Origin of the sequence: Bacillus sonorensis NBRC 101234 = KCTC 13918 (assembly GCF_001592005.1) — a bacterium.
Classification (GTDB): domain Bacteria; phylum Bacillota; class Bacilli; order Bacillales; family Bacillaceae; genus Bacillus; species Bacillus sonorensis.
In genome coordinates, this window is record NZ_BCVZ01000004.1 from 226,595 (window position 1) to 281,983 (window position 55,389).

Annotated in this window: 65 protein-coding genes and 2 pseudogenes (2 of these 67 only partly in view); 20 read left to right on the top strand and 47 right to left on the bottom strand. The window is 46.5% G+C overall.

Annotated elements, in window-relative coordinates; all coding sequences use genetic code 11:
* On the bottom strand, positions 1-552 hold the beginning of the coding sequence (gene lysA, locus BTR1S_RS08075) for a diaminopimelate decarboxylase (RefSeq protein WP_006636476.1). It extends 771 nt beyond the left edge of the window; only the first 552 of its 1,323 coding nucleotides appear in the window; it begins with the start codon at positions 550-552; the stop codon falls past the left edge of the window.
* Positions 553-949: 397 nt separating this feature from the next.
* Between lysA and BTR1S_RS08085 the strand changes: the two genes are divergently transcribed.
* Positions 950-1,282, top strand: coding sequence for a hypothetical protein (locus BTR1S_RS08085; RefSeq protein ID WP_006636478.1), 333 nt, complete (start codon positions 950-952; stop codon positions 1,280-1,282).
* Positions 1,283-1,325: 43 nt separating this feature from the next.
* Here the strand turns inward: BTR1S_RS08085 and BTR1S_RS08090 are convergent, their stop codons facing one another.
* The 19 genes from BTR1S_RS08090 to BTR1S_RS08180 all read right to left on the bottom strand — a co-directional run bounded on the left by BTR1S_RS08090 (position 1,326) and on the right by BTR1S_RS08180 (position 15,880).
* The gene (locus BTR1S_RS08090) at positions 1,326-2,801 is read right to left on the bottom strand and encodes a spore germination protein (protein WP_006636479.1); all 1,476 of its coding nucleotides are present in this window, start codon (positions 2,799-2,801) and stop codon (positions 1,326-1,328) included.
* Positions 2,755-3,363 (bottom strand): stage V sporulation protein SpoVABEA, encoded by a 609-nt coding sequence (spoVAEA, locus tag BTR1S_RS08095; RefSeq protein WP_006636480.1) that lies wholly within the window; start codon positions 3,361-3,363, stop codon positions 2,755-2,757. Before spoVAEA ends, BTR1S_RS08090 begins: the two co-directional genes overlap by 47 nt.
* A 6-nt stretch (positions 3,364-3,369) precedes the next feature.
* Positions 3,370-3,720 (bottom strand): stage V sporulation protein AE, encoded by a 351-nt coding sequence (spoVAE, locus tag BTR1S_RS08100; RefSeq protein WP_006636481.1) that lies wholly within the window; start codon positions 3,718-3,720, stop codon positions 3,370-3,372.
* Positions 3,720-4,739, bottom strand: a complete 1,020-nt coding sequence (gene spoVAD / locus BTR1S_RS08105) for a stage V sporulation protein AD (RefSeq protein WP_006636482.1) — start codon at positions 4,737-4,739, stop codon at positions 3,720-3,722. Before spoVAD ends, spoVAE begins: the two co-directional genes overlap by 1 nt.
* 12 nt (positions 4,740-4,751) lie before the next feature.
* On the bottom strand, positions 4,752-5,201 hold the full coding sequence (gene spoVAC / locus BTR1S_RS08110) for a stage V sporulation protein AC (protein WP_006636483.1): 450 nt from the start codon (positions 5,199-5,201) through the stop codon (positions 4,752-4,754).
* Between the two features lie 13 nt (positions 5,202-5,214).
* Positions 5,215-5,640, bottom strand: a complete 426-nt coding sequence (locus tag BTR1S_RS08115; protein WP_006636484.1) for a stage V sporulation protein AB — start codon at positions 5,638-5,640, stop codon at positions 5,215-5,217.
* A complete protein-coding gene (locus BTR1S_RS08120; RefSeq protein WP_006636485.1) occupies positions 5,630-6,250 on the bottom strand; it encodes a stage V sporulation protein AA in 621 nt (206 codons plus the stop codon). Before BTR1S_RS08120 ends, BTR1S_RS08115 begins: the two co-directional genes overlap by 11 nt.
* A 156-nt stretch (positions 6,251-6,406) precedes the next feature.
* Positions 6,407-7,174, bottom strand: a complete 768-nt coding sequence (sigF, locus tag BTR1S_RS08125; RefSeq protein ID WP_006636486.1) for an RNA polymerase sporulation sigma factor SigF — start codon at positions 7,172-7,174, stop codon at positions 6,407-6,409.
* A 12-nt stretch (positions 7,175-7,186) separates the two neighbouring features.
* Complete coding sequence (gene spoIIAB / locus BTR1S_RS08130; protein ID WP_006636487.1) at positions 7,187-7,627, bottom strand: anti-sigma F factor; 441 nt, start codon at positions 7,625-7,627, stop codon at positions 7,187-7,189.
* A complete protein-coding gene (gene spoIIAA, locus BTR1S_RS08135; RefSeq protein WP_006636488.1) occupies positions 7,624-7,977 on the bottom strand; it encodes an anti-sigma F factor antagonist in 354 nt (117 codons plus the stop codon). The genes spoIIAB and spoIIAA overlap by 4 nt, the downstream gene beginning before the upstream one ends.
* A gap of 93 nt (positions 7,978-8,070) precedes the next feature.
* Positions 8,071-9,243, bottom strand: a complete 1,173-nt coding sequence (locus tag BTR1S_RS08140) for a D-alanyl-D-alanine carboxypeptidase family protein (protein ID WP_006636489.1) — start codon at positions 9,241-9,243, stop codon at positions 8,071-8,073.
* A gap of 149 nt (positions 9,244-9,392) precedes the next feature.
* Positions 9,393-10,208, bottom strand: coding sequence for a purine-nucleoside phosphorylase (locus tag BTR1S_RS08145; protein ID WP_081605344.1), 816 nt, complete (start codon positions 10,206-10,208; stop codon positions 9,393-9,395).
* 22 nt (positions 10,209-10,230) lie between these two features.
* Positions 10,231-11,415, bottom strand: coding sequence for a phosphopentomutase (gene deoB, locus BTR1S_RS08150; RefSeq protein ID WP_029418323.1), 1,185 nt, complete (start codon positions 11,413-11,415; stop codon positions 10,231-10,233).
* A gap of 194 nt (positions 11,416-11,609) precedes the next feature.
* On the bottom strand, positions 11,610-12,500 hold the full coding sequence (xerD, locus tag BTR1S_RS08155) for a site-specific tyrosine recombinase XerD (protein WP_006636492.1): 891 nt from the start codon (positions 12,498-12,500) through the stop codon (positions 11,610-11,612).
* 6 nt (positions 12,501-12,506) lie between these two features.
* Entirely contained in the window at positions 12,507-12,734 is a 228-nt protein-coding gene (locus BTR1S_RS08160; protein ID WP_029418322.1) for a YqzK family protein, read from the bottom strand.
* Positions 12,735-12,855: 121 nt separating this feature from the next.
* Positions 12,856-13,305, bottom strand: coding sequence for a ferric iron uptake transcriptional regulator (gene fur, locus BTR1S_RS08165; RefSeq protein WP_006636494.1), 450 nt, complete (start codon positions 13,303-13,305; stop codon positions 12,856-12,858).
* 118 nt (positions 13,306-13,423) lie between these two features.
* On the bottom strand, positions 13,424-14,080 hold the full coding sequence (gene spoIIM, locus BTR1S_RS08170) for a stage II sporulation protein M (RefSeq protein ID WP_029418321.1): 657 nt from the start codon (positions 14,078-14,080) through the stop codon (positions 13,424-13,426).
* Between the two features lie 158 nt (positions 14,081-14,238).
* Positions 14,239-15,552 carry a PTS sugar transporter subunit IIC gene (locus tag BTR1S_RS08175; RefSeq protein ID WP_034325580.1) on the bottom strand — a complete coding sequence of 438 codons (1,314 nt, stop codon included), beginning with the start codon at positions 15,550-15,552 and terminating at the stop codon, positions 14,239-14,241.
* A 28-nt stretch (positions 15,553-15,580) separates the two neighbouring features.
* Positions 15,581-15,880, bottom strand: a complete 300-nt coding sequence (locus tag BTR1S_RS08180) for a PTS sugar transporter subunit IIB (protein ID WP_006636497.1) — start codon at positions 15,878-15,880, stop codon at positions 15,581-15,583.
* Between the two features lie 268 nt (positions 15,881-16,148).
* Here BTR1S_RS08180 and BTR1S_RS08185 point away from each other — a divergent pair, with 268 nt between their 5' ends.
* Together BTR1S_RS08185 and BTR1S_RS08190 are read left to right on the top strand one after the other, a co-directional pair.
* Positions 16,149-17,609 (top strand): NCS1 family nucleobase:cation symporter-1, encoded by a 1,461-nt coding sequence (locus BTR1S_RS08185; protein WP_006636498.1) that lies wholly within the window; start codon positions 16,149-16,151, stop codon positions 17,607-17,609.
* Between the two features lie 76 nt (positions 17,610-17,685).
* Positions 17,686-18,246, top strand: a complete 561-nt coding sequence (locus BTR1S_RS08190) for a GNAT family N-acetyltransferase (RefSeq protein ID WP_029418320.1) — start codon at positions 17,686-17,688, stop codon at positions 18,244-18,246.
* A 65-nt stretch (positions 18,247-18,311) separates the two neighbouring features.
* Here BTR1S_RS08190 and BTR1S_RS08195 read toward each other — a convergent pair whose 3' ends face one another.
* From BTR1S_RS08195 to BTR1S_RS08210, 4 genes are all read right to left on the bottom strand, one after another.
* The gene (locus tag BTR1S_RS08195; protein ID WP_029418319.1) at positions 18,312-19,124 is read right to left on the bottom strand and encodes a TylF/MycF family methyltransferase; all 813 of its coding nucleotides are present in this window, start codon (positions 19,122-19,124) and stop codon (positions 18,312-18,314) included.
* A gap of 223 nt (positions 19,125-19,347) precedes the next feature.
* Positions 19,348-19,791, bottom strand: coding sequence for a GNAT family N-acetyltransferase (locus BTR1S_RS08200; RefSeq protein WP_006636501.1), 444 nt, complete (start codon positions 19,789-19,791; stop codon positions 19,348-19,350).
* A 4-nt stretch (positions 19,792-19,795) separates the two neighbouring features.
* Positions 19,796-20,962 (bottom strand): TIGR00375 family protein, encoded by a 1,167-nt coding sequence (locus BTR1S_RS08205; protein WP_006636502.1) that lies wholly within the window; start codon positions 20,960-20,962, stop codon positions 19,796-19,798.
* Positions 20,959-21,516: an NUDIX hydrolase gene (locus tag BTR1S_RS08210; protein ID WP_029418318.1), complete on the bottom strand. Its 558-nt coding sequence runs from the start codon at positions 21,514-21,516 to the stop codon at positions 20,959-20,961. The genes BTR1S_RS08205 and BTR1S_RS08210 overlap by 4 nt, the downstream gene beginning before the upstream one ends.
* A gap of 77 nt (positions 21,517-21,593) precedes the next feature.
* Here BTR1S_RS08210 and mciZ point away from each other — a divergent pair, with 77 nt between their 5' ends.
* From mciZ to BTR1S_RS08230, 4 genes are all read left to right on the top strand, one after another.
* A complete protein-coding gene (gene mciZ / locus BTR1S_RS08215) occupies positions 21,594-21,722 on the top strand; it encodes a Z-ring formation inhibitor MciZ (RefSeq protein WP_029418317.1) in 129 nt (42 codons plus the stop codon).
* Positions 21,723-21,848: 126 nt separating this feature from the next.
* Positions 21,849-22,466, top strand: a complete 618-nt coding sequence (locus BTR1S_RS08220; protein ID WP_006636505.1) for a TetR/AcrR family transcriptional regulator — start codon at positions 21,849-21,851, stop codon at positions 22,464-22,466.
* 5 nt (positions 22,467-22,471) lie between these two features.
* Positions 22,472-22,798, top strand: a complete 327-nt coding sequence (locus tag BTR1S_RS08225) for a DoxX family protein (protein ID WP_034325577.1) — start codon at positions 22,472-22,474, stop codon at positions 22,796-22,798.
* A 109-nt stretch (positions 22,799-22,907) separates the two neighbouring features.
* Positions 22,908-23,828, top strand: coding sequence for an aldo/keto reductase (locus BTR1S_RS08230; protein WP_006636507.1), 921 nt, complete (start codon positions 22,908-22,910; stop codon positions 23,826-23,828).
* A 42-nt stretch (positions 23,829-23,870) separates the two neighbouring features.
* Here BTR1S_RS08230 and BTR1S_RS08235 read toward each other — a convergent pair whose 3' ends face one another.
* Complete coding sequence (locus BTR1S_RS08235; RefSeq protein ID WP_029418315.1) at positions 23,871-24,098, bottom strand: YqkE family protein; 228 nt, start codon at positions 24,096-24,098, stop codon at positions 23,871-23,873.
* A gap of 169 nt (positions 24,099-24,267) precedes the next feature.
* Between BTR1S_RS08235 and BTR1S_RS08240 the strand changes: the two genes are divergently transcribed.
* Complete coding sequence (locus BTR1S_RS08240) at positions 24,268-25,203, top strand: alpha/beta hydrolase (protein WP_006636509.1); 936 nt, start codon at positions 24,268-24,270, stop codon at positions 25,201-25,203.
* A 20-nt stretch (positions 25,204-25,223) separates the two neighbouring features.
* Here BTR1S_RS08240 and BTR1S_RS08245 read toward each other — a convergent pair whose 3' ends face one another.
* Both BTR1S_RS08245 and BTR1S_RS08250 read right to left on the bottom strand, forming a co-directional pair.
* Positions 25,224-25,463, bottom strand: a complete 240-nt coding sequence (locus BTR1S_RS08245; protein ID WP_006636510.1) for a DUF2552 family protein — start codon at positions 25,461-25,463, stop codon at positions 25,224-25,226.
* A gap of 13 nt (positions 25,464-25,476) precedes the next feature.
* Positions 25,477-25,800 carry an iron-sulfur cluster biosynthesis family protein gene (locus BTR1S_RS08250; RefSeq protein WP_006636511.1) on the bottom strand — a complete coding sequence of 108 codons (324 nt, stop codon included), beginning with the start codon at positions 25,798-25,800 and terminating at the stop codon, positions 25,477-25,479.
* Between the two features lie 140 nt (positions 25,801-25,940).
* On the opposite strand from BTR1S_RS08250, the gene BTR1S_RS08255 reads away from it, so the two are divergent.
* Positions 25,941-26,111, top strand: a complete 171-nt coding sequence (locus tag BTR1S_RS08255) for a CDGSH iron-sulfur domain-containing protein (RefSeq protein ID WP_034325574.1) — start codon at positions 25,941-25,943, stop codon at positions 26,109-26,111.
* Between the two features lie 13 nt (positions 26,112-26,124).
* Here the strand turns inward: BTR1S_RS08255 and BTR1S_RS08260 are convergent, their stop codons facing one another.
* From BTR1S_RS08260 to bla, 4 genes and pseudogenes are all read right to left on the bottom strand, one after another.
* A complete protein-coding gene (locus BTR1S_RS08260) occupies positions 26,125-27,096 on the bottom strand; it encodes a bifunctional GNAT family N-acetyltransferase/GrpB family protein (RefSeq protein ID WP_006636513.1) in 972 nt (323 codons plus the stop codon).
* Positions 27,096-27,462: pseudogene (locus BTR1S_RS08265) on the bottom strand (antibiotic biosynthesis monooxygenase family protein). The gene BTR1S_RS08260 and the pseudogene BTR1S_RS08265 overlap by 1 nt, the downstream one beginning before the upstream one ends.
* Positions 27,463-27,934: pseudogene (locus tag BTR1S_RS08270) on the bottom strand (GNAT family N-acetyltransferase).
* A 104-nt stretch (positions 27,935-28,038) separates the two neighbouring features.
* Positions 28,039-28,971 (bottom strand): class A beta-lactamase, encoded by a 933-nt coding sequence (bla, locus tag BTR1S_RS08275; protein ID WP_029418314.1) that lies wholly within the window; start codon positions 28,969-28,971, stop codon positions 28,039-28,041.
* Positions 28,972-29,375: 404 nt separating this feature from the next.
* On the opposite strand from bla, the gene BTR1S_RS08280 reads away from it, so the two are divergent.
* On the top strand, positions 29,376-30,005 hold the full coding sequence (locus BTR1S_RS08280) for an esterase/lipase family protein (RefSeq protein ID WP_029418313.1): 630 nt from the start codon (positions 29,376-29,378) through the stop codon (positions 30,003-30,005).
* Positions 30,006-30,167: 162 nt separating this feature from the next.
* On the opposite strand, the gene BTR1S_RS08285 is transcribed toward BTR1S_RS08280, so the two are convergent.
* Positions 30,168-30,380 (bottom strand): hypothetical protein, encoded by a 213-nt coding sequence (locus BTR1S_RS08285; protein ID WP_006636518.1) that lies wholly within the window; start codon positions 30,378-30,380, stop codon positions 30,168-30,170.
* A 270-nt stretch (positions 30,381-30,650) separates the two neighbouring features.
* On the opposite strand from BTR1S_RS08285, the gene nikA reads away from it, so the two are divergent.
* Genes nikA through BTR1S_RS08315 form a run of 6 tightly spaced genes read left to right on the top strand, consistent with a single transcriptional unit; the run spans position 30,651 to position 36,942 of the window.
* On the top strand, positions 30,651-32,189 hold the full coding sequence (nikA, locus tag BTR1S_RS08290; protein WP_029418312.1) for a nickel ABC transporter substrate-binding protein: 1,539 nt from the start codon (positions 30,651-30,653) through the stop codon (positions 32,187-32,189).
* Positions 32,186-33,127 (top strand): nickel ABC transporter permease, encoded by a 942-nt coding sequence (nikB, locus tag BTR1S_RS08295; protein ID WP_029418311.1) that lies wholly within the window; start codon positions 32,186-32,188, stop codon positions 33,125-33,127. The genes nikA and nikB overlap by 4 nt, the downstream gene beginning before the upstream one ends.
* Positions 33,128-33,144: 17 nt before the next feature.
* On the top strand, positions 33,145-33,960 hold the full coding sequence (nikC, locus tag BTR1S_RS08300; protein ID WP_051056656.1) for a nickel transporter permease: 816 nt from the start codon (positions 33,145-33,147) through the stop codon (positions 33,958-33,960).
* Position 33,961: 1 nt separating this feature from the next.
* On the top strand, positions 33,962-34,795 hold the full coding sequence (locus tag BTR1S_RS08305; protein WP_029418310.1) for an ATP-binding cassette domain-containing protein: 834 nt from the start codon (positions 33,962-33,964) through the stop codon (positions 34,793-34,795).
* On the top strand, positions 34,792-35,577 hold the full coding sequence (locus tag BTR1S_RS08310) for an ABC transporter ATP-binding protein (RefSeq protein ID WP_029418309.1): 786 nt from the start codon (positions 34,792-34,794) through the stop codon (positions 35,575-35,577). Before BTR1S_RS08305 ends, BTR1S_RS08310 begins: the two co-directional genes overlap by 4 nt.
* A 12-nt stretch (positions 35,578-35,589) precedes the next feature.
* Positions 35,590-36,942 carry an MATE family efflux transporter gene (locus BTR1S_RS08315; RefSeq protein ID WP_006636524.1) on the top strand — a complete coding sequence of 451 codons (1,353 nt, stop codon included), beginning with the start codon at positions 35,590-35,592 and terminating at the stop codon, positions 36,940-36,942.
* 20 nt (positions 36,943-36,962) lie between these two features.
* Here BTR1S_RS08315 and BTR1S_RS08320 read toward each other — a convergent pair whose 3' ends face one another.
* The 4 genes from BTR1S_RS08320 to BTR1S_RS08335 all read right to left on the bottom strand — a co-directional run bounded on the left by BTR1S_RS08320 (position 36,963) and on the right by BTR1S_RS08335 (position 40,130).
* The gene (locus BTR1S_RS08320) at positions 36,963-37,625 is read right to left on the bottom strand and encodes a FusB/FusC family EF-G-binding protein (RefSeq protein WP_224254414.1); all 663 of its coding nucleotides are present in this window, start codon (positions 37,623-37,625) and stop codon (positions 36,963-36,965) included.
* Between the two features lie 202 nt (positions 37,626-37,827).
* Entirely contained in the window at positions 37,828-38,166 is a 339-nt protein-coding gene (locus BTR1S_RS08325; protein WP_029418307.1) for a YolD-like family protein, read from the bottom strand.
* Between the two features lie 15 nt (positions 38,167-38,181).
* Positions 38,182-39,447 carry a Y-family DNA polymerase gene (locus BTR1S_RS08330; protein ID WP_029418306.1) on the bottom strand — a complete coding sequence of 422 codons (1,266 nt, stop codon included), beginning with the start codon at positions 39,445-39,447 and terminating at the stop codon, positions 38,182-38,184.
* A gap of 236 nt (positions 39,448-39,683) precedes the next feature.
* A complete protein-coding gene (locus tag BTR1S_RS08335) occupies positions 39,684-40,130 on the bottom strand; it encodes a DUF6376 family protein (protein WP_029418305.1) in 447 nt (148 codons plus the stop codon).
* A gap of 585 nt (positions 40,131-40,715) precedes the next feature.
* On the opposite strand from BTR1S_RS08335, the gene BTR1S_RS08340 reads away from it, so the two are divergent.
* Positions 40,716-40,925: a YqzH family protein gene (locus BTR1S_RS08340; protein WP_006636531.1), complete on the top strand. Its 210-nt coding sequence runs from the start codon at positions 40,716-40,718 to the stop codon at positions 40,923-40,925.
* A 137-nt stretch (positions 40,926-41,062) separates the two neighbouring features.
* Positions 41,063-42,295, top strand: a complete 1,233-nt coding sequence (locus BTR1S_RS08345) for an MDR family MFS transporter (protein WP_006636532.1) — start codon at positions 41,063-41,065, stop codon at positions 42,293-42,295.
* Positions 42,296-42,356: 61 nt separating this feature from the next.
* On the opposite strand, the gene BTR1S_RS08350 is transcribed toward BTR1S_RS08345, so the two are convergent.
* The 5 genes from BTR1S_RS08350 to BTR1S_RS08370 form a co-directional block, all read right to left on the bottom strand.
* Complete coding sequence (locus BTR1S_RS08350) at positions 42,357-42,749, bottom strand: VOC family protein (RefSeq protein WP_006636533.1); 393 nt, start codon at positions 42,747-42,749, stop codon at positions 42,357-42,359.
* Positions 42,750-42,773: 24 nt separating this feature from the next.
* Positions 42,774-43,733, bottom strand: coding sequence for a type I pantothenate kinase (gene coaA, locus BTR1S_RS08355; protein WP_006636534.1), 960 nt, complete (start codon positions 43,731-43,733; stop codon positions 42,774-42,776).
* Between the two features lie 296 nt (positions 43,734-44,029).
* On the bottom strand, positions 44,030-44,995 hold the full coding sequence (locus tag BTR1S_RS08360; protein WP_006636535.1) for an ABC transporter permease: 966 nt from the start codon (positions 44,993-44,995) through the stop codon (positions 44,030-44,032).
* Positions 44,973-45,635: an ATP-binding cassette domain-containing protein gene (locus BTR1S_RS08365; protein WP_029418303.1), complete on the bottom strand. Its 663-nt coding sequence runs from the start codon at positions 45,633-45,635 to the stop codon at positions 44,973-44,975. Before BTR1S_RS08365 ends, BTR1S_RS08360 begins: the two co-directional genes overlap by 23 nt.
* A 115-nt stretch (positions 45,636-45,750) precedes the next feature.
* A complete protein-coding gene (locus BTR1S_RS08370) occupies positions 45,751-46,239 on the bottom strand; it encodes a hypothetical protein (protein ID WP_006636537.1) in 489 nt (162 codons plus the stop codon).
* 349 nt (positions 46,240-46,588) lie between these two features.
* Between BTR1S_RS08370 and BTR1S_RS22470 the strand changes: the two genes are divergently transcribed.
* Together BTR1S_RS22470 and BTR1S_RS23190 are read left to right on the top strand one after the other, a co-directional pair.
* Entirely contained in the window at positions 46,589-46,741 is a 153-nt protein-coding gene (locus BTR1S_RS22470) for a hypothetical protein (protein WP_155910078.1), read from the top strand.
* Between the two features lie 12 nt (positions 46,742-46,753).
* Complete coding sequence (locus BTR1S_RS23190; protein WP_255130980.1) at positions 46,754-46,888, top strand: hypothetical protein; 135 nt, start codon at positions 46,754-46,756, stop codon at positions 46,886-46,888.
* Between the two features lie 62 nt (positions 46,889-46,950).
* Here the strand turns inward: BTR1S_RS23190 and BTR1S_RS08375 are convergent, their stop codons facing one another.
* The 6 genes from BTR1S_RS08375 to BTR1S_RS08400 all read right to left on the bottom strand — a co-directional run.
* Positions 46,951-47,562 carry an undecaprenyl-diphosphatase gene (locus BTR1S_RS08375; protein ID WP_006636538.1) on the bottom strand — a complete coding sequence of 204 codons (612 nt, stop codon included), beginning with the start codon at positions 47,560-47,562 and terminating at the stop codon, positions 46,951-46,953.
* Between the two features lie 155 nt (positions 47,563-47,717).
* Positions 47,718-48,452 (bottom strand): ABC transporter permease, encoded by a 735-nt coding sequence (locus BTR1S_RS08380; RefSeq protein WP_006636539.1) that lies wholly within the window; start codon positions 48,450-48,452, stop codon positions 47,718-47,720.
* Positions 48,445-49,365 carry a bacitracin resistance ABC transporter ATP-binding subunit BcrA gene (gene bcrA, locus BTR1S_RS08385; protein WP_081605345.1) on the bottom strand — a complete coding sequence of 307 codons (921 nt, stop codon included), beginning with the start codon at positions 49,363-49,365 and terminating at the stop codon, positions 48,445-48,447. Before bcrA ends, BTR1S_RS08380 begins: the two co-directional genes overlap by 8 nt.
* A gap of 78 nt (positions 49,366-49,443) precedes the next feature.
* Positions 49,444-50,478, bottom strand: coding sequence for a sensor histidine kinase (locus BTR1S_RS08390; RefSeq protein ID WP_006636541.1), 1,035 nt, complete (start codon positions 50,476-50,478; stop codon positions 49,444-49,446).
* Positions 50,468-51,181: a response regulator transcription factor gene (locus tag BTR1S_RS08395; RefSeq protein WP_006636542.1), complete on the bottom strand. Its 714-nt coding sequence runs from the start codon at positions 51,179-51,181 to the stop codon at positions 50,468-50,470. The genes BTR1S_RS08390 and BTR1S_RS08395 overlap by 11 nt, the downstream gene beginning before the upstream one ends.
* A gap of 165 nt (positions 51,182-51,346) precedes the next feature.
* Positions 51,347-55,389: part of a non-ribosomal peptide synthetase coding region (locus BTR1S_RS08400; protein WP_061781672.1), annotated on the bottom strand (this coding region is incomplete at its 5' end). The annotated region continues 12,159 nt past the right edge of the window; the window shows 4,043 of its 16,202 annotated nt.

The following is a 55,389-nucleotide window of genomic DNA, read 5'->3' on the forward strand; positions in this document are numbered from 1 at the left end:
TCCGTTGTGCAGGTCAAATCCAAATTTTGAATCCTCCTGGCCTGTCGTAATGTAGTCGTGTGTGTGCGCCTCAACTCCGGGAGTAATTCTGAGCAAAACGTCTACAGTTTGTCCAGCGCGTTTACAGAGCTCCTCCGTGATCGAAATCTCATGGAAATTATCCAGCACAATGCAGCCGATTTTATGCTCAAGAGCCATCTGCAGCTCTTCCGGACTTTTATTATTTCCGTGAAAATGAATCCGTTCAGGAGGGAATCCAGCTTTAATCGCTGTAAAAAGCTCCCCTCCCGACACAACGTCCAAAGACAGCCCTTCTTCTTCAGCAAGCTGAATCATCGCAATCGACGAAAACGCTTTGCTTGCATATGCGACCTGCGCCTTCAAATCGGCTTCCCGGAAAGCTTTTTGGAAATTACGCGCCCGCTCCCGTATTAAAGCGACGTCGTATACATAAAGGGGAGTTCCATATTTTTCTGCCAATGATAGAACATCGACACCTCCGATTTCGAGATGCCCGCTTTCATTTTGTCTGCTCGTACCGTGTAAAAACAATTGTCATTCCCTCTTTCTCTATCTACAAAGGTGAAAAGGACAGTCCGGATTGCCGCCCCCAACATCTTTATCCGCTTAATGAATTAAAATTTCTTACGTTGTATTATAACATTTCATATAAAAATCTAAACCATCATTTTGTCCAAATTTTCTTGATTTAAGCTGATAATGTTTTCCACGTTAAATCTACTTTTATATAGCATAGCAGAAAACTGTAATTGATAGAAATAGGCATCCTCAACAACTGCGGCACTAAAAATGGAATGGATCATAACCGTTTGAAAAAAGCAACGCATAAAAACGAAAAACCCGAGGACTGCGCCCATACGATTAGGCATTCATCTGCATATATACATAAGCATAAAGCCAAGAAAACATGATGGAAAGAGGTTATAACATGTATCAACATTATGATCCGTACGCCCCTTCATACAGCTATGCGGAACAGGATGTCCATCACCCATATCAGATGAACCAGCATGAATACAGGATCTATGAGCCGTTCGAGGGTCAAATTATCACAGCTCCGGCGAATACAAGGTTTTGGCGGAGAGGCACTGAAGTGTTCCTTCATTCGTCAACCGTTGACCCGTACGGCCGGGAAATGCTCTATATCGTCTATCCGATCAGAAGGCAGAACAACATATGCAGCCTGCGCGCCGTCGCCATTTCAGCCAATGAATACAGAGGCATGCAAACCCAAATGCCGAGATACGGATTTTATCTGTAAACAGAAAAAGAGGCTTTCAATCATGATAAGCCTCCGGAATGATTCACTGTCTCATTTTGTTTCTCGGATGAACGATACTCGGCCTGACTTTTCCTCCCGGGACGGAAGTGCGGACAAGAACGTGCCAAAATGCTTTGCCGTTAAACGGGAGAAGCGGCCAAAGGTACGGTGTCCGCAGTGATCGGATTGAGGTCATGATAATCGTTAATATCGTCAGGCCAATCACAAATCCTTCCACTTTATACAAAGCCACCAATATCAGCATAAAAAGCTTCACCATTTTATTCGCCAAGCTCAGCTCATAGCTGGGTGTTGTATACGTTCCAATGGCGGACAAAGAGACGTATAAAATGACTTCCGGTGAAAACAGGCCGACATTGATGGCAATGTCCCCGATCAAGACAGCCGCGATCAGGCCCATGGCGGTCGAAAGCGGCGTCGGCGTATGGATGGCGGCCATCCTTAAAAATTCGACTCCGAGATCCGCTAAAAAAATCTGCATGATAATCGGGATGTGTGAGTCTTTGTTTAAGCCGATATACCTCAGGTTTTCGGGCAGAAGGGATGGTTCAATGACAAACAGCATCCATAGCGGCAGCAAAAAGGTCGATGCAAGAATTCCGAAAAAACGCACCCATCTTAAAAACGTTCCCACGGCCGGCGTTTGCCTGTATTCTTCAGCATGCTGGACATGATGAAACAGCGTGGTCGGCGTAATGATGACGCTTGGCGATGTGTCGACGATGATAATGACATGACCCTCCAGAATGTGGCTCGCCGCTACATCGGCTCTTTCTGTAAACCTGACAAGCGGAAAAGGATTGAAGCCTTGTCCGACGATAAATTCTTCAACCGATTTGTCAGACATCGGCAAACCGTCGATTTTTACATTTTCGATCTCTTTTTTTAATACGGCGACCAGATCGGGGTCTGCCACGTCTTCCAAATAGCAAAGGCAAATATCGGTTTTGGAGCGCTCTCCGATATGAAGCATTTTATACCGGAGCCGCTCATCCCTGATTCGACGCCTGATCAGGGCGCTATTAACGATAATGTTCTCGACAAGTCCGTCTCGCGCCCCGCGCACGACTTTCTCTGTGTCAGGTTCTTCAGGCGTTCTGCCGGGATAGCTTCTGACATCGACGATAAAAGCAAAGCCCGCATCCTCGACAATGATGGCGACCAGTCCTGACAGCACTTGATCGGCCGCTTCATCAAGCGTTTCGACTTTGGATACCTGCTGGTTCAGCAGCCTGTTTTCAACAATTTCCTCTGCTTCGCCTGATTTTTTTTCAGCATCATCCAGATGAACCAGTTCCCTTAGCAGGTGAATGATGTATTGTGTATCACATAATCCATTTACATAATAAAGCTGGATTTCCCGGTCAAGAACGAAGACCTTTCTGACTCCGAGGTCAAAGCTTTCTCCCATACCGACCCGCTTTTTAAAAAACGCTTCATTCTTAGAAGGATCAAGGAATACGTTCGTCTTCTCTTTCTCTTTTGCCTGAGCACTCATAATACCCGCTCCTTTCTAAAATGAGCTCGACCGCCTTCATTGTGATCGGTGAACCTTTTTTGGCATCGTCTTTCCTGTCCATTTTTCCGATATCGCCGATTCCGACGATGATGGGCACATCAAGCTGATCAAGACAGTAGACCGTGTCTCCGCTCATCCGTTTGACATCAAATTCTCTTACTCCGTGTTTGTCGACTCCGAATTCTGTCAGTTCGCCGTCTGCATCAATGGACACATCCACTTTTGTCCACTCCGCGTAGTGGGTTTTGGAAGCGACGGCGATGACGCCGAGCACTTCGATTTCGGGATGTGACGCCACATATTTCATCGAAGTCTCTCCCGGTCCTTCTCCTTGCAGGCCTGAATCGTCAAACATCACAAATACGGGATCATACGGCGTTCTGAGAATCATTGATACAAGTTCAGGGCCCGTTTTCACGCTCGGATTCCCCATTGATTGGGAAATACAGCGCCCGCCGATCCGCCTTGCCGCGTATTCAATCGCTTTTGCCGCATAAATATCACCGTCTGTGACCAAAATGACCTTGCGTTTTGCTGTCATTGTTCTTTATCCTTTCGGTTTAAAAATCACGGCAACGATAAAAGCGAACAAAATCGCGGCGGAAATACCGGCGGAGGTCAGTTCAAATATTCCCATCCCGATTCCGATAAAACCGTGCTCTTCAGCCTGATGCATCGCACCGTGCAAAAGGGAGTGACCGAAGCTGACGATGGGCACCGTCGCGCCCGCTCCGGCAAACTCGATAAACCGATCATAGATGCCGAAGCCGTCAAGAATTGCTCCTGCTACAACAAAAGTTGACATCACATGCGCAGGCGTCATTTTCAAAACGTCGAGCAGCAGCTGGCCAACGACGCAAATCAAGCCGCCTGCGATAAACGCGATAACATAGTCCATCACGCGTTCCCCCCTTCAGCCCGTTCGAATACGACGCCGTGTGCGATACACGGAATCGACTCCTTTTGCTGAATAATCGTCGGGCTCAGGAGGGCGCCCGTTGCGACGACAAGCACCCTGTTTAACCTGCCCGCTTCAATCTCTTTAAAAATATGGGCGAAAGTGACGACCGCTGAACAAGCACATCCGCTTCCTCCTGCAAACACTTGCTGGTCTGGCGTATAGATGATCAGCCCGCAGTCATTATGCTTTGTCCCGATATTGATCCCTTCCTCTTGCAAAAGATCCTTTACAATCGGGCTGCCGACGCCTGAAAGATCACCGGTAAGGATCAAATCATAGTCATCCGGCGTGCGCCCCAGGTCATCGAGATGCTGTTTGATCGTATCGGCGGCGGCCGGAGCCATCGCTGACCCCATATCCTGTGAATCGGTAATTCCCAGATCGATTACTTTTCCGACGGTTGCGCTTGTTATTTTAATCCCGCTTGGCTGCTGGCTCAGCACCACCGCTCCGCTCCCCGTTACGGTCGAGGTTGCGGTGCCGGGCTTTTGCCCGCCGTATTCTGTCGGATAGCGAAATTGCCTTTCAGCCGTTGCATTGTGGCTGCTTGTTGCGGCAAGAGCCCTTTGGGCAAAGCCGCCGTCAATCAGCGCTGAACCGATCGCGATCGATTCCATCGATGTAGAGCAGGCTCCAAACAAACAAAGAAACGGGAGCTTCAAATGCCTTGCCACATAATTGGCGGTTACATTTTGATTAAGCAGATCTCCCGCCAGGAATATATCGATGTCTTCCTTTTTCAGATTCTGCTTGGATAATGCCGATTCGATCGCATCCTCCATCAGCTTGCGCTCCGCCATTTCCCAATTTTTTTGATTGCAATGCATATCATCGTATGTTTTATCAAATAAATGCCCCAAAGGCCCTTCTTTCTCCTTTGGACCGACCGCTGTGCCGCTTGAATTGACAAACAGCGGGTTTTGGAATACCCATGTTTGCTTTCCCTTTGTTTTCATTATTTCTTCCTCCTAAAACAGCTTGTCAAAAGCATAGCGGATGATGCCGACAATGTATGCGGCGACAACGCCGAACACGATGACATTGCCGGCCAGTTTAAACATGTTAGTCCCGACGCCGAGCACATATCCTTCGCTTTTATGTTCAAGAGCTGCGCTCGCCATGCTGTTGGCAAACCCCGTAACCGGAACGGCCGAGCCGGCGCCTGCGAACTGTCCGATCCTGTCGTAAACCCCGAGCCCTGTTAATAGAGCGGATATTAAAATCAGGGTGGCGACCGTCGGGTTTCCCGCTGTTTTTTCATCAAAATCAAAAACGGTCATATAAAAATTTTGAAACGCCTGTCCGATCATGCAGATCAGACCCCCTACGACAAAAGCCTTTAAGCAATTCATAACATAAGGCGGGCTGGGCTGATAAGTTTTTACTTTCGATTGATAATTATCTTTTAAGCTTGACATGATAATCCTCCTTTTATGACAAATGAACAAAGATAAGCCATTGAAATAAGGAGCCCAAAATTTTTCCGAATACAATGGCCATCAACAGAATTATAATCCTGTCGCCCATGCCGATTCTCTTGAACAGAATCGGCAGTACGTTAAGCACTTCCGTAAGAGCAGCCGCAAGCATTCCGATAAAAATGCCGGCAAGCAGCCCAATAGGAATCAAAAGCCACTTCGATAAAAAAAACCGGTTCATATTCAATGATTCCCATCCTCCGAAAACGGCCCCGAAGATGACGGCCCATTCATATGCCTGTATATATGCTCTTGTTTTTGTCAGCTGGGTCAGCCTCGGGATAATGCCGAGCACCGTAAGGAAAGCGACAAAACCGGAACCCACCGCTACCCCTCCCGCAAGACCGAGAAAGATGAGAAAAAGCGTGTTAATGATCATGGATATCCTTTGTCGTTTCTTTATTTTCGTTCATGGCCACATATTGGTCCAAATCGAGCTGATATTTGAATATCTCGACTTCAAGCGGGCTGGGTTCTTCATTAAATCGTTTTTTAAATAGGTGGTTGAAAAACAAAATCATGCCGAGACCCAAGCCTATACTGTACGGTACCTGCAAAAGATAGGGGTATCGGTTTTCTTTTCCCGTTATCATTTCATAAAGCAGGATGTGGACTTCCCTCATGCTGACATCTTCATGAAAGTTCATCACGGCAAGACCCGCACCGACGAACAAAAGCAGCCAGACAGCGATAAATAAAACAGGAGATAATCCCCGTTTAGGATATTTGACCTCCACGATGGTTTCAGCACCGCCGACGGTTTGGACATCAAGGTCTGGAAACGATTTATGTATGGCCTCGATAACCTTCATGACATCCAATACCACCATGTTTTGGTCTGCTTTGCTTACCTGGTAGATAGGCAGCCGTTCAAGCTTTTCTTTGTACCGACGGTCGCCCGCCACCTGTGCGATATGCCCTAGTGTGATGAATTCATCGGGATCAGCCTCTAGACGGTGGCGGAGCCTGATAAAAACTTGACGTTCCATCTGGGTCACTTCCTATATGATGGTTATAGTTGTAGTATGAGGTACATCTCATTTATCATTCACTTCAGCCGTGAAAGTCCATAAATTACCACGCCGAAAAAGCCGGCACGTCATAGCGGCCGGCTTTCGTCCGGGACTGCCTTGTCAAACGGCAGTCTATGTTTCAGTATGGTCCATCTGGTTTTTGATTTGCTTTAAAATTTTCTTCTCAAGGCGGGATACCTGGACTTGGGATATCCCAAGGCGGTCGGCAACCTCTGATTGCGTCTGGTCTTTGTAATACCGTAAATAGACAATCAGTTTTTCCCTTTCATCCAAATCCTTAATCGCTTCTTTCAAAGCGATTTTATCAAACCATTTTTCTTCTGACTGATCGGCAATCTGGTCAAGAAGTGTAATCGGATCCCCGTCGTTTTCATAAACCGTTTCATGAATCGACGAAGGCGAACGGACGGCTTCCTGCGCCATCACGACTTCTTCGGAGGAGATCCCGAGATGCTCGGCGATTTCCTGGACGGTTGGTATTCGGCCATTTTTCTTGGAGAGCTCGTCTTTCGCCCTCCTGATTTTGTTGCCGAGCTCTTTTAGCGAACGGCTTACCTTTACCGTTCCGTCATCCCTGATAAACCGCTGAATTTCCCCGATGATCATCGGGACGGCATAGGTGGAAAACCGCACATCATAGGAAAGATCGAATTTGTCCACCGATTTCAGCAAGCCGATACAGCCGATTTGGAAGAGGTCATCCGGCTCGTAGCCTCTGTTCAAAAAACGCTGAACGACTGACCAAACAAGACGCATGTTTTTTTCTATGAGGAGGTCTCTTGCTCTTTGATCGCCGTTCTGGCTGTTTTTTATGAGTTCTTTGACCTCATGGTCTTTAAGCTGAGTGCTCTGGTTTTCTTTTTTAACCTCCACATCCATAACAAATCTCCCTTAATTGCAAAGCGCTTTGCTTTTTGATAAGTGCTTTGTTAAGTGTATTGTGGTTCCCATCTCAGGAGAGGAATCGATCGTGATATCGTCCATGAAATTCTCCATGATGGTAAAGCCCATTCCCGATCTTTCAAGTTCAGGCTTCGTCGTAAACAGCGGCTGGCGGGCTTCTTCCAAATCCGTGATCCCGACGCCTTCATCCCGGATCGTTAAATAGACGATATGGTCCTCAAGCGTGACGGAAATATACACGGTTCCATCTCCCGAATTTTCATACCCGTGGATGATCGCGTTTGTGACTGCTTCTGACACCACTGTTTTAATTTCGGTTAATTCATCCATTGTCGGGTCAAGCTGGGCGATAAAGGCGGCGACCGTCACCCTTGCGAAAGATTCATTCTGGCTGAGCGCTGAAAATTGAATATTCATCTCATTTTTCATGACGCCACCCCCAGTGTTTCAAGCGCCTGCTGTTCAGAGTGTTCAAGGCGGATAATTTTAAACAGCCCAGACATATCAAATAAACGTTTGACGGCCGGGGAAATCGCGCAGACAATCATTTCTCCGCCCAGCTGTTTAATTTCCTTGTATCTGCCTAAAACGACGCCGAGTCCCGAACTGTCCATAAACGAAAGTTCTTCAAGATTTAAGACAATATGGCGAACATCGTGCTGACGCAAATGATCACTGACTTGGCTTCTTAATGTTTCTGCTGTATGGTGATCAAGTTCACCCGTCAACCGAATACAAAGCACGGATTCTTTGACGTTTAAGTCGATTCCGAGGCTCATCCTCATTCCTCCTTGATATAAATCGGATAATGAGTGTTTCGATTCGCACTTTACAAATTCCTTCACCATGACAAAACTAGTGGCCGTTCGGCATTATTCATTCCACTTTGTCCAGTTTGTCATCGTCCGCTTAAACATGGTCCAAAACCCAGCTTGATCCATGTCTTTTTCCGCTACAAGAGGGCTTTCATGCAAAACCTTGCCATCCTTTTTCAAAACGAGCGTGCCAAGCTCGGTGCCTTTTTTGACCGGAGCCTGGATATCTTTCTTTTGTATCATCTCCTTTTTGACGGCTTTGATATCTTCGCCTTTTTTCGTCAAAAGGGAAATCGGTTCTGATGTGACAAGTTTTATTTTTTGCTCGCGGCCTTTATTGACCTTCAATTCGGAAATGACTTCATTTCGCTTATACATCGGATGTGTTTCATATTGGCTAAACGCGTAATCAAGCATTTTGGTAACCTGCGCATTTCGTTCCTTCGGCGTGCTGGCGCCAAATACGACGGCGATCACACGCATGTTTCCTTTTTTCGCAGAGGCCGTCAAACAGTATTTTGCTTCATTTGTAAACCCCGTTTTGACACCGTCGACTCCCGGATAGAATTTGATCAGCCGGTTTGTATTGACGAGCCAAAACTTTTTATCGGTGTTTTCTCTTAAATAATCCTCATACGTTCCCGTAAACTTTGTGATTTTATCATATTTTAAGAGCTCTTTCGCCATGACGGCCATATCGTAGGCCGTGCTGTAGTGGCCTTCTTTAGGAAGGCCTGTCGTATTTTGAAAAGACGTATTTTTGAGACCGAGCTCAGCAGCCTTTTCGTTCATTCTTTTCACAAATTCTTCCTCTGACCCGGCAATATGCTCCGCCATCGCGACAGATGCATCGTTTCCAGAGCCGATCGCAATCCCTTTCAGCATCTCTTCCACTGTCATCTCTTCACCGGGCTCAAGAAAGATCTGCGAACCGCCCATTGATGCGGCAAATTCGCTTGTTCTCACTTTATCTGTCATTTTCATCTTGCCCTCATCAAGGGCTTCCATGATCAGCAGCATGGTCATCACCTTTGTCATGCTGGCCGGCGGAAGCTTCTCATGGCTGTTTTTGTCATATAAGATCTTTCCGGTGTCCCGTTCGATCAAAACGGCGGATTTCGCTTCATGAGCGAGCTCAGGGGTTTTCGATTGACTTTCTTTCGCAAACGCGGATGGCGTTGTCATCAGGATTATCGTAAAAATCAGCAATTTGGATAAATGACGTTTCATCACCCAGACCTCCATTTCGTAATCCTTTCTATTTTTTCCAATTCAGGTGGATTTATACGGATATGCTGGTAAAAATTTCTCAACAAAAAAAGCCACCCCATGTCCAAGCTTTGGACATGGGGTGGCTTTTCAATGTGCCGAGCAGCACTTTATTGCTTATCGCCGATTTTGGCCACAACTGTTTTGATCAGCCGTAAAAAGTCGGCTTTTACTTTTTCGGTTACTTCCATGACTTCATCATGTGACAGCGGCTGATCCAAAATTCCGGCCGCCGCATTTGAAATGCAGGAAACACCGAGGACGCGAAGGCCGGAATGCCTTGCCACAATGACTTCTGGAACGGTTGACATTCCGACGGCATCAGACCCGATCGTCCGCAGAAAACGAACTTCGGCAGGCGTTTCATATGATGGACCTGAAACTGCGGTATACACGCCCTCCTGAACCGAAATGTTCAATTCTTCGGCCGTTTGCTTCGCCAGCCGGCGGAGATCTTTGTCATAGGCTGCCGACATATCGGGAAATCTGACGCCAAGCGCCGCATCATTCGGACCGATCAGCGGGTTTGTGCCCAAATAGTTAATATGATCGGAAATGATCATCAAGTCGCCCGGACGGAATGATTCATTGACACCGCCAGCGGCGTTGGTCACGATGAGCGTGTCAACGCCGAGCTCCTTCATGACCCTTACCGGGAAAGTGACCTTATCGAGCGAATAGCCTTCATAAAAATGAAAGCGTCCTTGCATCGCAACGACTTGAATATTCCCAAGCGTTCCGATGACAAGCTGCCCTGCGTGGCCTTCCACTGTAGAAACCGGAAAATCCGGGATCTCTTCATATTTTATTTTCACGGCTTCTTCAATTTCATCGGCAAGCACACCGAGCCCTGATCCCAATATCAGGCCGATCGACGGTTTGTGTTTTGCTTTGCTTTTAATGTATCGAGCGGCGTTTGAAATCATCTGTTTCACGTTCAGTTTCCTCCTATTTAAGCAGGGATAAAAAGCTTTTTCCGTACTTTGGCATATTCGTTTTAAAGTTGTCGGCGATCGTCGCTCCGATATCTGCGAATGTATCAGCGAGAGGGAGCTGTGCCGTTTTTTCGTGCTTTTTGCTGTATACGAGCAGCGGAACATATTCCCTCGTATGGTCCGTTCCATGGTGAATCGGATCATTTCCGTGATCAGCGGTAATGATCAAAAGATCATCTTCCCGCATTTTTTCGAATACTTCCGGCAGGCGCGCATCGAACTCTTCAAGCGCTTTTCCGTATCCTTCGGGATCGCGCCGATGCCCGAACAGCGCGTCAAAGTCCACAAGGTTGACAAAACTGATGCCTGTGAAATCCTGGTCAAGCGTTTGAACCAGCTTATCCATGCCGTCCATATTTGAAGTCGTTCTGAGCGATTCGGTGATTCCCTCGCCGTCATAAATATCGGAAATTTTGCCGATTGCAATGACATCGAAATTATCATCCTTCATTTCATTCATCACGGTTCTGTCAAACGGTTTCAGCGCATAGTCGTGGCGGTTCGGCGTCCGTTTAAACTCGCCCGGCTTTCCGACGAATGGCCGTGCGATGACGCGGCCGACCATATATTTTTCATCAAGCGTGAGCTCGCGCGCGATTTCGCAAATGTGATACAGCTCATCAAGCGGAACCACTTCTTCATGGGCGGCAATCTGCAACACTGAATCAGCAGATGTATAGACGATAAGCGCTCCCGTTTCGATATGTTCAGCGCCCAATTCATCTAAAATCGCCGTCCCTGAAGCCGGCTTGTTTCCGATTACTTTTCTGCCTGATCTTTTTTCAAGTTCATTGATCAATTCGTCAGGAAATCCATCTGGGAATACCCGGAATGGTTTGTCTATGTACAGCCCCATAATCTCCCAATGGCCGGTCATTGTATCCTTTCCATTTGAGGCTTCTTTCATCTTTCCGTAGTAGGCGAGCGGCTGTTCGGCCCGCGGCACTCCTTTGATCTCGCGGATATTGCCCAGTCCGAGCTTCGCCATGTTCGGCAGGTTGATTCCTCCCATATGCTCGGCAATGTGGCCCAAGGTATCCGCACCTTTGTCATTAAATGTTTCAGCGTCAGGCGCTTCGCCGATTCCGACGGAGTCCATGACGATTAAAAAAACGCGGTGATATTGATATGCAGGCATTTGATGGCCTCCTTTTTCTTTCTAATGATCTTTAGGCTGTCACGCATAAAAAAGCAAAATACCGCTATTATCCAAGTATAAACCGTTTACACAACGGTTGACAATATGAACGCAAATAGTGAGAAACTTCCCGCAATTCACTCATGGCGCGGCCGTTCGCCGGCAAATGAAAAACCGCGCTTCGGCCTGCGCGGCTATGCACGGGGATGATACTGCTTATAAACGTCTTTCAGCCTTGTTTTCGTCACATGGGTATAGATTTGCGTTGTGGAGATATCGGCATGTCCGAGCATTTCCTGGACGGCCCGCAAATCCGCTCCGTTTTCAAGCAGATGCGTGGCAAATGAATGCCTCAGCGTATGAGGCGTCAGTTCCTTTTTTATCCCCGCTTCCAAAGCGATCTTTTTTAAATTTTTCCAAAATCCCTGCCGGCTCATCTGTCTGCCGTGATGATTCAGAAACAGGGCGTCTTCGGTGTTTTTCTTAAGAAGCTTTCCTCTTGCCTTTGAAAGATATTCCCCGACCGCATGAGATGCCGCTTCACCAAGCGGAACAATCCGCTCTTTTCTTCCTTTTCCGAAGCAGCGGATAAATCCCATCGACAAGTGAACATCGCTAAGCTTCAATTCGATCATCTCGCTGACGCGGATCCCCGTCGCGTAAAGCAATTCAAGCATCGCCTTATCCCGATAGCCGAACGGGCTCGTAAGCTTCGGGGTGTCCAGAAGGGTTTCCACTTCCTGCAATGACAGCACCTTTGGAAGCGTGCGCTCTGTTTTTTGCGTTTCAATATGGACGGACGGGTCCTGCGCCGTCACCTTTTCTCTCAGCAAAAACTGGTGAAAGGCCCGGATTGAAGCGAGATGTCTGGCGATCGTCCGCCCGGATTTCCCGGCTTCCTTCAAATGCTTCAAAAACTGAATGATGTGCAGCCTTGTCACCTGATCGAGCGAGCTCAGGCCCTCTGTATCCTCCAAATAGGCTCTATAGCTGTTCAAATCCCGTTCATAGCTGACAACCGTATTGTGGGAAAGCCCCCGCTCAACCACGGCATAGTGGATAAAATCTTTAATATGAACTTTCACGCTATCCTACTCCCCGTTTAAATAAAAAAAGATTAACCGGTTAAACCAGCCGTCCTGTTCGCCCCCGTCCATTGAGGAGACCTTGAGGGCGGCTCCATTCGGTTCATCGTACCGATGATAGTTTTCATACTCTGAATTTATCCATATCATAGCATAATAAAACAAGACGGTAAAACCGGTAAACAGCACGAACACCTTGATCATATCAGCGGCCGTTTTCAGCATTTTCATCACGGTTTTCAGGTCCTTTCTTTTGATTCGATTACTAAAACGTATGCCAAATGAGACAAGTTTTATACGTGTGAATCAAAAAAGAACCCGCTCCAAAAATGAAAGGGTTCCAGCATATCCGGTCCTATTTCGCTTCTTTTTCTTGACAGTCATGACAAATTCCGTGGAATGTCAGCCTGTGGTCTTTTATTTTAAACTTCCAGTCCTTTTCAATGATTTCCTCAACATCTTCAAGCAAATCCTCTTCAATTTCAACGACTGACCCGCATTCCATGCAAACGAGATGATGGTGGAAATGGGCAGCCCCTTCTTTGCGGAGGTCATATCTTGACACACCGTCGCCAAAGTTGATTTTATCCACTACTTTTAATTCAGTTAACAATTCAAGAGTCCGATATACTGTCGCAAGACCAATCTCAGGAGATTTCTCTTTTACGAGGAGGTATACATCTTCTGCGCTTAAATGGTCTTCCTCATTCTCAAGCAGCACCCTTACAGTCGCCTCGCGCTGAGGGGTGAGTTTATAGCTGGAAGAATGCAGTTGCTTTTTAATCCGATCAATACGTGTTTCCATTGACTTTCCCTCCTACGCCGCATTACCTAGCTTATTATAACAAAACGAGCGCAGAGAGCCAACTATAATTATTATAAATTGATAAACAAAATGAATATCTCTTAATAATCATTATAAATTAATTCGGCTTTGCTTGAATATAATTCATCAATTTTTCCATGAACAGCGGCGAAAGATAAGCTTCGAGGAATGAAGAGATGAGCGACATGGCAAAAATCAGGACAAGTACGAGCGCATACCTTCCAAACCAGTGAACAGGCGCTTCCGTAAGGCTTCTTTTCACAAACAGCTGCCTGATCAGCCGCAGGGAAAACGCGATGGCGCACGTTCCCATGATCAAGTAGGCCGGGATCAGGAGAACATTTTGCGGGAGCACGGCTACAAAAGACAGGAAAAAGCCGTTGATCCCCATTTGATTCACTAAAAAACCGACCGTAAAACCGACAACGATCCCTTTTAAAAAGACCATGATAAAAATCACGGGCAGGCCGATAATGGAAATTCCGAGAATCCACATCAGACCAAGGTATTTCATATTATGAAGAAGACTCTGCAAAAACATTTCTTTCGAACTTGCCGCTTTCCCTTCTGAGAGCTGTCCAAAAAATTGGTTTAAATAATAGAACAAATCTTCCTTTTGGCTGATCGTCATACTGTTCACGATGACCGCACCGAAAATCACACCCATTAAAAATAACACAGAGACGAATAAATAGATCGACAAATGGTCTTTCATATGCTGAAATATAAGCTCTTTCATTGAGTGCTTCCGCATGTATCTTCCTCCCAGACGCGCTTTTGATTTTAATAGATTGTATGAGAGAAAAGAGAAACGCATGACTTTTTTTGATCAACAGACTGAAAATCTAAAAAAGGAAGGCTTAAAGGATCAGCCTTCCCGAGCAAAGCGGCACCATGCTTTTTTATGTTTCTTCAGGACCGCCCGGCATCCGTTTTCATCGTCTTATTGGCGGCGATCACAAACGGCAGGTAAATGATCGTGGAAATGGCGAGGCAGAGAAAGCCGACGCCGAGAGCGAGCCAATTCCCTCCCGTTCCGAGAAACGGAATCAATGGCCCGGGGGTCGTCCACGGAACAGAATAGGCGATCGGCGGAATGATGTGAAGCTTGATAAACAAATACCCGACAACCGTGTTAACGGCCGGCACGATGATAAACGGAATCATAAAGATCGGATTGAGTACAACCGGCAGGCCGAAGATGACGGGTTCATTGATGTTGAAGAGTCCCGGACCGATGGATAGCTTGCCGATGTCCCGATAATCCCTTCGCTTTGAAGCGATAAAGATCGCAATTAAAAGACCGAGCGTCATCCCGGAGCCTCCGTAGTTCGCAAAAGCATCATTGAGCGCCCATGTTTCCGGAAACGGAGCATTCCAGGCAGATCCCGTTTTTGCCGCATAAGCAAGATTTTCAAGGTTGGCTTCGGCAAAAATCGTTTCTCTGATCGCCGCTATCGTATTCGGCCCATGAATCCCGAACAGCCACAGAAAGTTGGCGACGACGCCGAGAAAGACGACCGTGAAAATGTTTGTGCCCATATCTCTTAGAGGCGCCTGCAAAACGGTATATACCAATTCATGAAGCCCGTTTTTCGTCGCGGACGCGAGGGCAAAGCTTAAGATCGCAAAGCCGATGGTAATCATTATAATCGGAAACAGAACTTTAAACGTCCTGGCGACCGCCGGAGGCACCTGGGGCGGCATCTGAATTTGCAGCCGCTTCGAATTCGCAAGCCTGCTGAAGACTTCCCCGACGATAATGCCGATGATTAAAGCGACAAACAGACCTTGGGCGCCGAGCCATTTCATCGTTAAAAAGCTCTCACTGTCGACCAGACGGTACGGCGGATAAATGATAAAGTAGCATGAAACAGCCGTCAGTCCCGCCAGAAGCTCATCCGCTTTCAATGAAATGGCGAGATTGCGGGCGACAAGAAAGACGACAAATATGGACATAATGTCCAGAGAGCCCCGCAAAACGGGCGTAAAAATCGTCTGGTAATCTGCTAAATTGGGAAATGCTTTATCAAGAAATAGGATTTTAGCGATGAAACCGTCGGGAGACAAAATCGCAAAATTGAGCAACGTGATGATAGAGCCCGCCATGATGATTGGAAAAGATAAAATAAATGCGTCTCTGATCGCGCAAATATGCCGCTGTGAATTCAGCCTGGCCGCGACCGGAACCAAATACTTTTCGACGGTTTGTTCAAATTTCTCCATGAATCCGCTCAAAACTGACCCCCTCCTTTTATTTGATCAGCTGCAGCGCTTTTTCCAGCACGGCTTCGCCATTCATTGTCCCGTAGTCCCTCATATCGATCACGGCAACGGGAGTATCCCCTGCCATTGATTCAACCTGGGATTTTTGATAACGGACTTGCGGCCCCAACAGAACGATGTCGGACTCGGCAATCATCGTCCCGGCTTCTGAAACGGGCAACGCGATAATCTCAATATCTTCTTCCATCTGTTCGGCGTGTTTTTTCATTTTGTTGACAAGCAGGCTTGTCGACATGCCTGCCGCGCAAACCAATAAGATTTTTTTCATTGCTGAGAGGTCCCTCCTTTTGTATTTACCGGGCTTTACCGCCAGAGAAAACGCTTCCATTTTCTTTTGGGTACCATTTTGACCTGGTCTTTTATCCTATGATCGAAATAGACAACTGTTTCATAAAAAGCAAAATATTTATTTTCCTTTGCAGTCATATTTTGGACAGCTTCTATAAATGCTTCCCGAACAATTGTTTAGTTTACCTAATGTAATTTTCAGATTATTGCGTTATATTTCATAGGAATATTCAAAATAGGAGGATGACATGAAAGCGAATATGAGCGAAAACATGCTGAGCAACAAAGATTTATTGCCTTTACAGCCTGAAGAACGAAATTGGAAGGCTGTCAATTTTGCTTCGATTTGGATGGGCTGCATACATAACATCCCAACTTATGCCACTGTGGGGGGATTAATTTCAATCGGACTTTCGCCATGGCAGGTATTGGGGATTATTGCTGTCGCTTCGCTCGTCCTCTATGCCGCACTTGCACTGAACGGCCACGCGGGAGCAAAGTACGGCGTGCCTTTTCCCGTTTTAATCAGATCTTCTTTCGGCATCTATGGCGCGAATATTCCGGCCCTGCTCAGGGGATTTGTGGCGATCATGTGGTTCGGCATTCAAGCTTTTGCGGGAAGCACGGCCATTAACATTCTGCTTCTGAACCTGTGGGGCGGCTGGAAAGACATAGGCGGAGATTGGAACTTGTTCGGACTTCATTTATCGGGGCTGCTGTCATTTATTTTCTTTTGGGGAATCCATCTGCTTGTGCTTCACCATGGAATGGACTCGATCAAAAAATTCGAAGTCTGGGCCGGTCCCCTCGTTTATCTCGTTTTCGGCGGAATGGTTTGGTGGGCGGTCGATATTGCGGGAGGGCTCGGTCCCATCTATTCCCAACCGGGTAAATTTCATACGTTCGGCGAATGGATATGGCCTTTTCTTGCAGGGGTGACAGGAATTATCGGGATTTGGGCGACATTGATATTAAACATTCCCGATTTTACAAGATTTGCAGCATCCCAAAAAGAACAAATCAGAGGACAGTTTTACGGTCTTCCCGGAACATTCGTACTCTTCGCCTTTGCCAGCATTACCGTAACCTCTGGTTCACAAGCCGCATTCGGAAAGCCGCTGTGGGATGTCGTCGATATTCTCGACCACTTTGACAATCCGTATATCATCGCCCTTTCCGTCATTACGCTTTGCATTGCCGCCGTTTCGGTAAATGTGGCTGCCAACATTGTCTCGCCGGCCTATGATTTGGCTAATTTTCTACCAAAATATATTAATTTTAAACGGGGAAGCTATATCACTGCCATTCTCGCCCTGTTTACGTTTCCGTGGAAGCTGATGGAAAACGAAGCCAGCGTGTTTTCATTTCTCGGCACGATCGGCGGAATGCTGGGCCCCGTCGCTGGCGTAATGATCGCCGATTATTTTGTCATCCGAAAATGCCGCCTTAATGTCGAAGAGCTTTATTCTGTCAACGGTCGGTATATGTATTACAAAGGCTATAATTACCGCGCATTCGCCGCTGTTGCGCTCGGAGCGTTCATCTCTTTAATCGGCGCCTATCTTCCGGCGCTGAAGCCAATCTACGATATATCTTGGTTTTCGGGAGTGATTCTCGCATTTGGAACATATATCGTTCTGATGCGCATTCATCCGCCCTCTGCTGTTCAGACTCAAACGGCTGAATATACCGCCGGCGGCAGCCTATAAACATTTATTCCTCCATCCATTTACTTTTTTGGTCTTTAATAGGATAATAGGCCAAAACATATGGAGGGGAGTACCTATGAATCCTATTTTGCTTGATTTTCCGGACGGCTTTCAAACCGAACGCCTCCTTGTCCGGGCGCCGCTGGCCGGTGACGGCAGGACCGTTCATGATGCGATCCGCACATCTTTACCTGAGCTTCAACCACGGATGCCGTTTGCCAGAGAACTGCCGAAGGCGGAGGAGACCGAAATCAATATCAGGCGGGCGCAGGCCGATTTTATTTTGCGAAAAGACTTGAGAATGCATATTTTTCATCGGGACAGCGGTGAATTTGTCGGAAGCACCGGGCTTCACCACATGAACTGGGATGCCCGAAGATTTGAGATCGGCTATTGGTGCAGCACCGCATTCGCCGGACAAGGATATATGACGGAAGCGCTTCATGGCCTCATCGCTTTTGCCCGTCACCATCTCGCGGCAAAACGGCTGGAGATATACTGTGACAGCACCAATGTCAAAAGCAGAAACATGGCTGAGCGGCTCGGCTTTCAGCTTGAGGCGGTTTTGCGGAGTGATCATCTGTCAAGCGATCAAACTGAGTACAGAGACACGTGCTTATACGCGGCTTTATTCTGAGTGTGCCTCTAAATCGGCCGCTCCATAATGAAAAGGCTCGACATATGCAGAGCCTTTTTTCCTTTTTATGGTTTTCTCCAATATACTGAATAAGGATCAATGGAAACGAGTATGGATTCATCCAGTCCATGCTCTTTCAGAAAATCGAGAACGGCCGCATGACACCCTTTTAACGTAAAATCGTCAATAATCACAAAGCCGCCCTTTGATACTTTGTCATATAAATTTGAGAGGCTATCCATTGTCGATTCATACATATCGCCATCAAGCCGCAATATGGCGAGCTGATCAATCGGCGCCGAAGGCAATGTATCCTTAAACCATCCTTTCAAAAAGCGAACGTTGTCTTCAAGCAAGTCGTATTTTTCAAAATTTTGTTTGACTTCTTCAAGCGACACCCTCAAAAAATCAACCTTATGATGGCGGTCTCCTTTATCCTGCGGATATTTTTCGATATCCGGCGCCGGCAGGCCTTCGAAGGAATCCGCCACCCATACTGTACGGCCGTCTTCTCCATGCACTTTTAAAAAGCCTTTCATAAAAATACAAGCTCCGCCCCGCCATACGCCGGTTTCAATAAAGTCTCCCGCTATGTTTTCTGTTAAAACCGTTTCCATGCACATTTGCAGATGATTCATCCGCACCCGGCCGATCATGCTGTGTGCAATCGGCGGCCAATCCGTTCCCGCTTTGCGGCGCTCGTAGTCCGGAACGACATATTGGACGATTTTTACATTCTTTAATCCGATCTGCTTTTGCAATGATTCGGGTACAGGGGTGGAGAGCGGAATGTAACGCTCATGCTCTTGCCAAATTTCAAACAATATCGCTTTTTTTAACAGTTCAAGATACATTTGTTTTGCCTGCTCCATTTCTATCCCTCCTATGTTGTGAATGCTCTTTAGCATCTTATGTTTTATGCGGATGACAAGTTCTAAGATATTTGTTCCGAAAATCAGGCCGTTTTTTCACCATAAAAAAGAGCATCCCTTGTGAAAAGAAATGCTTTTTTTCGTAGTAATATTCCAATGTCAACGCAACAGTAAAAGTTCCCGCTTCACCGTATCCCCAACACCATCCCGTAACAGGCTATGCCGGATGTCAGTTTTTCCTAAACATGTCGACATGCGGGATGCCGTCTTCAAGATAGACGCCCGAAACGGCCTTAAATCCGAACGCTTCGTAAAAAGAGCGCAAATAATCCTGAGCTTGAATCTTGACCGCCGTTTCTGTCCATTCGCTTTCCAAAAAGCGGAGCGCTTTTTCCAGAAGGACTTTCGCATAGCCGTTTCCTCTGTCCCGTCTGCGGACGATCACCCGGCCGATCGACGCTTCATCATAGACATTCCCGCTTGCAAAAAGTCTGCAATACGCCAAAATCGCGCTTCCGTCGGCTAAAAATAAGTGATGCGCCTTTTGATCCATATCATCAAGCTCAGGGTAAGGGCAATTTTGCTCGACGATGAAAACATCGATTCTCAGTTTAATGATTTGATACAGCTCTTCTTTTGTTAATTCCCCGAATGATTTCAATTTCCATTCCATGTTGTTATCCCCTTTTCACTTTTCCGTAGGTTCCGCCGCCTCCGGCCTGCAGCTGCATCTCTCCCGTTCTCGCTTTGATCACAAGCTCGGCCGTCTCAGGGCGAAGCGTGTCGCGCAGCTCTTCCCTCTTCACATGATGAAGAATATTCATCTCGGTTCCAAACGCCCGCTTGAGCTTCTGAATCGTTTTCGGTCCGATGCCGGGGATCATCTGAAGCGGCACCTGGTGAACGTATGGCGGCCGCTTGACCGGGCTTTCGTCCTGATCATAGAGTTCCTCAAGGCGCGTGCTGACCCCTTTTGTAAATTTCGTGCTGCCGCATGATGTGCATGTTGCATCATGAGCCTCTTTCAGAGAGCCGCATTTTTCACAGGCGGTCTGATAATACTTGCCCAATTGCGGATTCATCCCATAGTTTGCGGCAATTTTGCGGCCCGCTTCTCCTTTTAAAGCAAGAGAAAATTCCGTAAAGCTCGCATGCTTCATCAGCAATTTATTATACTCCCGGCCGATTTTCCCTAAAGAATGGGCATCCGAATTGGTCAGAAACGCGTATGCGTTCAGCTCTGATACATGCGAAGCCATGTGCGTATCACTGCTCAACCCAAGTTCGACTGCATCAATCAGACGTTCGTCAAAAACCTCTTTCAGCGAAGATTTGACGCCTTTTCCGTACAGGCTTTTGTGCGGCGTGAAGATATGTGCGGGAATAAATAAACCGCCGAGCGCTTTCACTTTTTGCTGAAGGCCGACACCTGTCTCATAGATGCGCTGGGAGCTGAGGTGAATGTTCGTCACTCTTTGTGAAAGCCATTCGGAGAACTCTTTCATCTTTTCGATCGTCGGCATAAAGGCCAAGACGTGTATCGGACCGCGGCACCTGTCGTCATAGATTTCCAGCTCCGCCCCGCACAGAAGCACGGTCTCTTTGTATTGGATGCCGCCGTCATCAAGCTCTGTATAGCGTCCGGCTGACACCCCTTTTTCGATTTCGGCAAGCACTTCGGGCGAATGACAGTCAATAATGCCGATCAGCCCCATCCCTTTGTGCTCGCTTGCTTCAATCAAAATTTCATCAAGCGTCAATGTTCTGGCTGCCGTGATTTTAACAGGCCGTCCTGATTCTGTCCGGCCGATATGGATATGCATGTCTGCGAATATTTCTTTCATTTCTTAGCTTGCAGGGCTTCGCGCAGCTCTAAATACTGGATGGCGTACGCCGTTTTTGCATCATAAATATCCCGGCTTTCCATCAGCTTCCGCGCTTCGGCAAGCGGCACCTCCATCACTTCTACAAATTCGTCTTCATCAAGCTCGCGTTTTTCTTCAAGTGGGGTTAGCTGTTCAGCCACATACAGATGCACCAATTCGTCCGCAAACCCCGGAGATGTATAAAACGCGGTGATTTTTTCAAGCGATGCCGCCGTATATCCCGTTTCTTCCTCAAGCTCCCGCAGCGCGGTGTATTCGGGCTTTTCCCCTTTTTCAAGCTTCCCGGCCGGAATTTCGACAATCGTCCGTTCAAGCGCTTTTCTGTACTGTTTGACGAGGATGATGTTGTCTTCTTCTGTCAGCGCCAACACTGCCACCGCACCGGGATGCTTCACGATTTCCCGTTTGCTCGTCTTGCCGTTCGGCAGTTCGACATCTTCGAGATAAAGATCGATCACCTTGCCTGCAAAAAGCTTTTCCTTTGAAATGGTTTTCTCCTCTAAATGTTTCAGTTTGATCATCTCCTAAGTTCTGTTGCTGCTGTTGATCCCATACATTTTATCATACACCATGTGAGGGGGCTTTTGCCATGAAGGTCTACCGTTTGCCAAACGGAATCGTCATATCCGGGAAAGCGTGGGAAATCCGCGCCAAACTGAGGGAGTACGGCCGGACTTATCGATATATGAAAGATTGGATTTCATATGAAAGGAGATAAAGCAGAATCAAGTTTTCCTTTATGCATGCCCGTTTAAAATATTGACAAAAAATCGGGCATTATGAAATAATACTCGCAAGTAACATTACTTTTGAGTATTATTTTTTTTCGTGGAGTTGATTCTATTTGAAAAACAGAAAAGGACGCAAAGGCGAGGAGAGTCGGAAACGGTTGCTCAAAGTTGCTGCAAATGAATTTTCGATCCGGGGATTTCACGACACAAAGGTCAGTACAATTGTGAAAAGAGCCGGACTGACGCAGCCCTCCTTCTATCTCTACTTTCCAAGCAAACAAGCCATCTTTGAGGAGTTAATCACCGATTTTCACTCTCGTGTAAGACATCTGACAGAGTCACTCCTCCTGGAATCCGGGATCAAACAGACAGACGTCTCAAACCGGGTGTTGTCTGCCGTGGAAACCGTTTTTCAGTTTCTGGCCGCAGACCTTGATTTAACCCGTATCGGCTTTTTTCTCAATCCGGATGCCAAACAAATGAAAAAAGATTTGGCGATGGTTTTGAAAGACAACTTAGAAGCCGAACAACGACTCGGATACTTTCGCTCCGACCTGGACATGGAAACCGTTGCTGAATGTTTGATCGGCATAATTGAACACCTGACGGATTCACATTTGTTACCGGGAAGCAAAGATCCGGCAAGCCTCGCGGCACAAGTTGTCAATCTATTGATATACGGGATGCTCCCAAATCAGGGGGCGCTTCAGAAAAGGGGTGACATCAGGTGATATTTATGTTGAAAGCAATTCTGGCGGCTTTTATGTTGGCGGGAGGAATCATCAAGATTTTGCGTGTTCCCTTTCAAGTAGAGCATTGGCGGCATTATCAATACCCATTATGGTTTCTATCTGTTACCGGTTTTCTCGAAATTGCCGGGGCGCTTATGATGGCAGGGGGAATGTGGAGCCGGTATTTCGCTGTTGGAGCGGGAATGTTGTTCGCCATTCTTATGATAGGAGCGATTCATGCGCATTTGTTTCGGGCGCGCCAATCTGTTTTTACGGCCATGCCTGCGATGATCTGCTTAGCCGTCTCGGTCATCATCGTGATTTCGGGATGAAGCCCCGGCTTTAGCATCGGCAATTTGGTCAAGCCAACATAGAGCCGATCAGTTGAAAACTTCCCATCTTTATATTACGGTCAATATAAAGATAAGAGGAGTGAAGCATATGAAAAAACGGACGCTTGGACAGTCTGATTTACAGGTGAGCGAAGTCGGCCTCGGCTGCATGTCTCTCGGTACGGAAAAACAGCGCGCCTTATCCATTTTGGATGAAGCATTGGAGCTTGGCATCAATTATTTGGATACTGCCGATTTATACGATTTCGGGCTTAACGAAGAAATCGTCGGGGAAGCCATCAAGTCGAGGCGAAAGGACATCATCCTCGCCACAAAAGCGGGCAACCGCTGGGAAGAAGGAAAGCCGGGCTGGTATTGGGACCCTTCAAAAGCATACATAAAGGAAGCGGTCAAACGCAGCTTAAAGCGCCTGCAAACGGATTACATCGACCTTTACCAGCTTCATGGCGGAACGATCGAAGACAATATCGATGAAACGATCGAAGCATTTGAAGAATTAAAACAGGAAGGCGCGATCCGTTATTACGGGATTTCTTCAATCCGTCCGAATGTCATTAAAGAATATGTCAAAAAATCAAGCATCATCACCGTCATGATGCAGTACAGCTTATTGGACCGCCGGCCTGAGGAATGGCTTCCTATCCTTGAAGAAAACGGAATCAGCGTGATCGCAAGAGGGCCGCTCGCTAAAGGACTCCTCACGGAAAAACCCGTCTCACATGCGAACACCAATATAAAGAAAAACGGCTTTTTATCCTATTCGTATGAGGAGCTTGTCAAAACAAAAGCGGATATTGAAAAAACGGCGCCGGATCTGACCGCGACCGAAACCGCCATAAAATACATCCTCGCCCAGCCGGCTGTCGGCGCGGTGATCCCCGGTGCGAGCAAACTCGAACAGCTGCGGGAAAACGTCGAAGCCGCAAGCGCTCGCCCGCTGACAGAGCAGGAAATCAAAGCGCTCCGTTTTTATACGAAACGCGATGTGTATACGGCCCATCGCAATTAAATAAAATAAACAAGCACCGTCCATCAGCAGACGGTGCTTTGCTCATTTATACTGCCTCCAATCTAGCCCGCTTTCGTTCAGCAGCTCTTCGAAGCTTTTATTTTTTTCCTTCTCTTTTCTTTGTTTGATGAGGCGCTCTTTCTCACGCTCTTTTCTTTTTTCATCTTCTTTTAATTCTGTTTTCATTTGTTGAAGCTTTTGCTTCAAATCGTCGGCGAGCGCGTCCTTCAGCTGTTGTTTGTCCCGCGCTTCCTGCTTTTTCTTTCCCATTGTATTCCCTCCGTTCACCCTGTTTGTGATGATAGTTTATCAGGAAGAAACGGTTTTTCACAAGCAGAAGATTTTGTAGTTTTGCGGCTCTTTCCCGCGTGATTTTTTACATATTTATGCTAAGATAGATTGCAGAAGCTTTATTGAACAGAAAGGAAGAAAACAACGGATGTTTATTTGGCTTGCTGTGCTCGGGGCGGTGGCGGCGCTGCTCGTGTTGGCACTGGGACTATATTTTACAAATCAAATCATGTATATCAAAAAACGGACGGATCAATTCATTATCGAGCGGGAAACGGCAGACGGCCATTACGCCGAAGAAGAGTTTGAGGCTCTGCCAAAGGAAGAGATCACCCTTACCTCCGCCTTCGGCTATGACATTAAAGGGTACTATGTCCATCCGCACAGGACGAAAAACACCGTCATTATTTGCCACGGGGTCACCATGAATCTGCTGAACTCCGTCAAATATATGAATCTGTTTTTGGAACTCGGCTGGAATGCGGTCATTTACGATCATAGAAGACACGGGATGAGCGGCGGTAAGACGACGAGCTATGGATATTATGAGAAAGAGGATTTAAAAACGGTTGTCGATTGGCTGAGGGAAAGGAACGGAGAACAGGCTCTTATCGGCATTCACGGCGAATCAATGGGTGCGGTGACAACGCTTCTGTACGCGGGGATGGCTGACGCCCGCGCCGATTTTTATGTGGCGGACTGCCCGTTTGCCACGTTTGAGGACCAGCTGCTGTACCGCCTGAAGGAAGATTTTCGACTTCCCGGAACGTTTATTTTGCCGCTTGCCGATCTCTTTTTGAAATGGCGGGACGGCTACCGTATCGGCGATGTCTCTCCTTTGGCTGTCATTGATCAGGTCAAACAGCCGGTTTTGTTCATCCACAGCAAAGACGATGATTATATCCCGGTCCAATCGAGTGAAATGCTGTATGAGAAAAAAACCGGAAACAAACAATTGTATATCGCCAAAAAAGGAGCGCACGCGATGTCCTATACGCACAACCGGGACAGCTACAAAAAGGCGGTCCAGGATTTTCTCCGGGACATCACGGCAAATATGCATAAAAAAAGCGAACAGGCATAAGCCCTGTTCGCCTATTTGCACTACAGCACATCCGTAATATCGTTCATATTCTCGCTGATCCAGACAATGGCTGACTCAAGCTTATCGAATTCCTTTGTTTCAAAGGTCATTTCATCTTGAAGAAGCCATACATCCTTTTGGACAGATTCCGTTCCTCCAATCGACCAATGAAGGAGGCTGTACGGATGATTTTGATGTAAAAACGACACCCATGTTTTATTTTGAGCTGTCTGCTTTAACGATTTCACTTTTTGATTCAAAACGAACGCCACCCTATTTCACTAATATGCTCATTCGTGGAGAAAACATCTGTGCCGGGCTTTTCAGCATCAGCGTACCTGCTTTCTCATAATAATCGATCGTCATCTTTTCATCGAAAAAGACTTTCTGCGAAGACTGGATATAAACGGGCGCGCCGTTTGTCTCCAACAGCTCGCACTCCCCCGCCAATTCATCCGTCAGCCAAATCACGGGGATGCCGCTGACCGCACAACCGCAGCCTTCGGTATCATAGCGAAGCTGCATTTTTTTATCGGGATAAGCCTCTGTTGCCTGTTGAATGGACTGTTTTGCCTGTTCAGTTATGTGAAGCTGCATCATATCATATCCTTCTTTAGTTTCGTTTACGGACATTGTACCACATGATCAGCCAAACACGCATCGTTTCTATCTATTGAACATATATATGAAGAGATTCGGAGGTGGGATCTTTGCCTGAAAAAGTACAGATTAAAGTGATGGACAATGGCGGATTTCGGGTCACGGGAGACGTTGAACTGATCGATATGGAAGGAAATCCATTCCCGAAAAAAGCGGCTTTCTCTCTGTGCAGATGCGGCAAATCGCAGAAGATGCCCTACTGTGACGGACAACATAAAGGGGCATTCGACTCCTGCGTCAGGGCTTGAGGAGCGGAGGACTTCATCCGTCCTCCTTTTGCTTTGCCCATTCTTCAGCCAGGCGTTCCGTCTCTTTTATCCAGCTGTCTTTGCCTTCGACATAGCCTTTTATATGAAAGGGAAATCTCTTCGCTAAGGTCATCTTCAACTCCGCATATTCTTCCGCCCGGTCTGGATGGGAGATGAGATAGTCCCGAAACAGCAAATGCCGCCTAATGTCAGGATGCCCGCTTTCATACATGTGGACATGGTGTGTACGCTTCCGGCCGCCCTTTTGAAAATATCTTCTCCCTGGAATGCCGTTTTCCCCTTTCGGCTCATAGCCGAGATTTCTCATTCCATATTCATACCGGCCGGCAGAGCTGAGATTTTTTACTTCCAACAAAATATCAATGATAGGCTTTGCGCTTATTCCGGGAATGGACGTGCTTCCAATATGATGAATGTGAATAGCTTCAATTCCATAAAGCCCTTCAAGCTGCTGTTTTTCATTTGAAAATTTGTCTTTCCACTCCGGCCGGTAAGAGACAACTTCCACCTTTCTCGGTGCCTGTAACATAAACCTTGAAAGAACAACCCCTTTTTCAGGCGCGAATTGCTCAATCTCAGTGAAGCCCAGCTTCCGGTACAGCGTCTTTGCCGGTTCATTGCGCGCTCCAGTCGTCACTTCAATGGAATCTGCTTCCTCCTTCATCAATACATAGTGAAGCAATGCCGTGGCAATCCCTTTTCGAAAGTGATCAGGATGGACGGCCAGCCTGCAGATCGTCAGTTTTTGGGGCGTCAATGTGTAAGAAACAGCCCCTGCCAGTTCTTCGCCTTCAAACCAGCCGATAAATGTTTCATCACAATTCATGATGTCCGAGATCGTTTCCTTTGCTTGAGGAATGCCATCAAATTGGATGATGTCCGCTTCTTTTTGATAGGCCGGGATTTGAATATGCAAAATCCGGCGGGCTGTATACGGATCTTTTTGATGTAATAATTGAATCATCACGGTTCCTCCCCAATTTTGTCCTCAGCGGCGAAGGCGGCCTTCCGCTCCAAAAAACGGGCCGCTTCCACCTTTTCTACACGCACGGCAAACTCAGCATACCACTCCTCTCGGCCTCTTTCCTTCGCCCCGCTGATGTTCGCTGTGACACTTCCACTTCTCTATCGCTTCAAGGCTTTCCCAATAAGAAACCGTGATTCCGTTCAGGTCCCTTACGCTTTCGGCTCCTAAAAAGCCTGCCCGTTCCCCGGCGGGCTTGATCATGTTTTCAGCTATCTCATTGTAGCGGTGATCCCCGCCTGTTTTGACTGATGTAAAAATCACAGCGTGCCACGGAGGCTCCGGCGTTTTTGCGATCATTTTCATTTACAGCTCTTTTACGAACAGCACACGATCTTGATTTGGTCCGTCGTAATGTGAACATACCTGGACGCCGTCTGACGTTTTGTCTCCTGTTTCTATTGAAAATCCCATTTTCCGATGGTAGGCAATGGACACTTTGTTCACTGGGCGAAGTGATACAGCGGACCGTCTTGCAACCCGCTTTCTTCGCTTTCTGATAAAAGGCTTCATAAAGCGTTTTGCCGACTTGAAGTTTTCTGTAATCGGGGTGGACACCGACAAAATGAATATACGATTCCACTGGATTGGATTGTGATAAAAAGCCGATGAGGAAACCGGCCAGCTCTCCATCTTTTTCAGCGATAAAGCTTGTATTGTTGAAATGTTCAAAAAACATTCTCGGCAATTTGTCTGTCATTTGCCTTCCGCCCCACCAGTCGTTGATAACCGGCGTGATTCTTTCAAAATCTGAAGCTTCGACATGACGAATCATCATATGCTTCCTACTCCTTTTTATCAATGACATGGGCCATCATTGATTCCGGTGTCCTTCAGAAAAACCGGGCCATACAAACCCGGTTCTTTTCTGTCTTTACCTTCTTACTTATCTTTGTTTTGAAGGGCGTCAATGACTTCCTTTGCCGCCTGCGCAATCAGCTTGTCATCATATTCTGCGTCCTTCTGATCACGGCTCGAAAGGATCGCAAGCACAATAGGATCCCCTTTCGGCGGCCAAATGACAGCAATGTCATTCCGTGTTCCATATGATCCTGCTCCTGTTTTATCACCCACTTCCCAGCCTTTTGGCACTCCGGCGCGGATTAATGCATCTCCAGTGGTGTTTCGTTTAAGCCAGTCGATTAACATCATGCGTTTTTCTTTTGGCAGGGCGTCCCCGATTGTGAAAGCCTTAAGGCTTGTGGCAAGCGCTTTTGGCGTGCTCGTATCATGAGTTTCTCCCGGTTTCACTTCGTTCAGTTCCGGCTCAAACCGTTCTGGATTGGTCACCTTATCGCCAATCTTCCCGAGCGATTTTTTAAACCCGTCTGGCCCGCCAATCTGCTTTAAGATCAGATTTCCCGCCGTATTGTCGCTGTACCGGATAGAAGCATCGCAAAGTTCTTTGAGCGTCATTCCTGTGTCAACATGCTTTTCTGTGATCGGGTTGTAATTGACAAGGTCATCACGGGTATAGGTGATTCTTTGATTCAGATCTGTAATTGACTTTTGTTGCAACAGGGCTCCGACAGCCAGCGCTTTATGAGTGGATGCGTATGCGAAACGTTCATCCGCCCGATAAGCTATGGTCTGGTTTGTGCCGGTGTCCAGAGCATAAACGCCGAGCCTTGCATCAAATTGATCCTCAAGTTTGGCAAACGCATCATTCAATGCGGTTTCTTGATGTTTTTGTTCAGGCTGAGCCGAATGGGCCTCCCCCCCTGAACAACCCGCAAGCGCGGCACATGACAGCAGCAAAACCGGTGCGATTTTTTTCAGTTGAAAAAGACGACTCATCTTGTGTAATGATTTCATTCATATCTAACCTTCTTTCAAACTATTTTATTCATCGTCTGATATTGGCAGCCCTCCGCTCCCCCTTCCTTCTAGAGCATTCATTTGCCCCCGCCTCGTCGCGGCGGATCAGCACACTACTTCATGATTATACTTTTTTTCTCCCCCTTGTACCATGGGCAAATACGAGCCAATGAACAGGACAAAACACCTAGTTCTTATACAATAGATCCAAATGTTCTGCCATTCCGGAGATCGCTTTCGGACCCCTTTTTCCATAAGGATCCATCAAGCCATGACAGCCACGTGCTGTTTCATATCCTGCTCTTTTTTCGGGTAGAAAAATAGATAAATTTACACTTCGTTTTAATATTTTCCTTTTATAGAATAATCGTTGTGAATTTACTACCTACAGGAGGAACCTAATGCGTTATCATCGATTTTTATCCATTCTATTGATTTGCATGCTGTCTGCCGTCTCTATTTTCGCTTTTCAGTCTACAAAAGTTTCCGCCGCTTCCCGCGATCCCGTCGTCATGGTGCACGGAATTGGCGGTGCAGCTTATAATTTCACCGGCATTAAAACGTATTTGCAGTCTCAAGGTTGGTCAGGCCGGAACCTTTATGCCGTCGACTTTTTTGATAAAACTGGCAACAACAGGCGCAATGCTCAACAATTGTCTGCTTATGTAAAAAACGTTTTGCAAGAAACGGGAGCAAAAAAGGTCGACATCATCGCCCACAGTATGGGCGGCGCCAATACCCTTTACTATATTAAAAACCTTGACGGCGGCGATAAGGTGGAACATGTGGTCACACTGGGCGGCGCCAACCGTTTGGTCACAAGCTCGGCCCCTGCGGGCACCGATCCGAACCAAAAAATTTCGTATACCTCGATCTACAGTACCAGCGATTTGGTCGTCTTAAACAGCCTGTCTAAATTGGACGGTGCAAAAAACATACAAATCTCCGGCGTCAGCCATGTCGGGCTTTTATTTAGCGGCCAAGTCGACGCTCTGATCAAAGAAGGACTTGCTGACAGCGGGCAGCATTAAAAACAAAAACCTTGGGGGGACTGGACAAGGCTCTCCAAGGTTTCACTTTTAGCCGCCCAGAGCCTGTCTCCCCGTTCATTTGCCGCCGGAAATAAAAAGGACTCTAAATAAACGCTTAACGAATCGTTCATTCAGTGTCCGCAACCCCCCGATATCATTTTATTATTCGACAATAATTTCAAAGACTCTTTGTTCAAGATTATATTTGGCATCCTGGAAGGAAAACTTATAGTCATCTGTTTCAGCATCAGGTGAAAGCCATGCTCCATATTTTCTGATGGTCTGCACAATATTTTCAATTTCAGCCGGAGAGAAGTCCCCTATGTCGGTGCCTTCGGTTTCAGCAGTGTGGCGTATCTTTACTGTAATCAGCATCACTTATGACTCCTTTCGCTTGCTGTTTCAGCATCTTATTAACAGCATATTTTTTTCCTGTATAAATCGTGCCATTAACTCTTTCGTTTCAAATTATTCGGGCTTTCTTTTTTAAAGACCTATTTTATTTGGAAAAGCTGTTTTGCCGATTAAAAATGTGTGTTCATCCCCCTGTTGCCACAACCGGAAAAATTTCTGTTTACAAGAGGCGGGATATCCCATATGATAATGATTATAAATCGTAATCATTACTTTTTAGGAGGCATCATCTTGACATACATAGCAAAACGTTTGATCATTCCGATTGTTTTCCTGTTATTCCTTACGTCCTGCTCTTCCGGAGGCGAGCCTGCCGGCGGAACCCGGAGCGGCGATGACAAAAAACTGACGTTTCTTTTCAATATTCCGAGCCAGACTCTCGATCCCAACTTGGATGTCAATTATACCGCCGTCCGTGCGGGAATCGCCGAAACGCTCGTAAAAATCAGCCCCGGCCTCACAATTGAGCCATGGCTCGCAGAGGATTGGAAAAGCAAAGACGGGCAAACATGGGTGTTCACAATAAAAGATCATCTGACATTTCAAAATGGCAAACGGGCTGACGCCAACGCCGTGAAAGCATCTTTGGAAAGGACGATCAAAGACAGCGAGGCCATGAAAAACGCTTTGAACATTCAAAAGATCCAAGCGAAAGGCCGGACATTAACGATTAAGACAAAAGAACCTTTTCCGGAGTTTCCGTCCGAACTGGTTCATCCGAATACCGCCATCATTGATGTCAGCGGACAGAATGTCTCGCAAAAGCCGATCGGAACGGGGCCTTTTCAAGTATCCTCATTCCAACCCGGCCATAAGATTGAACTAGAACGATATGATGGCTATTGGGACGGCAAACCAAAGCTGAAACACGTCACGTTCTCGTTTAATGAAGATGCAAATGCCCGCGTGATGGCTTTGCAGTCCCAAGATGCCGATATTATTTACCGGCCGAGCGTTGAAAATATTGAGCATATTCAAAAGGATCCGTCTATCATCGTCGACACGGCTCCGAGTCTGCGCGTTCACCAGCTTCTCTACAATACAGGAAAAGACAGTCTGGCTGATGTCCATCTGCGGCGTGCGCTTGATGCTTTACTTGATCGGAAAGAGATTGCGGACAGCATCTTAGGCGGACAGGCACAGCCTGCTGACGGTCCGTTTTTGGCCGACTTCCCGTTTGCCCCCCGCAGCACCCGAAAGCCTGGCGGATTGGAAGAGGCAAAAGCAGAGCTGAAAAAAGCAGGATATCAGCTTCAGGACGGAAAGGCCGTGAAAAACGGGAAACCTTTGTCTTTTACTTTATTAACCTATCAATCACGTCCGGAATTGCCTTTAATCGCCCAAGTGCTGGAGTCGAATGCAAAACAATTGGGAATTTCGATCAAGATTCAGCAGGTGGAAAATATCGATGAGTATCTGTCTGAAAACGGCGATTGGGATATGGCGACATACAGCGCAATGACCGCTCCGCGGGGGGACGCGGGCTATTTTCTGAACACTGCCTATATGCCGAACGGCGCGCTGAACTACAGCGGCATACACAATCAAACATTGGTTACATGGATCGACGAATTCAATCGCACCATTGATGAAGAAAAACGAAACAGCCTTGCCAAAAAAGCGGCTGAACTGATCCAAAAGGAAACGTTGAACTCCTTTATCGTTACCCCGCAAAACATAACGGCATACAGAGACCATGTTGTGAACTGGGAAACGAGCAAAAGCGAGTATTACATGCTCACAAAAGATTTGGATGTGAAAACAAAATGAAGCTGATCGCCAAGCGGCTGTTTGAGCTGATCCTGTTCTTATTCCTGCTTTCATTTATCAGCTTTGCTTTTATGAAAGCGGCTCCCGGCGATCCGGTGAAACAAATGCTTCGCGTAGACGATGTAGCCGTAACAGACGAACAGATCGAAGAGTTCAGGGAAGAGCTCGGGTTCAACAAGCCGATTTATATCCAATATTGGAACTGGTTCAAACGGTTTTTCCAGCTTGATTTCGGACATTCCTATACAACCGGGCAGCCCGTCATCACTGAACTCAGCCGAACATTTCCGGCGACATTGCTTTTGACCGGCACATCGCTTCTCGTCATGCTGCTGATCTCGGTGCCGATCGGAACGCTTTCCGCTTTATATCGGGATCGGTGGCTTGACCATACCGGCCGCCTTCTGGCTTTAATCGGAGCTGCGCTTCCAAGCTTTTGGCTCGGATTGATTCTGATCGATCTTTTTTCAGTCAGGCTGAATTGGCTGCCGTCTATGGGTGCGGGAACGTTCAAGCATTTGATCCTCCCCTCTCTCACGCTCGGCATCGCCATGTCGGGCGTTTATGTCCGCCTCGTGAGATCAAGCCTGATTGAAAGCCTGGGTCAGGATTTTATCAGGTCAGCCAGGGCGCGGGGCATCAGTGAAACGAGAATTTTTTGGTTTCATGCGTTTCGCCACTGCCTTGTCCCTGTCATCACGATATTCGGGGTCAGTTTGGGCAGCCTGCTTGGGGGAACGGTGATTATTGAAGTTCTTTTTGCATACCCCGGCGTCGGCAAGCTCGTCGTTGATGCAATCATCCAGCGGGATTATCCGATCATTCAAGGCTACATTCTATTCATGGGGATCGCCGTCGTACTGATTAATCTTTTCATCGATCTTTCCTATCAATATCTAAACCCGGAAATTCGCTTAAAGGAGGCTGGGCGCCGTTGAAAAAAGCCGTTACACGAATGGTTCAGAAAAAAACCTGGCTGATCGGACTTGTGCTTGCACTGTTTGTTTTGCTTTTGTTCCTAGCCCCTTTATTTGTGCCGTATGATCCGCTTCGGACGGAGATGGCAAACCGGCTGCAGCCGGCCAGCCTTGAGCATTTGCTCGGGACCGATCATCTGGGCAGAGACATCTTTTCCAGAATCATGACAGGGGCGAAAGCGACAGTCGGCACAGCCTTCGCCGCAATCGTGATCTCCCTCTGTATAGGCGTCCCCATCGGGCTCGTCTCAGGCTTTTTCGGCGGGAGGCTGGACCGGATCATGATGAGAATCGTTGATGCGGTCATGGCTTTTCCCGACTATATTGTCGCGATCGTTTTAAGCGGACTGCTTGGCCCGGGGCTTATGAATTTGATCCTGGCGGTCGTCGCCGTCAAATGGGTCGGATATGCGCGGCTTGTCAGAAGCACGGTGTTTTCAGAAAAACAAAAAGATTATATTGCCCTCGCTGAGCTGACCGGCCTGCATCCTGCGGCAATTTTAAAAAAACATCTCCTCCCCCATATCCTTGGGAATGTATTTGTCCTTGCGACACTTGATATCGGAAAAACAGTGTTAATGATCGCGGCTCTTTCCTATATCGGACTGGGCGCACAGCCGCCTCATCCGGAATGGGGCGCCATGCTGAACGACGGCAAACATTATTTCTTGCACGCTCCCCAGCTGATGGTGATTCCCGGCCTTGCGATCATGTTCGTTGTCTTATTATCAAACCTTTACGGCGATTTATTAAGAGACCGGTTTGATGTCAAAAACAAGAAAGGAGTTTCTTAACATGCCGATTTTGTCTATTGAAGGCTTAACGATCAGCCGCCGGCAGCACGCGATTGTCAAAAACGTCTCCTTTTCGATCCATAAAGGGGAATGGTTTGCCTTGCTCGGCGAAAGCGGCAGCGGCAAAAGCCTGACCGCTTCGGCTATTACGGGGCTGCTTCCGGGCGGATTAACGGTTTCCGCCGGACATGTCCGATTTGGGGAGCATAGCATGCTTGAGGCAAACCGCAGAGAGCTCCGTCATATACGCGGCAAAGAGATCGCCTTCATTTTCCAAAACTGCCATGCTGCATTTACCCCGTTCATTCGCATCGGCAGACAAATCGATGAGATGGTCAAAGCACATACCGATTGGCCTGAAAAAAAACGAAAAGCAGAGATTCTCCGCTCTTTTCAAGAAGTCTGCCTGCCGGAAAACAGAGTATATGAAAGCTATCCGTTTCAATTGAGCGGCGGGCAATTGCAAAGAGCGGCCATCGCTCAAGCAATGGTGCTCAAGCCGCAGCTTTTAATCGCCGACGAACCCACAACCGCTTTAGACAGTATCACGGCAGCTGACGTTTTGCAGCAGCTGGCCATGCTGCGCGACAAAACAAACTGCGCTGTCCTTTTTATCACGCATGATTTACGGCTTGTCGAAAGATACGCCGATCAGACAGCCGTCATGCAGAACGGAGCAATTGTTGAAAACGGAAGAACCGCGACCATCATTAAGCGTCCGCAGCACGAGTATACAAAACGTTTATTTGCCGCCGTTCCGCCGCTAAAAAACCCTCCTTTGCGGCTGATGGCGAAAAAGCAAACAGCGCTCACAGGAACAGGGGGAGCTTTATGAGCCAGACAGAAGAGACCGTCCTTACAGTCAGCAACCTGACAAAACATTATGCATGCGGGCACAAAGCCGTTGACAATGTGTCTTTTTCCATCAGGAAAGGCGAATGCCTCGGACTGGCTGGAGAGAGCGGCAGCGGAAAGAGCACTCTTGCCCGCTGCCTTTTGCTGCTGGAAAAAATCGATCAGGGGGACATTTGGCTTCATCAACAACCGCTCGGCCGCATAAACAAAAAAGAAGCCCGCCCATTCCGCCGCAAGCTTCAGGCTGTTTTTCAAAATCCGGCTGCTTCATTAAATCCAAAGCTAAAAATCATTGACGCTGTCATGGAGCCTTTGGATGTCTCTAAAAATGACGCCCCTTTATTTTTGCAGGATGTTTGTACGAACCGCCGCCTTGCCGCTGAACGCTTGTTTGCCATGGTCGGCCTTCAGCTGCACCTTCTTGACCGCTATCCGCATGAATTAAGCGGCGGGCAGCAGCAGCGGGTGCTGATCGCCAGAGCCATCAGCACTGAGCCGTCTTTCATTATTTTTGACGAGCCAACCGCGAGCCTGGATGTCACCAGCCAGGCGAATATTTTGGATCTTCTCAAAGATCTGCAGGAAGAAATGGGCCTTTCCTACTTGTTCATTTCACATGATCTCGCCGCTGTTCATTTTATGAGCCATCGCATCATGATCATGAAAGACGGACAGATTGCAGATCACTTTGAAAAAGAAGAGCTGTTTTCCGAAAAAAGACACCCTTATTCAAAAAAACTGCTTCAGGTGTTTGAATCATAAGGGGGTATAAATATGAACCATCGGCACTATCTTGCCGTCGCCGTTCCGCTGATCATTTCAACCATTACCACCCCGTTGCTCGGAGCGGTCGATACAGCGGTGGCTGGACAGCTTTCTTCCCCTGCCTATATTGGCGGCGTTGCAATCGGAACGATGATATTCAACACGATGTACTGGCTGTTTGGATTTTTGCGGGTGAGCACTTCAGGCTTCGCCGCCCAGTCGCTCGGCGCTCAAAACGGCTCAGACAGCATGTTGGCGCTCGCCCGGCCGGTCTGTATCGCGCTGTTTGTCGGATTGTTCTTCATCATCTTGCAAAAACCGCTCGAATATTCGGCGCTTCTGTTTATCCAGCCGGATCGGGAAACGGCGGAATTCGCATCCCAATATTTTTCAATGCGGATTTGGGGAGCCCCTTTCGCTTTAATCAGCTACTGCATTCTCGGCTGGCTGATGGGAATGTCTCTTATCAAAGTGACATTGTTTTTGCAAATATCGATGAATGTCTTGAATATCGTTCTTGATGTCGTCTTTGTTTATGTCTTTCATATGGAAGTATACGGCATCGCAGCAGCTACCGTGATTTCTGAAATAACGGGCTGTCTGGCCGGCTGCTGGCTTGTCAAAACAAATGCTGCTATGCCTGTTAAACTCCCGCCTGTCAAGCTTTTAGTCGATACGAAGGCGTTTAAAAAAACGATGGCAGTCAACCGGGATTTATTGATCAGAACATTGTGCCTTCTGACGGTTTTCAATTTGTTTACAGCTAAAGGCGCCGGTTTCGGTTCTGACATTTTGGCCGCTAATGCCATCTTGATTCAAATCCACTATATGATGGCTTACGTTTTCGACGGGTTTGCCAATGCATCAAGCATTTTTACAGGAAAAGCCGTAGGGAAAATGGATCGGGAGCTTTATTCGCGGACGCTCTCACTCTCATTCCAGTGGTCGCTTATTTCGTCAGCGGTTCTTGCCGCAGGCTATTTTCTCTTGAAGGATTCGATCATTCCTTTATTTACACCGCTTGAAAGCGTTCAGGAAGCTGCAAAAACATACGATGTTTGGATCTTGTTATATCCTGTGACCGCCAGTTTTGGATTGATTTTCTACGGAATCTTTACCGGCGCTACTGTAATAGGCCCTGTCAGAAATTCGATGTTTTTGGCCGCCCTTGGCTTTCTGGCCGCCTTTTTCACCGCTGTGCCTGCTTTCGGAAACCATGGACTGTGGCTCGCGTTTACTTTATTCAGCCTCGGCCGCTCTGTCTTCCTATGTATGGCCGTGCCCGGGCTGGCCGGACGGCTTTTTGGAAGGCGGGAGCAGCACAGTGGAAGACTTGGGCTGAATCATAAAGAACCCGGCTGAGCTAAAGCCGGGTTCTTTGGTCAATATTTCGTTAATTGCTCGACGAAATCGTTCAGATGATCTAATGTCATCATATTTTCGTTGCATTTTTCACTGTCATAGCAAATGTAATTGCCTCTGTCAGTATAGGTTTCTTTACCGCTTTTCACCCGGGCCATGAATAGCCCGATCTCTTCGGTCCTGTTACATATCGAGCAGATCCCTTTTTTATTGCCGGGTTTGATCGTGCCGTGTATTCCTGTCAATTTTCCTTCGATATCTACAATCATGTATTTCCTGCCTGATCCTGCATCATTCCACCCCAAGTAGGAATATCCGCTGAAATCGATCTGCCCAAAATCGGGAGTCTTCAGTTTTTTCACTTTAGAAAACAGCTTTTTAGCCTTCTCTGCCGTTACATGCTGAAACGGTATCACATAGGGCTTTAATTCAGCCAAAAAGCGGGTGGCTTCGCTGCCGTCTTCCACTTCAACCATCTGGCACAGCAAAGTCTTTTGGCAATTGCCGAGATCAGGAAACAGATTCAATACTTGATCTAAAGCATTGGATTTCAAAGCGTCAAGCACGTTTCCGTCCTTGATGTTCGCATGTCCTCGGACAAGGCTGCCCGTTTGAAACTTAATAAAATTATATTGATCATTTCTGATAAATGGATCCATCTTCACTGTATTGATTTTTTTCATTTCTGCCAGCTCCTTATTTATATATATTTGAAATAAGGCGCAAAGCCGGATGATCAGAAATGATACCTTGCTTTCGGCGATTTGTTTAAAGTTCCACCTCATGCAAAGTATCGCCTTTCAAGATAACAGGCTTTGCATGAGACGCTGCAGCTGGCAAATGAATGTCATTTACCATTTTATACACCTCCAAATACTGATTTTATTATACATGACAATCATATTCAATCTCAATAATGTCATCCAGCTTCAAAACGTACGTTTCATCTGTATGGCTCACGATGCGCAGCTCCCGTTTCAGGGCGTCAACATAGTGGACGCGGCCGGCAAGCATGCTGACCTCCCCTTTCTGATAATAGGCGAATTGCAAAGGCCTGTTCTCTTCCATGGCTTCACAGATCATGTCATTAAATTCTTCATATTTTTGTTCATCTAAAACCGGTTTTTTCACTTTATCAAGATCCTCATGATATTCCCTGAGCAATTCCACGTGTTCCGGCAACATCATGGACACCCATTTGATACTGCCTCTGTCCCGCAGCATGCGCGATTCTCCTTTCTATGCCCGATGTCCGCCGACAAGCTTTGACCGCAGACGGGCGGTTCCGGCGTTTGTATAGGAAACGGCCCGCAGAAGCGCTGTTGAACCATGCCGTTCCCTGATGCCATCCATCACATACCCGAGCATTCGCTTTTTTTCCTGATCCGGCTGAAAAAGGTCGAGCTGCATATGGATGTCATCCTGAATATTCGATAGGGAGACGGAAATTTTCCGAACCGTTTTCCCTTCATAAAAGCGGTCAAACAATGCAAGGCATGTGTGATAAAGATCGAGGGTGATATTTGAAGGAGCTTCCATCGTTTTCGACCGGTAAAACCCTCCGCCAAGCTCATCACGGCTGTATTCAATCCCAAGGCTGACGGTCCGGCCCGCCTGCCGGTGATCACGGGCCCTTTTGGCAACCTCTTCGCACATTTCAAGGATGACGCACTTGACCTCATTCGGATCCGGATAATCGCGAAGCAGAATCTGACTTTTTCCAAAGCTGATCTGCCCGCTCATGATCGGCGCTCCGATCGCTGAAAGATCAATGCCCCACGCATGGTAGTAAAGCTGATTTCCCATCAGGCCAAACCTTTTCTCAAGCCGTTTGAGATCATACTGCGCCAGCTGGCCGACTGTAAAAATCCCCATGCGGTTTAACGTTCTTTCCAGCCTGGAGCCGATCCCCCACATTCGCCGCAGAGGAGACAACGGCCAAAGCTTCGCCTTCACATCCTGATAATCCCAAACGGCAATTCCGCCTTCTGCTTTTTTCGCTTCAAGATCAAGGCAGAGCTTTGCCAGCAGCATGTTTGGACCGATTCCGACGGTGCAGGGCAGGCCGAACTCTCTTTTCATGTCGTCTTGTATTTTCATGGCGATCGTTTGCGCGTCCCCCCACATGCTTTCAACGCCGTCCACTTGAATGAAGCTCTCATCGATGCTGTATGTATGGACGGCATCATGGGGCACATAACGGCCGAACAGCCGGGTCAGCTCTTTTGACACACGGACAAATACCGCCATTTTGGGATTGACCAAATGAATGCGCGGATCATCGGGAAGCTGAAACAGCCTTGTCCCTGTTTGAACACCGAACTCTCTTTTGAGAGCAGGAGAAGCGGCCAGAACGATGCTTCCCTGCCGCTCTGTGTTTCCGACCACCGCCAGCAAACAAGTCATTGGATCAAGACCAAGCAAAACGGCGGCACAGCTCGCATAAAAACTCCGCATATCGACGCACAAAATCGACCGCGCCGGATATTGACTGTAATCCATCATCTCATCCTCCAGAAAAAGAACTGACGTTCGCACGATTAGTGTATGAATACTATACTGCGAATATACGTTCGATTTCTAGGTGTAAATTTATCCAAAGAAAATCTTCCCTTTGAAACATTTCATGATGCAATGACGGCCTGCCATTCTTAGGCAGCGCCGCGTATTGCAGTCCCGGAAAGTCCCCGGCTGCGGTTTTTGAACATGAGAAAAGCATCCCAAACCGGGATGCTTTTTTTCTATTCGGTCAATTTTTCAATCTGGCCCATTACATCACTGATCTGCTGAGCGCTTTGCACCAATTCTGACTGCTGCAGCTTCTCAACTGTGAATTTTCCTTCCTCAACACTTTGCAAAACATCCTCGGCGCTTTTTTGCAGTGTTTCATTGTGCTTCTCGATTGTCTGATGAATCTGGGCTGCGGCATCGGGCGGGGTTAATTCATTAAAGCCGGCCGCAGCCTGCTGAATAGATTCAAGCTGTGTTTCCAGCTTTTTTTTTGCATCCGCATCATTTACAGCCTGTTCAGCCAGGGAAGGCGCCTCCTCCGCAAAAGTTTTCACTTTTTGGACGTAGCCGGCCGCTTCATTTGTATAGTTCAATCCGTCATTCACCTGATCAAGCATTCCGCATCCACCCGCACCCAAAAGGCCGATTCCGGCAAGAACTGTAAAAATCCTTTTCATCACGGTTTGCCTCCTTATCGTTTCTTTTTCATTTTTTCTTTCAAAATCGGAATTAATCTTTCTTTCGCCAAAGGCAGACCTTTCTTCACCAATTCACGCTTCAGCCATTTTTTTAGCTTGGACATCGTCAGTCTCCTTTCCCTTTTGATAAAAATGAAAAAACTCCACCGATTTGGTGAAGTTGATAAACAAAAAGACCTTCACCAAATCAGATTTGGCAAAGGTCTCGCTAACAATCAGATTGCCAGCAAAGCCGAGGATTTAAGACATCCCGTAATGACGACTTTACTGTGACAGCTACTCCCCTTTGGAGTATTCACTTTTATTGCTTTTATTTTAAAGCACCGCGCTTATCCAGTCAAATTTCTGCCGGCCGGCTTACGAAAGAAGCGGTCTGGACGCAAAAATTGGAAAAGAAGACGGCGAGGTTAATATTCCAGCACGCATTCCGGCTCTTTTGTCGATTTTATTTAATCAACTATGCGAACATTCACAACAGGCTTAAGCTTCAGAGCAAAAGTCCGCTTGAGAACAGTGTTTTTTCTTAGTAAGATAAAAGAAAACCGCTCCTGAAGGAGAAGACAAATGGATGAGAAACTGATTGAAAAAATGCTGGGACAGGCGCTCAGACAATACGGCCGAAATGTCGCAATCGATCCCCTCAGCCCCCATGAAAAACAAATCTTGAAGCTGGCTTTGAAAGAAAGGCGGATTGAAGAGCCGGACGAGGGGCTGCACGCTCATATTGAGGATGTCATCTATGATTATGTCACAAATCAAGGCTTGTTTTCATAATTTGCTTCATTCTTTTCCCGCAGCTTCCTGCAACAGGAAGCTTCCCCCACTCCCCTAGATTCGGAAAATTCTCTATTCACCACCATCTGTTTCAGGTATGATAATACAATAAAACATGATTGTCTGGAGAGTTTATCATGAAACAAAAATGGCAGAATATCCACCCGCTCAGCTGGACCATTATTGTCGGAACGATTTTCGGGCGGATGGGAACCACGATGAGCATTCCTTTTTTAGCAATTTATTTAACACAGGTCAAAGGGGCCTCCGCCGCTTTTGCGGGGGCTGTGATCGCGGCGAGCTCCCTGATTGGAATTGCGGCGAGCTTTTATGGAGGGTATTTATCAGACCGGTTCGGCCGGAAAAAGATCATGCTGCTCTCAATTTTTGGGTGGGTGCTTGTGTTTGCCGGTTTTGCACTCGCCGACCGAGTCTGGACCTTCTTTTTGATGAATGCCTTAAACGGATTGTGCCGCGCTCTTTTTGAGCCGACTTCAAGAGCGCTGCTTTCGGATGTATCAAAACCCGAGACGCGCCTCTTTGTCTTCAACCTCAGATATACGGCGATCAATCTCGGCGTCGTCTTCGGACCGCTATTAGGTCTGTACCTCGGCTCTTCCAAAACAACGCTGCCGTTTGTTATTGCGGCTTTTATTTATTTGATTTACGGAGCGGTGCTGGCGCTTCAATTTAGAAACCGCATCGTGCCGGTAACGGAGACGAATAGGCGCATTAGAGTGAAAGATGCCCTGCAGGTAACAAGAACAGACCGGGTGTTTTCGATCACGCTGATCGGCTCGATGATTTGTCTGTTCGGCTACTCCCACTTCACATCGACGATTGCCCAGTACATGTCGGCAAGTCCTTTTATGGAAGATGGGACAAAGCTATTCGGGATGATGCTGACATTAAATGCCGTGGTCGTGCTGGTCACCCAGTACCCGATCGTCCATATCGCCAAACGGTTTTCACCGGTTTTGTCGCTGATCGCGGGAAATGTTTTGATCAGCATAAGCCTGTTCAGTCTCTCGTTTTTCCATGATCTCTTATTGATTATCTTGATTGTTGTATTGTTTACAATTGGAGAAGTTTTGTTATTTTCCATGATGGATATATTGATCGACCACATTGCACGCCCTGAGCTCAAAGGGACTTATTTCGGGGCGATGGGCTTTACCCAGCTCGGAAGCGTCATCGGTCCATGGGCAGGCGGCATGCTGCTGGATGCTTTCGGAGCAGAAAAGCCTTTTTTCATCTTTTCCAGTCTTGCCCTCGCGACCCTTTGCGGAGTACCTTTCCTCATTGCGGCCTTTAGAGTGATGGAAGCGCAAAAAGCGAACATACATTCAGAAAACACATTGAACCATTAAAAGAGCGGAAGGGATGCGCCCCCTTCCGTTCAGATTCGGCAGAGGACTTCCGTATTAATGGTCAGCGCACGTCGGGCGCCACAAGCTCCACCTTGATACGGTCGGGATCTTCCGCATAGAGCGCATAATGTCCGCTTCCGCCCGCAAACGGATGCCTGTCTTCATAGAGGAGACGGTAGCCCCGTTCGACCAGCTGCTCTGCCATTTCGTCTACCTGTGCCCTTGATGCCGCTTGAAAGGCGAGATGGTTTAAACCGACCCGGCATCGATGATAGCCGGCTTCTAAAAAGCGCTCTTCCGCCTGGACAAGGACGAGGTAAGCGCCGCCCGCTTTCCAGCTGATGCCGCGTTCCCATTGCTGATAAACCTCATAGCCGAGTTCTCCGAGAAACCATCCCCAAAAGCGCTTCGATTTTTCTATATGTGATACATACAGTTCAATATGATGAATCATACGCAACCCCTCTCATGTCAGAGCCTATACCCGTCTGACTAAAATCTCTTCAACTTTGTGATCCTTCCCTTTTTTCAGGATTAAATCTGAACGGTATTTCGTAGGCAAAATGTTTTCATACAGATTCGGGCGGTTGACCGTCTCCCATATCGATTTCGCCATGTAATCGGCTTCAGCATCCGTCAGATCCTTGAATTTATGAAAATACGAAGTCGGATCTTGAAATGCCGTCTCCCTGAGCATCCGGAAGCGCTCAAGATACCATTTGATAATGAGGTCTTCCTCGGCATCCACATAAATCGAAAAATCAAAAAAATCGGACACGAACACGCGCGGCTTTGTCCGGTCATCTTCAATCGTAGGGGTCTGCAGCACATTCACTCCTTCAATGATGACAATATCAGCCCGCTCGACGGTTTCATAAACGCCTTCCAGCCGATCGTACGTTAAATGGGAATAGACCGGCGCTTTGACGGTTTCTTTTCCTGATTTTAAGTCGTTTAAAAACTCAAGCAGCGCCTTGACATCATAGCTTTCGGGAAAGCCTTTCCTCGACATGATGTTTTTTTCCATCAGAACGGCATTCGGATAAAGGAAGCCGTCCGTTGTAATCAGGCTGACGTTCATGTGTTCCTGCAAGCGGGACAGCACCGTCTGAATGATCCTCGCCGTCGTGCTTTTTCCGACAGCCACGCTTCCGGCAATCCCGATGATAAACGGAATTTTGGCTGCATGGGGATGATTCAAAAAACCGTTCACCTGGATATTGCGCTGATATTGGGTAGTCCTGTGCAAGTAAAGGAGCCGCGCCAGCGGAACGTAAATCGTTTCGACTTCCTCCAAGGACAAATAGTCGTTCAAACCTTCAAGCTCCTTCGCTTCCTCTTCGGTGATCCGGACTGTCATATGCCCGCCCAGATTCGCCCAGGCGTCACGGGTGTGACTCGTATATAACGTTTGTAAATTCAAATCTTGATTCGCCACATTTCTCACCTGTCCCTCTGTTCATATGCTATCTGACTAATTTTTTTGTAATCTATTCCAAACCGCCATTATATTATATAGAATTTTTTGAATGTTTACGAGAGATCAAGATTTTTGATGTTTGCACATGATTGAAACATGCGGACATGTCCCGGGCTTGCTGCCGATGTGGCGAATATCGAGGCGTTCATCGCTGAAAACGGCTTTCAATGTTCACGCTTTTCCCGAAAACATGATGAACCGGCAAATTTCCAAAGAAAAAGAGTGCGCGCCCGCACTCTTTTAAAAACAGCCGTTTATACGACATACTTGCTTTGCCTGTGGGCCGCATAGTAGGCGACGGCCGAAAACAGGGCGAAAAACAGGAGCAGAATAAACATGATCGGAATGGTGTCCACTTTCTCAGGCGTAAACAGCTTGAAACTGCCGTTGAAATTGAACACCTCATGCCCCAGATTGGACAGCAGATTTTTCAAATCAAATTTGCCGAGAACGGGAACCAGCAGGGCGTAAATAATATAAAGCAAAGCCGGCGCGATAAAACTTCTGAACAGAATACCTAAATAAAATCCGATCGTCGCAAAAACAAAGCTCACCGCAAGTAAGACAATGAATTGAATCAGAATATTCCCTTTAGAAGGGGCCGAAACCGCGAACTGATCGACCGGTACCGTTTTTGCCGCCAGCGCGTAAAAAATCAAACCGGCTAAATAGGAGACGCATAAAACGGCCGCCGAGGCTAAAAACATGACGATGTAGACCGAACATTGCTTGGCAAGCAGGACAGCCTTCCAGTCGCGCTTGGCCGCCTTCACTTTCACCGTCTTGAATCTGATATCATATGTGGATATATAAATGGCATAAAGCGTAAAAGCCAACGGAAAGGCAATGAAGCCCATCCACTCCATTGTGGTGATGACCGTTTGTTTTGGCTGTATCAGATGAACGGAAAGGATGAGCTGCTCATAATCATACCGTAAAATATTTTCCACGATCTCCCCGTCCCCATCCTTGCTCTTTAAAGCCCCTTCTGTTACTTTCACAGGCGATTCCAATGCCTTTTTGACATCGATTCCGAGTTTTTCATATTCTGCTTTCGTCTTTAAAAACTGCTGATAGCCGTTTTGCGTATTTTGATACTGAACATATATGTATCCTGAAGAAACCAATAACAGCGGGATGACTAAAATCAAGAATATTTTTGCATAGTATTGATAAGCAAGCTCTTTCTGCAACATGCTATAAATATTCTTTATAAACATCGCCTAATCCCGCTCCATTCGTCTGATAATTGTCCACATGCAAAGCCGAACCGTCTTTCAGCACAAATAATTGATCGACAATTGCAGAGTAAAATTCAAAATGGTGGCCGCAAGCCACAACAGTCATTTCATTTGCCCAGCTTTTTACGATATCCTGAAGCTCCATCATCGAACGATAATCAAGCCCGTTGGATATTTCATCCAGAAATAAGTACTCAGGTTTGTTTAAAACGGCAAGCATGAAGCTGAGCTTTTTCCTTTGACCGTATGAGTATGTCTTCACCTTTTTTTTCAGCACTTCGGAACTGAGAAACTTCTTGGATGCCTGGGCTAATTCTGCTTTTTCAACAGGTTTGTTTAATAAGATGTTGATGTTTTGATATCCTGTCAGGTTGAGATAAAATGGAGAGTCGTCGTAAATGACATGGATTTTGTGGCGGACGGCTGCAAGAGGCTCATTATCGTACAGGATTTCGCCTTGAAATGGCTCCAGGTTCAGGAGGCATTTCAGCAAAGTCGTTTTTCCGGCGCCGTTATCGCCCATCAGGAAGTTGATTTTATTTTTTTCGATCTTCATATTCAAGCCGTCGAAAACCGTCTTCTTTCTATAAGTTTTTGTTAAATTATGAATGGTAATCACTTGCAAAATCCTTTCTCATCTCAGGATATAATGTCAGTATTTTCAATTATACAACGCTGCCAGTATTTTCAAAATAGTCCATTGGCAGCGTTGTATCTGATTTGCCTATTTCAGCTTAATCGCTTCCGTATTTTCCTTTTTTATTGACCCATTTTCTGTCTGTGTAGGTGGTGCTTGTGAGCACGACATCTCCCCATGGCGTAACGGTCCCGATGCTGTGCGTTTTTTTGGCTCTCCATTTATGAAGGCCCGAAGATTTATAATACCTTTTAATCCCTTTCGCTTTGACGATGTTGGGAAAGATGAAGCCCACATCTTGTGAGCCGCTGCTGCTCGAGATTTTTTTGCCGTTGTAATACCAGTCTATATAATCTTTTGACCAGGCGAGAAAACTGCCTCTTTTGACCGTCAGCCTTTTCCCCGAATAAGCGGTAAAACCGCTTTTGATGTTCATTTGCTCGGGAAGCGATTGAACATATTCTGTTTTGGCCTCAAGAAGCGCCTTCTGTTCATCTGTCGGCCGGGCGCCTTCTGCAGCCGCGGCAAATGAGGCTGGAATGAGGAGCGCGGCCGACAAAGAAAATCCTAAAATAGCTTTTTTCATTTGGATCCCCCCGTATTGCAATATTGTTTTTATGTATGTCTAAGCTTGTATCCATAAGCCTGTGCCTATATAAACAAACGGTTTAAGGTCGCGTGCTCTTATTGTAATCAATTGAAAGATAAACTCCTAGCAGATCAGACCATTTTATCATTGACTATTGGAAATTATAACCTCCTTTTCTTTTTTGATATTATAACATATTTTCCCTTATTATCAATTTAACTTTCTTATTTTTCCATTACCATTTTTTTCAAAAATATCATTTAAACAAGTATATTCCAAAAAATCTGACGCTTTATAATGGGGATGATTTACAAGTAATGATAAGAGAAAGTGTGGAAAACCGAAAGTGAAGACCCGTACCTTTCCGATGAACCGGCCGACACCCTGGGCAAAAGACGATGACTATCTGCTGGGGATAGGGAGAGAAGAAGGAACTCTGGAAAGCGCTGATTTGATTGAAGAGTGGGAGCTGCCGCGCGGCCTTAATTCTCCTCCATAGGGACGGGCATACATGATCGCTCTTGACTACAGAGATGTGGAAGAAAATCCGCCTGTCTATTTCTTCGATCAGGAGGGTGAAGAGGATTTCAGATTGGCCGCTTCATGTGATGCGCTTATCGCTAAGCTCTATATAGAGGAAAGCTAAATCGGCGTGGCGCCCGCCCGCAAAAGAAAAGGCTGCCTGAGCAACTGGGGCAGCCCTGATACTTAAAAGTTTTTCGATTTGTCGTCTGATTTATGCTTGGAAGGAAGGATCCGCTGTTCTCCCTTTTCATAAAAAGCGAGCAATTTATTGATAAATGACAGTTTCGGCGCCGTCCAGAATACGAACAGAGCTGTCAACATTCCCAGCAGAGCTCCGGCCGCAACGTCAAAAGGATAGTGAACGCCTGCCCAAATGCGGGAAATCCCGACAGCAAGCGCGAGCACAAGCCACAGCCATCCCGTTTTTTTATGAAACAGGAAGATTAGAAAACCGATTGAAAAAAACAGGATCGTATGGTCGCTCGGAAACGAATTGTCAATTTCATGTTCAATCAGTTTGTTGACATGGGGAAGCTCGGCAAAAGGCTGGTAGTTGGAATAAAGAGAGCCGGCGATTTTTCCGAGAACTCTGGCAATCACGAAAGATATCACAGCATAAATGACCATCAATCTGTTTTTGGTGGTTCTCGTAAACCAATATACTAAAAGCCCCAGCGCCAGAACATATATCATATATTCGGCCAAAAAGTGAACAACCGGGTTGAACATCGTATACTCTTTTCCTAAATCATTGATCGCACGAAAAATATCAATATTTAACTCCGAAAAAGACATTTTACATTCTCCTTTTTTAAACTTTTATAGAAAAAACATCCATCGAAATTGCACAAAAGGGCCTGGCGGCATTCGGTTTATATGTAAATCCGAAGACATCACGGCCGGGTTTGAAGAGAAATTTGCAAATCATTGCAAATTCCTCAGGCACCCTGTCAATGAATATCGATCTTCTTAAAGTAAGTGATGGTCGCGATTAACCCAAGAACAGTTGCAGCGAAAACACTGATGAAAGAATATTCCGGCGGATACTCGGGAAAGAACGTTCCGGAAGCGATCACCCATACCGCCGACCATGGGAACAAAGCGCTGTATTCCGTCCCGTAAACCATAACGCTCACCATTGAAATAATGATCGTGAATATAATAGTGGGAACGTAGTTCTTAAACAGAAGCGTGACAAAAATAATAGGAGTGACAAGCAAAAAGAGAAGAACTCCCCCTATTAAAAATTGTGTAAACCCTTCTGCTAAAACCTTTGAGCTCAAGCCTTCAAACTGTCCGACCAAGCCGAATAAAAAGGTCAGCACCCAAGCGATCAAAGTCAGCATGACGATCCATATAAACAGCAGAACCAGTTTGCTGACAATCAGGCTGATTCTTGAGACGGGAATCGTTAATAAATTTTTCAGCGTGCTTTCCGCATATTCCCGATTGAATAAATACGAGGTAATCACGCCGTATAAAGGGACCCCGATCAGCAGCACAATATAAAGGTTTGTGTCGGAAAAGGTCTCGCTGAACCGAATGGGAACATCAGGGTACTTGGCTTTCTTGGCCAAAGACGATATGAAACAGATGAAAGGGGCTGCCGCCGCTCCCAAGATGCTGACGAGAAACATCTGTGAACGTTTAAGCTTCAGCATTTCCGTGTATAGCAGATTAACCAATCGTCCCGCCCCCTATCAATTTCACGAAATAGTCCTCAAGACTGTCTTCGCTCATCGTAATTTTCAATACATCGATACCGTTTTCCACAAACATTTTGTTGAGTTTTCCCTGCTGGCCCAGATGGGAATATACCCGGATGATGCCGTCCTGGTAAACTTCGTAGTCATGAATATCAAAATGCTGTTCCATCAGAACGGCCGCTTTATTTTGATCTGATAGCTGAAACTCAAGATATTTGCGGTTTCTTTCCCTAAGATGGCTGAACGGGATTTCTTCAAGCAGCTTTCCCTCATGAATGATTCCAACATGATCGACGAGCTGCTCGATTTCCGACAAAATGTGGCTCGATATAAAGATGGTAATGTTTCTTTCCTTGGCAAGGGAATGGATGAGATTTCTCATCTCCTTGATGCCGATAGGGTCCAAGCCGTTTGTCGGTTCGTCCAATATCAACAGCTCCGGATAGTGGAGCAGGGCTCTTGCAATCCCCAACCTTTGTTTCATTCCCAGGGAATACTTGCCGACGAGCTTTTTCGTTTCATGTTGCAGACCGACGATTTCCAGCACTTCATCAATTGCATTTTTTTTGTGAATGCCTATGATTTTCGCGTTGATCAAGAGATTTTCCATCGCCGTCAGATTTGCATAAAACCCCGGGACTTCGACAATGGAGCCGATTCTCCTTAAAATCTCTTTTTTATTCTTGAAAAAGTTTTCTCCAAATATCTCAATTTGCCCATGGGTAGGTTTGATCAATCCCAGCAGCATCCTGATCGTCGTTGTTTTGCCGGCGCCGTTGCGCCCCAAGAAGCCGTATATATCTCCTTGTTTGACATGAATATTAAGGTGGTCTACAGATTTTTGCGTCCCGTACATTTTCGTGAGGTTCGTCGTTTTAATAATTGTGCTCAACTGGTTCACTCGCTTTCACCTAACCTTATAGCTACATCTTAAACAGAAGGATTTAAATCCTTCTTAACGATTTCTTAATTATTTCTTAAATGAATGAAGATGTTTTTGTTTAGGAAGCGAAAAACCAAACGTCGTTTTTTCCCAAGGAATGCTTTCCGCCCAAATGCTTCCGTGATTTTTTTCGACGAGGGATTTGGCAATGGCAAGGCCTAAGCCGCTGCCTTCATCAAGTTTTCTTGACCGGTCTCTTCGATACATTCTTTCAAACACATGTTCAATATCGCTTTCCGGAATACCCGGTCCCTGATCCCAAATCAGAAGCTGATATTCGCGCTCAGTCTCTGTCAGCTCGATTCCCAGCACCTTTCCTTTTTTCCCGTAATGAACACCGTTTCTGACGAGATTCTCGATCACTCGAACCAGGCTCAACCGGTCCGCCATGATCAAACATTGTTGATCGGGAATCTGAGCGTGCAATTCAATATGGTGTTTTTTGAGCTCAGGCAAAAAGGCAATCAGCGTCTCCCTGACAAGCTCGGCAAAATCAAAAGACTCGATATTGAGCGGAATTTCATTCGCATCAAGCTTTGCCATGTTAAAGATTTCATCGATCAATTGCTTCAAGCCGCTGGACTTTTTCGAAAGAATGTGGAGGTATTCCTGTTTTTCTTGTTCTGAAGAAGCGACCCCGTCTTTTAAAGCATCAATATAGCCGATGATCGATGTAAGCGGCGTCCGGATATCATGGGAGATGTTGGATAACAGCCTTTTTCTCGCCGCTTCTGATTGTGCGGCGTTGATTTGGACTTTTTCGAGCTGTTCAATCAATTCATTAATCGAAAAAATGATGTCATTGAACAACCGGTCATCTTTGGCAAGCAGCCGTCTTCGTAAATTCCCGCCCGCCACGCGTTTCAGCTCGGTATCAATCAGCTGCAGATCGCTGATAAAACGAAGCCTTGTGATAAACAACACAGCTGTTATTCCAAACAGCACTATATACAATATGATACTGAACGTCCCTAAAGATCCGGCATTGACATGGATGAATAAAAGCCCGGCAATCGCTGCAAGCTGCAGGATGAGAAGCAGCGTTTTTTTATCATTCAGCATCTTTCTCACCTGCAAACTTATAGCCGATTCCCCATACGGTCTGAATCAATTGCGGATTCGACGGATCGGCCTCGATTTTTTTTCTGAGCTTTCTGATGTGAACCATCACGGTATTATCATCTTCTATGTATTGATCGCCCCACACGTTCCGAAACAGCTGCGTCTTCGTAAACACCTGCCCCGGGTGGGAGACGAAGAATTTCAGCAGTTCAAATTCCTTCGCCGTCAGTGCGACTTCCCGCCCCCCTGCCGTGACCGTATATGTTTTCAGATCAATGGTTAATCCTTTGAATGTAATCAGCGCTCGTTCATTCTTGCCGGCTTCGCTCCCCAGTATTAAGAAACGCCTCAGCAGGGCTTTGATTCGCGCGAGCACTTCATTTATGCTGAAAGGCTTTGTAATATAATCATCAGCTCCCATTGTCAGACCTAAAACCTTGTCGCCTTCAAGGTCCTTTGCGGTCAGCATCAGTATCGGAACGTTCGTATGATTCCTTATTCTTCTGCATACCTCCATCCCATCGATCCTGGGCATCATTAAATCCAATATAATCAGGTGATAATGATTTTTTTCAAATAATCGAAGGGCGTCCTCTCCATCTACTGCCACATCCACCTCATACCGCTCTCTTTCTAAATATGTTTTCAGCAAATCTCTGATTTCTTTTTCATCATCAGCTATGAGCACTCGAATGGCTTCCATCGTTTCACCCGCTTTAATGTTTTGATTTCTCACAAGTCCTATCTGGAATTTGCTTGTTTTTTGAAATGCTTCCTCTCTTTTCTTTGATTTTCATTATAGCAGAGAGTTGATTTCTTCGTGAAAGCAACTATACCAAAAAGGCATCCGAACAGGATGCCTTTTTCCTTAAATCCTTACAGTCTTATTGACGATGTCATGAATCAGTTTGGCGTTTCGCGCGAGAATGTCTGGGTGGGTTTTAGAAATCATCTGCATATGTTCTCCAGCCCCTTGTACGACTGTAAACGCCTTTGCCGTCGCTTTTTCCCACAGCATGATGTTGTCAACGTTCTGTTTTTTCACTGACTTGATGTAGCTGATACTGCCGTCAATTGTGCCGGATGTCAACGTATTGTGCACATATACGTAAGACTTTGTGATTAATTCCACTAAATAGTCGCTCATTAATTTTTCTAAATCTTTATATTTCTCAAGCTCAAACGTTTTATAGATCTCCTTCTTGTATTCCTCCTCTGTGTACTGGTGTTTCTCCGCTTCTGTACGGTATTTTGAGTCAATGATGATCAGATCTTCAACCTCATATCCCCGCCGGTTCAATTCTTTTGCAACATCAAACGCCAGCACGCCTCCTGACGAATATCCGATTAACGTATATGGCCCTTCTCCTTGAATATTGGTCATGATGTCGGCATATTTTTCAATCCGATTTTCAGATTGAATAAAGTTGAAGCTGTATACCGAATACTGATCCAGATGTTTGGCCAGGCCCATATAGGCGATGCCCATCGAAGCCGCCGGCGGAAAACAAAACAATTTTTTGCCGTCTTTCGCCGCACTGCTCAGCTGGATGCAGTCATCTGTGTAGTCTTTTAACAAATCTTGCGCGTGCTGCAGGAAGCCTGCCAGCTGGTGAATGGTCGACTTGGAAAAAATGTCCTTAAACGGGACTCTAAAGCCGAGCTTAGTATACAGTCTTGACACAAATGACATGATGTTCAGGGAGTTTGCCCCGATATCAAATAAGTTTGCGTTCACACTGATCGGTTTGATACTCAAGATGTCTTCCCAAATGGCGGCTATTTTCGCCTCTAGCTCATTGCCTGGGGGCTCGTATTCCGCTTTTGCTGCCGCCTTTACATCCGGCTCGGGAAGTGCCTTCACGTCTACTTTTCCATTTGGCGTAAGCGGCAATTCATCAAGCGTTACCACATAGGACGGCACCATATAGTCCGGAAGCTCTTTTGACAAAAACCCTTTTATTTCCGCCTGGTTGATTTCATTCTCTGTTTCTAAAACGACGTATGCACAAAGGTACTGATTGTTGTTGCGGTCTGTTTTTGCGGCTACTGCCGTTTCTTTAATATCCGTATGTTTTAATAATTGATTCTCTATTTCGCCAAGCTCGATGCGATACCCCCGAATCTTCACCTGGTGGTCGATCCTTCCCAGAAACTCAATATTCCCATCCGGCTTCATCTTTGCCAGGTCTCCTGTTCGGTACATTCTTTCACCAGGTGAGAACGGATTTGGCAGAAATCTTTCTGCCGTCAGCTTCGGCTTGTTCAGATAGCCTTTCGCCACTCCATCTCCGCTAATATACAGTTCACCGGCAATTCCGACCGGCTGCACTTCTTTCCGATCGTCCAAAATGTAAAGCTGGACATTGTGGGCCGGTTTGCCGATAGGAACGGATACATGGCGATCCCGGTCGGCCTTATATTGATAAATCATGCAGCCGACAACCGTTTCTGTCGGTCCGTATTCATTGTAAATATCAAGCTTGTATTGGAACCTTTCAGAAATGTCTTTGGCCAATTCGGATTTTAAATCTTCTCCGCCTACGATCAGCCGTTTTATGCTTGATGTGCGGCCATCGATGTCTCTGACAAGGCTTAAATGCGACGGCGTTAATTTGACAATCCCGGCTTTATTGTCCTTAAACACTGTTCTGATAATCGGTTCGCCATCTTCGCCATGCTGATAGACAATCACTTTATTGCCTGAGATGAGAGGCGTGAAGATGGATGTCACCGTCAGATCAAACGCAACTGATGAGTAGAGGGCAAAATCGAGCGCTTCGCCCCGGACATAGACCTGGTCTGCCCATGTAATATAATTCACCAATCCTCTTTGCCTGATCATCGTCCCTTTCGGTTTGCCCGTCGAGCCTGATGTGTAGATGATATAAGCGAGACTGTCAGGATCGCTGACCGGTTCCAGGCGATCAGCCGGATAGCCGCTGAAGTCGCCGTCCAAATATACGGCATCCTGGTGATGTCCGCTGCGGCTCTTATCCAAAAGGATGATGCCCGCTCCGCTGTCTTCAAGCATATAATTGATTCGATCCTCCGGATAATCAGGGTCAATTGGCAAATAGGCACCGCCGGCCTTCAAAATCCCCATGATGCCGACCATCATGCCAATTGAGCGTTCCGCCATAATGGCGACAATCGTATCTGATCCTACCCCTTTTTCTCTGAGATGTCTTGCAAGCTGATTTGATTTTTCATCAAGTTCCCGGTATGTCAGCTTATCATTGCCAAACACAACCGCTGCATGTTCAGGGGTTCTCTCGGCTTGTTCTTCAAATAACTGATGGATGGTCTTATCTTTCGGATAGTCCGCCTTTGTATCATTCAGCTCGTACAAGAGCAGATTTCTTTCTTCATCCGAAAGGATCCTGATGTCGTCTACTGCGCGGTCTTCATTCTTCACAACCTGTTCCGTCACATGCTGCAGGTGTCCTTTCACATTGTGTATGATTTGATCATGATACACATTTCCGTCATACGTGAATTTAATAACTAACCGGTCGCCTGGAACTGCCACAATATTAAATCCGTAATTGGTTTGCTCTTCAGCATCGATTTCTTCAAAGACAAATTCCGGACCTTGTTTGCCGTCAGACTCAAAGGCGCTTTGATCAATTGCATAATTCTCGAAAATCATCACATGGTCGAGCAGATCTCTTTTTAATTCACTGAGCGACTGCACTTCCGACAAGTTCATGTAATTGTATTTGCCGCTTTCTAAAGCGTCTTCCTGCACTTTCTTTAACATGTCCCTAAAGCTTTTATTTTTTTCAAGCCTGATTCTAGTCGGTATGGTGTTGATGAAAAGTCCGACCATTTTCTCTATCCCGGCTACATGTGCATCCCGGCCCGAGACGACGGTTCCGAATACCACATCTTTCGTGTTGTTGTATCTTGCCAGCAAAATACCCCAAATGCTTTGCAATACTGTGTGGAGGGTTACGCTGTTTCGATTGGCAAGCTCTGTAAGCCGGCGGGTCAACTCTGTTGAGAATTCAACCACCGCTTCTTTTCTTTGATACCCGCCACGACCGGATTGGCTGCCCAATACCGACATTGGCGATTTTTCGGCAAAACCCGATAAATAGTTTTTCCAATACGCTTTTGCGGCTTCTTTATCCTGTTCGCCGAGCCATCTAATATAATCGCTGTACGGTCTTGCCTCTTGCAGCTGAGGCAGTCGGCCGGCTGCTTTCTTGTTGTAGATATGGAACAGCTCCCCCAAAATGATTCCCCGGCACCAGCCATCGAGGAGAATGTGGTGGTTTGTCCATATGAATGTATAGCTGTCCTCTGAGGTTCTGATCAGCGCCGCTCTGATCAGTGCTTCTTTGCTTAAATGAAAACCTTTTTCCCTGTCTGCCTTGAGATACTTTTGAATCGCCTGCTCGCGTTCGCCAGGACTTTGATGTCTGACATCAAGATACAGCAGGTGAATCTTTCTGTCCTTGATGATCACATTTCTTGGTTCATCCGTTATGTCATATTCAAGCGAAGCCCTTAGGATTTCATGTCTGTTCATGATGTCATTAAAGCTTTCTTCAAACAATCTTTCATCAATATATCCTTTCATGTTTATTGACATTTGTTCAAAATACGCTTTGGACTCCTTGTCTTCGAGCGCATGGAACAGCATGCCCCTTTGCATGTTTGCGAGCGGATATATTTTTTCGATTTCCATTCCCTTATATTTCTGCTTGATTTCCTCGAGCTGATATAAGGTGATGTCCTTGTCTCCGTAATCAGACGGCGTTTTTTCTGCCGCTTCTTTAGATAAGCAGTGAGAGATGACGGTTTTAAGGGCTTCTTTATATGTCTCTGTAAAGGTTCTGACAATGTCTTCATTGTATGCTTTCGTATTGTATGTCGTTTGAATGGTTAACCGCCCATTAAATA

Excerpts from the sequence above, each read along its gene's own strand:
- BTR1S_RS08085 (WP_006636478.1), top strand. The coding sequence starts at position 950 with ATGTATCAACATTATGATCCGTACGCCCCTTCATACAGCTATGCGGAA.
- BTR1S_RS08090 (WP_006636479.1), bottom strand. The coding sequence starts at position 2,801 with ATGAGTGCTCAGGCAAAAGAGAAAGAGAAGACGAACGTATTCCTTGAT.
- spoVAEA (WP_006636480.1), bottom strand. The coding sequence starts at position 3,363 with ATGACAGCAAAACGCAAGGTCATTTTGGTCACAGACGGTGATATTTAT.
- spoVAE (WP_006636481.1), bottom strand. The coding sequence starts at position 3,720 with ATGGACTATGTTATCGCGTTTATCGCAGGCGGCTTGATTTGCGTCGTT.
- spoVAD (WP_006636482.1), bottom strand. The coding sequence starts at position 4,739 with ATGAAAACAAAGGGAAAGCAAACATGGGTATTCCAAAACCCGCTGTTT.
- spoVAC (WP_006636483.1), bottom strand. The coding sequence starts at position 5,201 with ATGTCAAGCTTAAAAGATAATTATCAATCGAAAGTAAAAACTTATCAG.
- BTR1S_RS08115 (WP_006636484.1), bottom strand. The coding sequence starts at position 5,640 with ATGATCATTAACACGCTTTTTCTCATCTTTCTCGGTCTTGCGGGAGGG.
- BTR1S_RS08120 (WP_006636485.1), bottom strand. The coding sequence starts at position 6,250 with ATGGAACGTCAAGTTTTTATCAGGCTCCGCCACCGTCTAGAGGCTGAT.
- sigF (WP_006636486.1), bottom strand. The coding sequence starts at position 7,174 with ATGGATGTGGAGGTTAAAAAAGAAAACCAGAGCACTCAGCTTAAAGAC.
- spoIIAB (WP_006636487.1), bottom strand. The coding sequence starts at position 7,627 with ATGAAAAATGAGATGAATATTCAATTTTCAGCGCTCAGCCAGAATGAA.
- spoIIAA (WP_006636488.1), bottom strand. The coding sequence starts at position 7,977 with ATGAGCCTCGGAATCGACTTAAACGTCAAAGAATCCGTGCTTTGTATT.
- BTR1S_RS08140 (WP_006636489.1), bottom strand. The coding sequence starts at position 9,243 with ATGAAACGTCATTTATCCAAATTGCTGATTTTTACGATAATCCTGATG.
- BTR1S_RS08145 (WP_081605344.1), bottom strand. The coding sequence starts at position 10,208 with ATGATTTCAAACGCCGCTCGATACATTAAAAGCAAAGCAAAACACAAA.
- deoB (WP_029418323.1), bottom strand. The coding sequence starts at position 11,415 with ATGCCTGCATATCAATATCACCGCGTTTTTTTAATCGTCATGGACTCC.
- fur (WP_006636494.1), bottom strand. The coding sequence starts at position 13,305 with ATGGAAACACGTATTGATCGGATTAAAAAGCAACTGCATTCTTCCAGC.
- spoIIM (WP_029418321.1), bottom strand. The coding sequence starts at position 14,080 with ATGCGGAAGCACTCAATGAAAGAGCTTATATTTCAGCATATGAAAGAC.
- BTR1S_RS08175 (WP_034325580.1), bottom strand. The coding sequence starts at position 15,552 with ATGGAGAAATTTGAACAAACCGTCGAAAAGTATTTGGTTCCGGTCGCG.
- BTR1S_RS08180 (WP_006636497.1), bottom strand. The coding sequence starts at position 15,880 with ATGAAAAAAATCTTATTGGTTTGCGCGGCAGGCATGTCGACAAGCCTG.
- BTR1S_RS08185 (WP_006636498.1), top strand. The coding sequence starts at position 16,149 with ATGAAAGCGAATATGAGCGAAAACATGCTGAGCAACAAAGATTTATTG.
- BTR1S_RS08190 (WP_029418320.1), top strand. The coding sequence starts at position 17,686 with ATGAATCCTATTTTGCTTGATTTTCCGGACGGCTTTCAAACCGAACGC.
- BTR1S_RS08200 (WP_006636501.1), bottom strand. The coding sequence starts at position 19,791 with ATGGAATGGAAATTGAAATCATTCGGGGAATTAACAAAAGAAGAGCTG.
- BTR1S_RS08205 (WP_006636502.1), bottom strand. The coding sequence starts at position 20,962 with ATGAAAGAAATATTCGCAGACATGCATATCCATATCGGCCGGACAGAA.
- mciZ (WP_029418317.1), top strand. The coding sequence starts at position 21,594 with ATGAAGGTCTACCGTTTGCCAAACGGAATCGTCATATCCGGGAAAGCG.
- BTR1S_RS08225 (WP_034325577.1), top strand. The coding sequence starts at position 22,472 with ATGTTGAAAGCAATTCTGGCGGCTTTTATGTTGGCGGGAGGAATCATC.
- BTR1S_RS08230 (WP_006636507.1), top strand. The coding sequence starts at position 22,908 with ATGAAAAAACGGACGCTTGGACAGTCTGATTTACAGGTGAGCGAAGTC.
- BTR1S_RS08235 (WP_029418315.1), bottom strand. The coding sequence starts at position 24,098 with ATGGGAAAGAAAAAGCAGGAAGCGCGGGACAAACAACAGCTGAAGGAC.
- BTR1S_RS08240 (WP_006636509.1), top strand. The coding sequence starts at position 24,268 with ATGTTTATTTGGCTTGCTGTGCTCGGGGCGGTGGCGGCGCTGCTCGTG.
- BTR1S_RS08250 (WP_006636511.1), bottom strand. The coding sequence starts at position 25,800 with ATGCAGCTTCACATAACTGAACAGGCAAAACAGTCCATTCAACAGGCA.
- BTR1S_RS08255 (WP_034325574.1), top strand. The coding sequence starts at position 25,941 with ATGGACAATGGCGGATTTCGGGTCACGGGAGACGTTGAACTGATCGAT.
- BTR1S_RS08260 (WP_006636513.1), bottom strand. The coding sequence starts at position 27,096 with ATGATTCAATTATTACATCAAAAAGATCCGTATACAGCCCGCCGGATT.
- bla (WP_029418314.1), bottom strand. The coding sequence starts at position 28,971 with ATGAAATCATTACACAAGATGAGTCGTCTTTTTCAACTGAAAAAAATC.
- BTR1S_RS08280 (WP_029418313.1), top strand. The coding sequence starts at position 29,376 with ATGCGTTATCATCGATTTTTATCCATTCTATTGATTTGCATGCTGTCT.
- BTR1S_RS08285 (WP_006636518.1), bottom strand. The coding sequence starts at position 30,380 with ATGCTGATTACAGTAAAGATACGCCACACTGCTGAAACCGAAGGCACC.
- nikB (WP_029418311.1), top strand. The coding sequence starts at position 32,186 with ATGAAGCTGATCGCCAAGCGGCTGTTTGAGCTGATCCTGTTCTTATTC.
- nikC (WP_051056656.1), top strand. The coding sequence starts at position 33,145 with ATGGTTCAGAAAAAAACCTGGCTGATCGGACTTGTGCTTGCACTGTTT.
- BTR1S_RS08305 (WP_029418310.1), top strand. The coding sequence starts at position 33,962 with ATGCCGATTTTGTCTATTGAAGGCTTAACGATCAGCCGCCGGCAGCAC.
- BTR1S_RS08310 (WP_029418309.1), top strand. The coding sequence starts at position 34,792 with ATGAGCCAGACAGAAGAGACCGTCCTTACAGTCAGCAACCTGACAAAA.
- BTR1S_RS08315 (WP_006636524.1), top strand. The coding sequence starts at position 35,590 with ATGAACCATCGGCACTATCTTGCCGTCGCCGTTCCGCTGATCATTTCA.
- BTR1S_RS08320 (WP_224254414.1), bottom strand. The coding sequence starts at position 37,625 with ATGAAAAAAATCAATACAGTGAAGATGGATCCATTTATCAGAAATGAT.
- BTR1S_RS08325 (WP_029418307.1), bottom strand. The coding sequence starts at position 38,166 with ATGCTGCGGGACAGAGGCAGTATCAAATGGGTGTCCATGATGTTGCCG.
- BTR1S_RS08330 (WP_029418306.1), bottom strand. The coding sequence starts at position 39,447 with ATGATGGATTACAGTCAATATCCGGCGCGGTCGATTTTGTGCGTCGAT.
- BTR1S_RS08335 (WP_029418305.1), bottom strand. The coding sequence starts at position 40,130 with ATGAAAAGGATTTTTACAGTTCTTGCCGGAATCGGCCTTTTGGGTGCG.
- BTR1S_RS08340 (WP_006636531.1), top strand. The coding sequence starts at position 40,716 with ATGGATGAGAAACTGATTGAAAAAATGCTGGGACAGGCGCTCAGACAA.
- BTR1S_RS08345 (WP_006636532.1), top strand. The coding sequence starts at position 41,063 with ATGAAACAAAAATGGCAGAATATCCACCCGCTCAGCTGGACCATTATT.
- BTR1S_RS08350 (WP_006636533.1), bottom strand. The coding sequence starts at position 42,749 with ATGATTCATCATATTGAACTGTATGTATCACATATAGAAAAATCGAAG.
- BTR1S_RS08360 (WP_006636535.1), bottom strand. The coding sequence starts at position 44,995 with ATGTTTATAAAGAATATTTATAGCATGTTGCAGAAAGAGCTTGCTTAT.
- BTR1S_RS08370 (WP_006636537.1), bottom strand. The coding sequence starts at position 46,239 with ATGAAAAAAGCTATTTTAGGATTTTCTTTGTCGGCCGCGCTCCTCATT.
- BTR1S_RS23190 (WP_255130980.1), top strand. The coding sequence starts at position 46,754 with ATGATCGCTCTTGACTACAGAGATGTGGAAGAAAATCCGCCTGTCTAT.
- BTR1S_RS08375 (WP_006636538.1), bottom strand. The coding sequence starts at position 47,562 with ATGTCTTTTTCGGAGTTAAATATTGATATTTTTCGTGCGATCAATGAT.
- BTR1S_RS08390 (WP_006636541.1), bottom strand. The coding sequence starts at position 50,478 with ATGCTGAATGATAAAAAAACGCTGCTTCTCATCCTGCAGCTTGCAGCG.
- BTR1S_RS08395 (WP_006636542.1), bottom strand. The coding sequence starts at position 51,181 with ATGGAAGCCATTCGAGTGCTCATAGCTGATGATGAAAAAGAAATCAGA.